The organism is Halomonas sp. DP3Y7-2 (assembly GCF_019800795.1).
Lineage (GTDB): Bacteria > Pseudomonadota > Gammaproteobacteria > Pseudomonadales > Halomonadaceae > Halomonas > Halomonas litopenaei_A.
The window spans coordinates 288,358-345,751 of the sequence record NZ_JAHVKJ010000011.1; the positions used below are offsets into that span (position 1 = coordinate 288,358).

Sequence of the window (57,394 nt, forward strand, 5' to 3'; positions counted from 1 at the left end):
ACGCGGTGGCGGCAGCCGGATCTGCGAGATCAGCTCCGTCATGACAGACAGATCGAGTTTGAAGGATAGCCCCAGGCACGGCATGTCCGTGCTGGCCTCCAGCACTTGCGATCGAGCGGGGAGATCCAGCGAGTTGATCAAGAAGCGCTTGGTGTCGTAGGCATAGGCCTGCTCGCCGACCAGCATTTGCTTGGCCCCCCGGACGACGATAACAATGCTGGGCTGCACCATACAGGCGCAGGGCTCGGTCAGGGCCTCACGCCTGAACAACGCCAGGCTTTCAAGCTCGGTCGCGCAGTCCTCCAACCCTAGCGTACGCCCCCCAACCAAGCCCGCCAGGTCTGCGTGGATAGCGTCAAGCGATCCCATGTCGCGTCGCTCGATGTGAAGTTGAACTGGCATAGAAGGTCTCCCTGCGCCTCTTTCCACGACGATATCTCGCCCACCCTTCCTAGTCGAACCGTGTTCCATGAACTCGGAGTATCAGGCAAGAACCTTGGCCAATCCATCTACCGTCTCGACGGTACTGCTACGCAATATGGCAATCCAGGCGTTGTGGGCACCGGGGCCTTTACCTGTCACTGGCCTTGCCACACACCGACGTTGATATCGCATAGAGAGACCGATGACTGCTCAACACCTGTCTAATGACTCCGTGACAAAGACCAGTACCTGGGGCGCCGTGTTCTCCATGTCGCTATGTGTCGCCATGCTGATCGCCGCCGAATTCATGCCAGTAAGCCTGTTGACGCCTATCGCAGATGGACTGGGTGTCAGCGCGGGCAAGATCGGCCAAGCGATCTCTGTCAGCGGCTTTTTCGCTGTGGCCGCAAGCCTCGTCATTACCACGGCAGCGGGCCGTCTCAATCGCAAGTGGGTGTTGGTGATCATGACCGCGCTGATGCTGGTCTCGCTGATCATGGTGGCCACCGCCTCCAGTCTGGCAGTGCTGATGCTGGCAAGGGCGTTACTTGGCATCTGTATCGGCGGCTTTTGGGCGCTGGCAACCGCGGTCATCATGCGCCTGGTGCCTCCTGAACGCACCGCCGCTGCGCTGGCCGTGATGTACACCGGGCAGGCGTTCGCCGCGGCCTTCGCAGCGCCGGTCGGTAGTTATCTCGGCGGTGTGATTGGCTGGCGTGGCGCCTTCTGGGTGCTGGTACCAATAGTGGCGTTCAACCTGGTCTGGCAGCTCATCGCCCTGCCGTCCTTGCCTGCAGCACAGGGACAGTCCATCCGCGCGCTGATCTCGCTCCTCAGGCGCCCTTACTTTGCCCGCGGTATCGCGGCCGTGATCTTCACCTTCGCGGGTGCGTTCACGATGTTCACCTATCTCCGGCCGTTCCTGGAAACCGTCACCGGCGTCACTGTGACCGAGCTGTCACAACTGTTCCTGGTGCTGGGCTGTGCCGGATTTCTCGGCACCTGGGCGGGCGGCAAGTTCGCCGACGGCCAGGTCATACGTCTACTGCAAGTGCTGCCGGTGGTGATGGGGCTGGCGACGATCGGCCTGCTCGGGTTTGGCCAGCTTGTTGTCGTGGCGGCACTGTTGCTGGCGATCTGGGGCGTCATGAACACCGCGATGTCAATCGGCTGGATGGCCTGGCTCACACAGAACCTAGAGGACGCTCCCGAAGCCGCCGGAAGCCTGATCGTCGCAGCCATCCAGACCGCCATCCTGGGGGGCGCCGCCCTCGGCGGCACGCTTCTGGATCATTTCGGTATCGGCGCGACCTTTATTGGCAGCGCCATCTTGTCGGCGATCGCCTTCCTGCTGGTCGGATCTGGCCAACGGCTGCTCAAGACGACATGACAATTGGGTAGTGACATCTGACATCAATCGGTCAAAAGGAGTTCTCATGATGATCAAAGCCTATGGCGCGCCTGCGGGCGACAAACCTCTGGAACCCATGGACATTACCCGGCGGGCGACGGGTGCTCAGGATGTGCAGATCGACATCGCGTACTGCGGCATCTGTCATTCCGATTTGCATCAAGCACGTGCCGAATGGGCGGGCACTCACTTTCCCTGCGTACCGGGTCACGAAATCGTTGGCCGTGTGGCCAGCGTCGGCACTCAGGTGACGAATGTCCAGGTCGGAGACCTTGTGGGCGTCGGTTGCATCGTCGATAGCTGTCAGCACTGTGAGGAATGTGATGTCGGCCAGGAGAACTACTGCGACGCCATGATCGGCACCTACAACTTTCCCACGCCTGATGCTCCAGGCTGGACGCTAGGCGGCTATGCCCAACAGATCGTGGTGAACGAGCGCTATGTCTTGCGCATCCGCCATCCAGAGTCGCAACTTGCTGCCGTGGCGCCACTGCTATGCGCAGGCATCACCACCTATTCGCCGCTGCGCCATTGGAACATCGGACCGGCCAGAAGGTCGGCGTTGTGGGTATCGGCGGCCTGGGCCACGTGGGTATCAAGCTTGCCCATGCGATGGGTGCCCATGTCGTCGCATTCACCACATCCGACTCCAAGCGCGAAGCGGCAAAGGCCCTGGGCGCTGACGACGTTGTCGTTTCACGCAACGCCAGCGAGATGGCCGAGCACACGGCAAGTCTCGACTTCATCCTGAATACCGTTGCCGCCCCACATGACCTCGATGCCTTCATGGCGCTGCTGAAGCGTGATGGGACCATGACACTGGTAGGCGTACCGGCTGAAGCTCACCCGTCACCACAGGTATTCCACCTCGTGTCGAAGCGCCGAACTCTAGCTGGCTCGATGATCGGCGGCATTCCCGAACCCCAGGAAATGCTCGATTTTTGTGCCAAGCACGACATCGTGGCGGACATCGAACTGATCAGCGCAGACCAAATCAATGCCTCCTATGAGCGCATGCTCAGGGGCGACGTCAAATATCGATTCGTCATCGACAACGGGACCCTCTCGACTGCGTCGTGAGCCGGGCTTGCACAATGGAGAACACCATGCACGAATCCAACCCGAAGACCAAAGACGCCGAGTACGTTGTCACCCGTAGAAGCGTCATCCAAGGCGCCGTACTGGCTGCTGGATCAGCGGCGCTGCTCGGCTACCCGGCAGCTCCGGCAGCGGCGTCTTCCCGTCCCAACGCAACGTCCGGCACAGATGAAGCCACCGGCCTGTCACTCACGCAGGAATGGGACAAGACGTTTCCCAGGAGTGAAAACGTCGATCACCGCAAGGTCACTTTCAAGAACCGGTACGGGATCACCTTGGCAGCAGACCTGTACCAGCCGAAAAACAAAAGTGGCAGACTCGCAGCGATTTCTGTCAGCGGCCCCTTTGGCGCCGTAAAAGAGCAGTCATCTGGCCTTTACGCGCAAACCATGGCCGAACGCGGTTTTGTCGCGCTGGCATTCGATCCCTCTTTCACAGGAGAAAGCGGTGGTGAACCGCGCAATGTAGCTTCACCAGACATCAACACTGAGGATGTCAGCGCTTCTGTCGATTTTCTTGGCTTGTTACCGAGCGTTGACCGCAACCGCATTGGAGCCATCGGCATTTGTGGCTACAGCGGTATGGCACTGACTGCCGCGACCAGTGACTCACGCATCAAGGCGGTTGCCACCGTTTCCATGTATGACATGTCCCGCAGCATGAGTCGCAGCTATAAAGATAGCTATACGCGGGAGCAGCGCCATCAGGTCATTGATTATCTTAGCCAACAGCGGTGGGTAGATGCGGAAAACGGTAGCTATGGGTTGGGCTATCACGAAGTCCCGTTTGACGAAAACGGGAACATCATCAAAGGCCAGCGTGTGTTGCCTGAATCCCTGCCCGAAAATCCAGACCCGGTGCTGGCCGCATTCTTCGATTACTACCGTACTCCGCGAGGCTTCCACCCCAGGGGGATCAACTCGACAACGGCATGGACAGCGACGACCCCGATGTCATTTTTCAGTTTTCCCTTATATGCAAACATCGACATGATGTCCGCACGCCCCATTCTTCTGGTGGCCGGCGAAAACGCTCACTCGCGCTATTACTCTGAAGACGTCAACAGGGTAGCTTATGAACCGAAGGAATTGGTCATCGTGCCTAAGGCAGACCATGTGGACCTTTACGATCAACTCGACAGGATACCTTTCGATACACTGACGTCATTCTTTGACACACATTTATCATCAACATAAAGCGAGAGTTGGAGCGTACCTGAGGTCCCCGCCCTGCGAACGGTACCGGCTGTGGTGCGGCCATCGGGCGGGTCCAACATCAAGGAGCTATCGTCCACCTTTGTCCATGGCGGGGCATGACTGCACCGTCAACCTGCCGGCGCCGCCGGGTACAGAAAGGGGGTGGATACAGGCCACACGACGATAGCTCCTACCCTGACAGCGCCCACCCCGACACCTGGCTAGGCTCAGCGCAACCACCACGACAGCACCAGCAGCACCAACAGTACGCCGGCAATGCCTTGCCATAGGTTGGCAGGCTCCTGCCAGGCGCGGATGGACCTCGGCGCCTGTTCCTTGGGCTGCTGCCGGCTCGGCCTCACGCTATACAGGAACTCGGACAGCCGACGGAAGCGCAATGATCGCTGCGGATCCAGCGCGCGCTTCAATGCCTCATCCAGCTCCTGACTGACATCCGGACGACGACTGCGCACGCTGCGGTAGCTCAGCTGCTCCAGGTCGGTATGGCTGCGTAACTGGTGGGTCGGGATGTCGTAAGGCAGCTGCCCACTCAGCAGCCAGTACACCGTCGAGGCCAGCGCGTACTGATCGCTGCGCCGCCCCACCTCGTCATCGAGCGCATATTCCGGCGCACTGTGTTCGTTGAGCCCGACCTGTTGCACCAGGCGGCGTGAGCGCCGATGACCATCGACGTCCCGCAGATGGCAGGCGCTGAAGTCGGCCAACACCACCTGGCCATGCTCATCGATCAGCACATTATCCGGATGGATCTGCTGATGAATCAGGTCCCGATTGTGCAGCGCCTGGATCGCCTTGCCGAGCTGCAGCGCGATGTCCAGCCGCTGCCCAAGGCTGGCACGAGGAAAGCGCGCCACCCACTGGGACAGGGTCATGCCCTCCACGTGCCGCATCAGGTAATAGAGATGACGACGCTGGCGGGACGGTTCCACCACGCTGACCACGAAAGGCGAATGCACGCGCTCCACCACCCACTGCTGCAGCAAAAAGTGCTCCAGGTAGGCGTTTCGATTCGACAACTCAGGGCTCGGTGCCTTGAGCACACAGATGCGATCGGTCTGCAGGTCACGCACCCGGTACACGCGAGAGTGGGCTGTCCGTGACAGCACCTCCTCGATCAGCAGACCGTCGATCTGATTGCCTGGAGCAAGCTCCGGGGGAATCGGCAGGTCGCCGTACAGACGGCTGGGGGCATCCGGTGACACGTCGGGCAGCTCATCGACCCTGACCAGCTGAAAACAGAACGGATCGCTGCCGTAGCCGCGCTCCCCCGCTCTGGCCCCGGCCGCGGCAGCCAGCCGCTCACAGGCGGCGTCCAGGTCACTGGCGTCTTCGCGTATCAGGCGCACGTAGTCCGACGGCAGCAAGGTGCCCCGCACCCCCTGGGTGGTGAACAGAAAGATATCGCCCTGCTTGAGTGGCCACTCGGTGTAGTCGATATCGATACCGACATCCATGCCCAGCGCCCTGGCCGGATAGCGGTAGCCGCCAAGGTCAGTGACGTGGTCCCGCGACAGCTGCTCGAATTCGGCCCCTCGAAGACGAAAGACCAGGGTGTCACCAACATGGAAAAGGTGGGCACTACGCTCCTTGAACACCACGGCAGACAGTGACGACACGTAGCTGCCGCTGTCCATCTGCCGCGTCATGCCGTGACACCAGGCATTCAGGGATCGAATGACGCGCTGGGCCGACGCCTTGACGGTCCAGTGGCTGGGTGTGGCGTAGTAGTCATTGAGAAACCCGCGAACACTGAGGTCCCCGGCCTGTTTGGCCAGCGCGTGCCCGGACGCTGAGTCGCTGATCAACGCGCATGCACCCTTGGGCTCCCCCTCTTCCGGCAGGCGCACCGACATCGAGCTACGCTGGCGATGCCGCTCCGGGGCAACAAAGGCCTGTCCATAACTCAGTGCAAGACGTGCAGTGGCCAAGATCACCTCCTGTGGCTCCAGCATGGGCGGTACGACTCCGGCGAACGAGGGACCACCACCATTCTGGGCGGTATGATACACATCATGTGGCGCTTATGTGTGACAACAGGCTTGTCGCCGACGGCCAGACCACTTGCGCCCATTATTGCACCGCGTCAAGATACCGCCCAACGATTGGTAATCCCGTTCAGGGGTTCGTATAATTCGACCGATTTTTTTCCGCCAGTCAGGCGGACATCTGCCCAACGAAGGACACGAGCATGAACTTCGACAACATCCCCGCCGGCAAGGATCTCCCCAACGATCTCTACGTGGCGATCGAGATTCCCGCCAACCACGCGCCGGTGAAGTACGAAATTGATAAGGACATGGGCGCCCTGCTCGTCGATCGCTTCATGGCGACCCCGATGTTCTACCCGGCCAACTACGGCTTCATCCCTCACACCCTGGCCGATGATGGCGACCCCCTCGACGCTCTGGTCGTGACACCGTATCCGGTAGCACCGGGCAGCATCGTGCGTGCGCGTCCCGTCGGCATCCTCAACATGACCGACGAAGCGGGCGAAGACGCCAAGCTGGTCTGCGTGCCGCATCCCAAGCTGTCCAGCCTCTACGACGACGTGCAGGAAGTCACCGACCTGCCTGAGCTGCTGCGTCAGCAGATCGCTCACTTCTTCGAGAACTACAAGGACCTCGAGAAAGGCAAGTGGGTGAAGGTCGAGTCCTGGGAAGGCGTCGAGGCAGCGCGCAAGGCCATCGAAAAGTCCGCTGCCGCCTACGCCAAGGCCTGATTGTTACGTAGTCTGGTTTCTACGTAGTCTGGTTTTTACGTAGAGAGCCAAGCGCCTTGATGCAAGAAGCCGCCCCTGAGGCGGCTTCTTGCGTTATGGCAATAAGACGACGGTCACGACGCGCCGTCGTCAGGCAGCTCGCCATCATCCTCCGGCGAGGCTGGAGCGGCATCGTCCGCTGAGGCTTCGTCTACCTCGTCAGCTACCTCGTCATCTGCCGCCTCGTCATTCACTGCAGCAGCTTTACCGCTTGCCGCATCCGCCTCCTGAGTGGAAGCCGAGGCTGCTGCTGAACCTCCGCCCTCACTGGCCAGTCCCTCTGTCAGGCTTAGCAGCACGCTGTCCAGACGACTGAGATGGTGGGCCATGCTCAGAGGATAGTTGGCAAAGATGCCGAGGCCGCTACCGCGCAACACCATCGGGCTCCAGAACTGGCGTTGCATGCGCTCCAGCTCGGCCAAGGCCCGCGCATAATCATCGCTCAGCCCCGCGGCGGCGATGCTGTCGGCCTGGTCTCGCTCCAGCGCCACCAATAACTGATACAGCGCCCAAGTCTGGCCACGCGTTTCATGGAAGACATCGTCCACTCGATACCAGGGCACCTCGGCCTCCCGTGGCACCTCAATGCCAAGTTCAGTGAGCCGCTCCGTATCCGCCACGGCCGACGACAGGCGCTCCCGCAATGCCGCCAAGGCCTCCCTTACTGACTCAAGATAGCTAGCGGCACCTACCCCCTGTTCGCCGAACGACGCACCAGCGCCATCATCGAAGCGCGCCAGGTACTCCCGAGCCGCCTGACCCGCCAATGCCAGATGATCCTCCATGGACGGTGCCAGCCAATCATCCGCGTCCTGATAGAGGGCAGCGACCAGCTCGTCTACCGCAGCGCCCGACTGGGTATCGAATTGTGACAGGCTCGACGCCATGATCCGCGCCTGGGTCAGCACACCGGTCTCCCAGGCCGCCATATTGTCCATCCACAGCCCAGGGGGCAGCAGGTCATTACGAACGTAGCCCCCAGGCTTGTCCTGCAGGGTATCGATCAAGGTCGCCAGAGTGGCCACACTGACGGTACCGCGAGCGGCCGGCGCGGCGGAAATACGCTGCTGCTGGGTGGCGGTCTCCACGTCGAACCGGGAAGGCGCAACGCTCCACCATATACTGAGACCCACGGCGACCATGACCAATATGGCCAGGAGGATCACCAACGGTTTCCAGATCCAGCCATAGCGTGGTGTTTCCAGCTCCTGTCGGCGCTGCTCTGCACGCTGTCGTCGACTGCTCATTTTGCTCTCCTTGTCGCCCCTCGAACACCGCTCGCGACTTCCCCGCTGGAGGAAAGTCATCGCCCCAGTGGTAGAATAGCCCCGACCCCAGACATGCATCAGACCATAGCGCGACAGTATCGGGAACCCTGCTGTGCTTCCACGGTCTGAAGCGGAGCGCGTGGCCACGATAAGCCGCGAGGACCACGTATGTGCACCAGCACACATCGCAGGCCAGTTCGCGAGCACCGTCAATGGGCCTGGTAGCAAGACATTATTGCTGGGCCGGGTGAATGAGCAGACCGCGGAGGCTACCGCTCTCCCGCCGTTGAACATTCGTCACGTGCGCCCGACACCCTCACCGTCAACAAGGATTCGACGTGTTCCTCGCCACACGCCTACTCATCGTGATCTGCTTGTCACTGGTTCCCTGGACCGCACAAGCACAGTTCTTCTCTTCTTCTTCCGACGAGTTCCTGCCCGTCCACGAGGCATTCAGCGCCACTGCATGGCATGACGGCGAGCGGGTTTATGTCGGCATGGAAAACGCCGACGGCTACTATCTCTACCGCCATCGCTTTGCCCTTGCCCTGCAAGACGGCTCGGGCGAACTGGGCGAGCTGACACTCCCCCCCGGGGAAGCCAAGACCGATGAGTTTCTGGGTGACGTCAATGTCTTCTATGACAGCGTCGTCTTCAGCGCGCCGCTGAACGCTCCCCAACAGGGCCCGCTGCCGCTGTCCCTGACCTTCCAGGGCTGCGCCGATGCGGGGCTGTGCTACCCGCCCGAAACCCTCACCTTGAGCGCCCCGGAGTCCGAACCACCGCCGGCCTTTGCCGACGCCGTAAAGGCCACAGGCACTCCGTCAGCGGACACTCCGTCGGCCAGCGCCTCGGATGCCGACGTCAGCGCCGCAGACGACAATGCCTTTGCCAGTGCCCCGATCAGCGAGGACGGCCACTTCCGTGCGTTGATGCAGAACGCCAGCCTGCCCCTGATGCTTGGCCTGTTCTTCCTCGCTGGGCTGGGCCTGACCTTCACCCCCTGCGTGTTGCCGATGATCCCGATTCTGTCGTCCATCATCGTTGGCCAGAATCCGGGGCGCGGCAGGGCCTTCGTGCTGTCGGCCAGCTATGTCGCAGGCATGGCCTTTACCTATGCCCTGGTCGGCGTCCTGATGGGATTGTTCGGGGCCGGGCTCAACCTCCAGGCGAGACTGCAGTCCGCTCCGGTACTGATCGTCTTTGCCCTTCTGTTCACCCTGTTTGCGCTGGCCATGTTCGGCGTATTTGAGCTGCGTGTCGGCTCTCGCCTGGGCTCGCGCATCGACGCCTGGCAGAGCCGAGCCCAGCAAAGCGGGCCGCTCGGCCTGGCCGCCGCCGGCGCTCTCTCGGTACTGGTCGTGTCTCCCTGCGTTTCAGCCCCCCTGGCTGGCGCCCTGGTCTTCATTTCCTCCACCGGCGATGCCCTGGTGGGCGGGGCAGCCCTGCTGGCCCTCGGCCTTGGCATGGGTGTTCCTCTGCTGCTGGTCGGCGGCTTTGGCACGTCCCTGCTGCCACGCTCTGGCCACTGGATGAACGGGGTCAAGACCGCCTTCGGCATTCTCTTGCTGGGGGTGGCCATCTGGCTGGTGGAACGCCTGTTGCCGGCGACCGCGTCGTTGCTGTTGTGGGCTTGCCTGGCGACCGGTACAGCACTGACGCTGGGGGCCCTGGACATGCGCTCACCCACGGGCTGGCCGCGGGTGCGACAGGGACTCGGAATCATTCTGCTGGTCTGGGGGATCACCCTGGTAGTCGGTGCTGCCGGCGGCGCAAGCGACCCGCTCAGGCCGCTGCAGGGTCTGACCTCCCCATCCAACGCAGGTAGTGCCGGAGGTACACAAGCGGTGGCCCACGCCGACCAGGTCGTGACCGGGCTCGATCAGCTTGAGGCGGGCCTTGCCCAGGACCAGGGGCCCGTATTCGTCAACGTGACGGCAGAGTGGTGCATTTCCTGCAAGATCATGGAGCGTGACGTCTTTCCCGATCCGCAGGTACAGGCAGCGCTCGACGGCTATCGCTGGATCGATGTGGACGTGACCGAGTCAAATGCCGACAGCCGAGCCCTACTGGACCAGCTGGGCCTGTTCGGCCCTCCCAGCCTGCTGTTCTTCCACAACGGAACAGAAATTCGGCAGGCCAGAATACAGGGCGAGCTTGACGCCGCCTCCCTCGCGCAGCACCTCGACGCGGTCACCGAACTGCTGACTGCGACACCCGCAGCGTCGGCATCAGCGACGCCGAAAGACCATGAACGAACACCGTTCGGCCTCGCTGGACAACCCGCGCAATTTTCGGCAAACTCCGCACTACTCTGAATTCTGACACGATAGAGGCGCCATTAAACGGTAACGTGCGGCGATCTCTAACAACTTGCGTCAGGTTTACAGCGCCTGACAGACACTTCACACGATCGAGACAACGTCATGGATATTCGTAAAGTCAAGAAGCTGATTGAACTGCTGGAAGAGTCCAACATCAGCGAAATCGAGATCCAGGAAGGCGAAGAGTCGGTCCGCATCAGCCGTCATCCCCAGGGTGGCAGCTGGCAGCCGGCCCCGGCGGCTCAGCCTTGGCCTGCCGCCGCTCCGGCACCGGCAGCTGCCCCTGCGCCAGCGCCTGCCGAGGCCCCGGCCGCCAGCGCCGACAGCGGCCCCAGCTATCAGGGCCAGGCGGTCGTCTCGCCGATGGTCGGTACCTTCTACCGCTCCCCCGCTCCTGGCGCCAAACCGTTCATGGAAGTCGGCTCCAGCGTGCGCAAGGGCGACACCATCTGCATCGTCGAAGCGATGAAAATGATGAACCAGATCGAAGCCGACCGTGACGGCGTCGTCGAGGCCATCCTGGTCGAAGACGGTGAGCCGGTTGAATTCGACCAGCCCCTGGTTGTCATCTCCTGAGAAGGCCCTGGCCTTCCCTGACCATTCACTTTCGGCGGACACCACCATGTTGGACAAGGTTCTAATCGCCAACCGCGGCGAGATCGCTCTTCGCATCCTGCGCGCCTGCAAGGAGCTCGGGATCAAGACCGTCGCGGTGCATTCCAAGGCGGACCGCGAGCTGATGCACGTGCGTCTCGCCGATGAGGCGGTGTGCATTGGCCCGGCCTCCTCGGCCCAGTCTTACCTCAACATTCCTTCACTGATCAGCGCGGCCGAAGTCACCGACGCCAGCGCGATCCATCCCGGCTACGGCTTTCTGTCCGAGAACGCCGACTTCGCCGAACAGGTCGAACGCTCCGGCTTCACCTTCATCGGCCCGAAAGCCGAGACCATCCGCCTGATGGGCGACAAGGTCAGCGCCATCAACGCGATGAAGAAAGCCGGCGTGCCCACAGTACCGGGCTCTGATGGCCCGCTGAGCGACGACGAAGGCGAGCTTATCGCGACCGCTCGCCGCATCGGCTACCCGGTGATCATCAAGGCCGCAGCTGGCGGCGGTGGCCGCGGCATGCGCGTCGTCCACACCGAAGCTCACCTGGTCTCCGCCGTGACCGTGACTCGCACCGAAGCGCACGCCGCCTTCGGTGATGGCACGGTCTACATGGAGAAGTTCCTGGAGAAGCCGCGTCACGTGGAAGTCCAGGTACTGGCAGACGGTCAGGGTAACGCCATCCACCTGTACGATCGCGACTGCTCGCTGCAGCGGCGCCATCAGAAGGTCCTGGAAGAAGCCCCCGCCCCGGGCCTCGACCCCGATGCACGGGCCAAGGTACTCGACGCCTGCCGCGAGGCCTGCATCGAGATCGGCTACCGCGGCGCTGGTACCTTCGAATTCCTGTACGAGGACGGCGAGTTCTTCTTTATCGAGATGAACACCCGCGTCCAGGTGGAGCACCCGGTCACCGAGATGGTCACCGGCGTGGACATCGTCCGCGAGCAGCTGCGCATTGCCTCCGGCCTGCCGCTGTCGATCCGTCAGGAAGACGTCGAGCTGAACGGCCACGCCTTCGAGTGCCGGATCAATGCCGAGGATGCACGCACCTTCATGCCATCTCCTGGCAAGGTCACCCTGTACCATCCCCCGGGTGGTCTCGGGGTGCGCATGGATTCGCACCTGTACACGGGCTACACCGTACCGCCGCACTATGATTCCCTGATCGGCAAGCTGATCACCTGGGGTGCCGACCGCGAGACATCGCTGACACGCATGCGCAACGCGCTTGACGAGCTGCTGGTGGAAGGTATCAAGACCAATACCGATCTGCACAAGGATCTGGTGCGCGACGGGTATTTCCAGCAGGGTGGGGTCAACATCCACTACCTGGAAAAGAAACTGGGCCTCTAAGCGAGCGCAGGCTTCGGCCGGCGCACTCCAGGCCTTCCATCGCTTGACGGGCAGCTAGCGCCGCACGTCAAGCGACAGCGGGGCGGCTTCGGCCGCCCCGCTGACGTTTACCTGACATCGAGGAACACCCCCATGCCCTGGCTCCAACTCAAGGCCGAGGTGCCTCCCCAGCACGCCGAGCTGCTCGAGGAGCTGCTGCTCGCAGAAGGTGCGACGGCCATCACCTTGCAGGACGGCGAAGACGACCCGGTGTTCGAGCCCGACAGGGGCACGACCCCGCTGTGGGATCACACCGTCCTGACCGGACTCTACGACGACCTGGATGGCCTCGCCGACATGCTGGAGCGGCTGGCCGGCGCCTGGGCGGAAACGATGCCCGATGAGCCTTGCCCGACGATCACTCACGAACTGATCGATGATCGTGACTGGGAAAGAGAATGGATGGACAGCTTCGAGCCTCTGCGCATGGGGCAGCGCCTGTGGATCGTCCCCAGCTGGCACCAGCCACCCGAGGATGACGCGGTGAACCTGCACCTCGACCCCGGACTGGCCTTCGGCACCGGCACCCACCCCACCACAGCGCTGTGCCTCGAATGGCTCGACGGGCTGGCCGTTGATGGCGCCCTGGACGACGTTGAACTGCTGGATGTGGGCTGCGGTTCAGGCATCCTCGCCATTGCCGCCCTGAAACTCGGTGCCGCCAGTGCCGTGGCCACCGACATCGACCCACAGGCGCTGACCGCCAGCCGCGACAACGCCGAGCGTAACGCTATCGAGGCCTCACGCCTGACACTGCGCTACCCGGAACAGATGGGGGGTGAGACCTTTCCGCTGGTACTGGCCAACATCCTGGCTGGCCCTCTGGTCGAACTGGCTCCCACCATCGCAGGCCATGTCGCTCCCGGAGGCCGACTGGCGCTCTCCGGCATCCTTGAGGCCCAGGCCGATGAGGTCATCGACGCTTACCGCGATCAAGGGCTCTACATGGACGATCCTGAGCTGCGCGACGGCTGGGTACGCCTGACCGGTTATCGCCCAGAGACTCGCTGAACATTGATGACACTGGTCACACCCAGCGTTTGATCAGGAAAACGCCTCGTTGATGCCTTCACCAAGGCGCCTTCGAGGCGTATGATATGCAGCCCCGGAACGACGGCAACGCCCATGTCAGACCAACGTCCCAGTCACCAGCCACAGGTCAGCCAGCCTTCAGCTCGCCGGACCACGCCCCGTCAGGACACCTGGATAGGCCCGCACAAGCTGGCCAGCCCGGTGATTCTTGCGCCTATGGCGGGCGTGACCGACAGGCCCTTTCGTGCCTTGTGTCGACAGCTGGGAGCAGGCCTGGTCGTGGGCGAGATGGTCACCTCTGACCCCAACCTGTGGCATACCAGAAAGTCACGGCTGCGCATGGATCACCGCGGCGAACCCGGACCACGGGCGGTGCAGATCGCTGGAGGCGACGCCGAGATGCTCGCTACCGCCGCTCGGCTGAATGCCGAGCAGGGTGCCGAAATCATCGACATCAACATGGGATGCCCGGCCAAGAAGGTCTGCAACAAGGCTGCCGGCTCAGCCCTGCTTCGTGACGAAGCGCTGGTGGCCGAGATTCTCGACGCGGTGGTCGCTGCCGTGGACATACCGGTGACCCTGAAGATCCGCACCGGCTGGTGCGAGGACAGCAACAATGCGGTACGCATTGCGACGCTGGCCGAGAACGCGGGGATCCAGGCCTTGGCGGTGCATGGCCGCCATCGTCAGCAGCGCTACCAGGGCGACGCGGAATACGACACCATTGCCGAGGTCGCATCGAGGATTCGCATCCCGGTGTTCGCCAATGGCGATATCACCGACCCGCTAAAGGCACGCCGCGTGCTCGACTATACTGGTGCAGATGCCGTGATGGTTGGCCGCGGGGCCCAGGGCAACCCCTGGATTTTCCGCGAAATCGCTCACTATCTGGCGCATGACGAGCTACTGCCACCGGCGACCGATGATGAGCGCCGGGAGGTGTTGGGAGCGCATCTTAACGCCCTGCACGCCTTCTACGGCGAGCACATGGGCGTGAAAATCGCGCGCAAGCACCTGGGATGGTACCTGTCCAGCGATCAGCGCCTGGAGGACGATAGTCGCCGCGCGCTGAAGGCCACCTTCAATGGCCTGACGTCGGTCCAGGGCCAGCAAGACTTTATCGACGAACTTTTTCGTCACGACCCAGCTACCGCCGCGGAGCGTGTGGCCAGGGCCGTGGCACACCATGGAACCCGTGCCGCATGACCAGCCAGCCACCCATCGACCAGTCGGCATCTGCCTCGCCACTCGACACCTCAGAGCGTTCCATCGACGGCCTCCCGCCGACAGCGGCTCAGGCCGCCGATGAGCGCCCTCTGCGCGAAGCCGTATTTGCCGCCATGGAACGCTATTTTGATCACCTGGATGGGGGAACCGTGACCGACCTGCATGCCATGGTGATGGCGGAGGTCGAGGCTCCCTTGTTGTCTTCGGTACTCAGCTATACCCGCGGCAATCAGACCCGGGCGGCTGAGATGCTGGGGCTCAACCGCGGCACGCTGCGCAAGAAGCTCAAGCAATACGACCTGATCTAGACCGATTCGAGGGAGCCTGACGGCTCCCTTTTCTCGCCCTATCGTTTTTCCTCGCAATAGAGACCTTCCCATGGCCCAGCCCTCTCCCCTCCCCGTTCGCCGCGCCCTGATCAGCGTGTCGGACAAGACCGGCATCGTCGATTTCGCCCGCGCCCTGTCCGATATGGGGGTCGAACTGCTCTCCACCGGCGGCACCTACCGCCTGCTGGCCGACAACGCCATTGCCGTGACGGAAGTCTCGGAGCACACCGGTTTCCCGGAGATCATGGACGGCCGGGTCAAGACGCTGCACCCCAAGATTCACGGTGGCATCCTGGGTCGGCGCGGACAGGACGATGCCGTCATGCAACAGCATGACATCGCCCCTATCGACATGGTGGTCGTCAACCTCTACCCCTTCGCTGCCACGATCGCCCGCCCGGACTGTCGTCTCGAGGATGCCATCGAGAACATCGATATCGGTGGCCCCACCATGGTGCGTTCCTGCGCCAAGAACCATGCCCATACCAGCATCGTGGTCAACGCGGCGGACTATGACCGAGTGATTGCTGAAATGCGCGACAACGCAGGGGCCGTCACCCAGCCCACGCGTTTCGACCTGGCCGTCAAGGCATTCGAGCACACCGCAGGCTACGACGGTGCCATTGCCGACTACCTGGGACGCCTGGTCGAAGGTAGCGATGACGGCTTCCCGCGCACCTACAACCTGCAGCTCACCAAGAAGCAGTCGATGCGCTACGGCGAGAACCCTCACCAGCAGGCGGCCTTCTACGTGGAAGACAACGCCAGCGAGCCGAGCGTCTCCACCGCGGTGACTCTGCAGGGCAAGCCGCTGTCGTTCAACAACGTGGCTGACACGGACGCCGCACTCGAGTGCGTGAAGAGCTTTGCTGACACTGCATGTGTCATCGTCAAGCACGCCAACCCCTGTGGCGTGGCCGTAGGCGCCAGCGCGCGCGAAGCCTATGACAAGGCCTTCGCCACCGACCCGACCAGCGCCTTTGGCGGCATCATCGCCTTCAACGTGCCGCTGGATGCAGACACCGCCCGCGCGATCATCGATCGTCAGTTCGTTGAAGTCATCATCGCCCCTGGGGTGAGTGACGACGCCATCGCCATCGTCGCCGAGAAGAAGAACGTGCGACTGCTGGATATCAGCGCTCACTGGCCCGGCGAGCAGCTCGCTGCCCACGACCTCAAGCGCGTCACCGGTGGCCTGCTGGTCCAGGATCGTGACCTTGGCATGGTCGAGCGCGACGATTTGACCGTGGTGTCCGAGCGGGTGCCCAGCGAGCAGGAAATGCGTGACCTGGCCTTCGCCTGGAAGGTGGCCAAGTACGTCAAGTCCAACGCCATCGTCTACGCCAAGGATGGTCAGACCATCGGCGTGGGCGCAGGCCAGATGAGCCGCGTCTACTCCGCTCGTATCGCCGGCATCAAGGCGGCCGACGAAGGACTCTCAGTGCCCGGCTCGGTCATGGCCTCAGACGCCTTCTTCCCGTTCCGGGATGGCATCGATGCCGCCGCCAGTGCCGGCATTACCGCCGTCATTCAGCCTGGCGGCTCGATGCGCGACCAGGAAGTGATTGACGCCGCCAATGAGGCCGGCATCGCCATGGTATTTACCGGCATGCGTCACTTCCGCCACTGAAGGCAGCTACCCGCTACCTCAACGGGTGGCGGGCGCTACGCGGGCACCGGCAACGGTGCTTGCCTGCACTCAACAAAAGGGCCTCGACGCATGCGTCGAGGCCCTTTTGTTGAGCATTGAGCGTCAGGGAAGCGGCCGCTATCGCTCACGGCCGCTCAGTTTGACGTCACTCACCGATGTCCATGCACAGATACTTGGTTTCGAGGAACTCGGCCAGGCCCTGGTGACCGCCTTCGCGCCCCAGACCTGACGCCTTGACGCCGCCAAACGGGGCCGCAGCATTGGAAATCAAGCCGGTGTTGATGCCGACCATACCGTACTCAAGTGCATCGGCAACCCGCCATACGCGGCCCAGGTCCTTCGAGTAGAAGTAGGCGGCAAGCCCAAATTCGGTATCGTTGGCCAGGGCAACCGCGTCTTCCTCGTCATCGAAGGGAAACACCGCCGCCAATGGGCCGAAGGTTTCTTCTCGCGCCACCTTCATTTCGCTGCTGGCGCCACTGACCAGGGTCGGTGTGAAGTAGTTGCCGCCCAAGGGATGAGGATGACCGCCAATCCACAGCTCGGCGCCCTTGTCGACCGCATCCTGAACATGCTCATTGACCTTGCTGACGGCATTTTCGTCGATCAGCGGACCAATATTGACGCCGTCCTCGGTCCCGTCGCCAACCTGAAGCTCGCTGTTCATTGCCACCGCGAGCTTCTCGCTGAACGCGTTCACCACGCTCGACTGGACCAGGAAGCGGTTGGTGCAGACGCAGGTCTGACCGGCATTTCGGAATTTGGCCGCCATGGCACCGCTGACAGCGGCGTCCAGATCCGCATCCTCGAACACGATGAACGGCGCGTTGCCGCCCAGTTCCAGCGACACCTTCTGGATATTCTGGGCCGCCTGGGCCATCAGCGTGCGACCGACTTCGGTCGACCCGGTGAAGGTGATCTTGCGCACGACCGGCGACTCGGTCAGCGCAGCGGCGATCTCGCTGGCCGAACCCGGCACCACATTGAACACGCCACGCGGCACTCCCGCACGCTCGGCCAGCAGCGCCAGCGCAGTGGCCGACAAGGGGGTCTGACTGGCCGGCTTGACCACGATGGTACAGCCCGCCGCCAAGGCAGCCCCGGCCTTGCGCGTAATCATGGCGGCCGGGAAGTTCCATGGGGTGATCGCGCCACAGACGCCTACCGGCTGCTTGGTGACCACGATGCGCTGGCTGGACTTCACCGCTGGAATCGTCTCGCCATAGACGCGGCGCCCTTCCTCGGCAAACCAGCGCAGGAAGCTGGCGGCATAGACGATCTCACCAGCGGCTTCCTTGAGCGGCTTGCCCTGCTCAAGGGTCATGATGGTCGCAAGCTCGTCCTGATGCTCGAGCATCAGCTCGTACCATTTCATCAGGATGTCCGCACGTTCTTGTGCCGTCAGCGACCGCCAGGCCGGCAAGGCGGCCTCGGCCGCTCCGATAGCGGTCTCCGTCTCGGCTCGGCCAAGACGTGGCACTTGCGCGATGACCTCGCCATTGGCCGGATTGACGACCTCGATCTGATCCCCGCTGTCGGCTGCCACCCAACTGCCATCAATGTAGGCGAAGGGGCGATACAGCGGCATTTCCTGTAGGGCTTTCATTTAGCCTCCTGGCGATATGGCGAAAGGAACATCACTTTCATGCTAAGCGCTTCACCGGCGGATCGCCAACCCGTATCACACTGGCATCACGCCGACGTCTCATCCGCGGCGCGGGATGCTGACAGGGTGATCGAAACAGAGTCCGCAAACCGCAGCGCATGGGGCTTGTCGATCTCGACCTGAGTGGTCAATACCTGCTCGTGACTCATGATCAGGTCGAGCACCTCACGGGTCATGCGCTCAAGCAATTGAAAGCGATTGCCTTCCACCAGGGCGATGACTTCCTTGGTGATCGTGCGGTAGTTCAAGGCCTGTTCAATGTGGTTGAACGCAACGGCCTTGTCCGCACGGTAGCGAATGACGGCGTTGATCACCACATCCTGGCGATTGAGGATCTCCTCCTCCTTGATACCGATGTAGGTGCGCAACCGCAGATTCTTGATGCGAATGGTGGCGAGATCGTGATCTAGATGCTGATCCCCCAGAACGTGCAGAGACATAGCCCCTCCCGTGTTCGAGGCAGGTTGACGACGGCGGCTGGTATCAGCGGCCACTGACCAGCGTCAGAAACTCCTGGCGGGTGCTGGCCTTTTCGCGGAAGGCACCCAGCATCACCGAGGATGTCATGCTGGAATTCTGCTTTTCCACACCACGCATCATCATGCACAGATGGCGGGCCTCCACCACCACTGCCACCCCCCTGGCACCGGTCACCTGCTGGACCGCATCCGCAATCTGACGTGTCAGGTTCTCCTGGATCTGCATGCGTCGAGCATACATGTCGACGATCCGGGCAAACTTGGAAAGCCCCAGCACCTTGCCTTGAGGCAGGTAGGCGATGTGGCACTTGCCGATGAAGGGCAGCAAGTGGTGCTCGCACATCGAGTAGAGCTCGATATCCTTGACCAGCACCATCTCATCTGTCTCCGAGGAGAACACGGCCCCATTGACGATCTCTTCCAGCGACTGAGTGTAGCCACGATTGAGAAACTGCATCGCCTTGGCGGCTCGCTTGGGCGTGTCGACAAGCCCCTCCCGCTCCGGGTCCTCGCCCAGCTCCTCAATGATGTGTCGATAGTGATTGGCGAGTGCTTCAGTCATGATCCAGCCCTTCAGGGGAGACGCCCAGGCATGCCGGGAATGTCGCTCCCAGCTATACAAGACCTGTACGTTGAGTGTTTAAAATACAACTATTGCTGATTCGTGCCCATAAGTCTACCGCAGCCGGCGCTTCGTCGCAGTTCGCGATGGCCGCTCGCCAAACCTACCGTTCGATATCCACGATGCATGACGTCGGGGAGACGCCAAACGACAGCCCAGGCCTGCGCGACCCGCTAGCGTCGAGGTGCCCGGATGCTCGTCATTGCCGGCGCCGATAACGTGACACAGTGTCGCGTAACGGTCGTGGTGGCTGCCCCGCTGTCAGCGCTGTGCTATCGTCGAACCGCCATGTGGGGTGGCTGGGACAGGCCAACGTCCAGAGACCACTTCGCTCAGACTCATTCTTCGGAAAGATGCTTTCGTCAGCACGGTTCTTGATCCCATCGCGGCTCGTTAGCGAGCAAGGTTAGGTAGCGAGCGCGGTTCTGGATCAATCACGGTGCGCTTATGAGTACAGCGCCTGCCCTGTACGATCTTCTGCGAGAAACGCCTATGTCCTGCCGCCGCCTGATGTCCCGGCCTTCATCATTGTCTATTGCCCTTCTGTCACCTCTCGCCTGCGTCGGCATGGCGCTTGCCGCCACCGCCCAGGCCGACAGTCTGGCCCTGCCCGCCCAATCTCGCATCGACGTCACCACGATCGACGGCATCGCACTGGACGGCGCCCAGGACCAGCTTCACGACGTCATGCTGACCCCCGCAAGCGACGCCAGCGGCCGCACCGATCTGCCGCACTATTGTGTTCTGGTGGGGGATGCCAAGCGTGACGGGGATCGCCTGAGAATCACTACACAGGCACTGACCTGCGTGGAGACCGAGGGGGGAGACAGCCACATCTATTCGGGAGAATTGGTGGCGGGCGCCTATGACACGGACGGCCAGTTCGGGCTCGATGCCTGTGATGACAACGGCTGTGAGCTTGAGGCGAACCACGTCTTCCAGCTGGAGCTTACCCACGCCCTCGACATCGAGCAGATGCCCAACCCTTCAGCCGAGCTGAATGCCGAGCGGCGCCGCACAGGCCCCCGTACTGAGGCCGACGGCAACAACGAGACCGGCGACTAGACCTCACCACCGCCACCGTCGTAAAGCGCGGGAAGCTGGCATCACTGCTCCCGCGCCTGCCAACCGATCAACGCCGTCAGCCTCCGGCCAACCAGCGTTCCTTGTCGGACAGCGCCAGGCGCTGCTGCTCCAGCTGGCGGATATGCTCATCCCAGTAGCCGTGATCCGCCACCCAGGGAAACGCTCGGGGAAAGGCCGGGTCTTCCCAACGCCCCACCAGCCAGGCGCTGTGACGCATCACGCGCAGCGTCCTCAGCGGTTCTATCAACGCCAGTTCGCCACGCTCAAACGGCAATACCTGTTCGTACCCTTCGATCACCTCGGACAGCTGCTGCGTCCTCTCCTCGGGAGCCTGGGCAGTAAACAACATCCACAGATCCTGTACCGCCGGCGCCATCAGCGCATCATCGAAGTCGACCAGGGCAAAGTGATCGTCTCGTCCCAGCATGTTGCCGACATGGCAGTCGCCATGGACGCGCAACGCAGCCCCTGCCGCATCATCGAAGCGCGCCAGGGTGGCTACCAGCGTCTTTGCTACCGAGGCATAGCTGTCGCGCTGACGCTGGCTCAACCAGTCGCTGCCAAGAATCGTCTCGCGTGCTTGCTCCGCCATGATCGATGGCACCAGCTGTGTGCGCTGCGTAAAGCGTCCGCGGCGCCCCACCTCGTGGACCCTGCCAATCAGTTCTCCGAGCGCGAACAGATGATCAGGATTCTCCAGCTCGGGTGCCTGACCCGGCAGGTGGGGGAACAGTGCCAGCCGCTGCCCGTCGACCTCGTGCAGACTACTACCCGCATCATCGCACCAGGGCGCGGCGACGTTCACCTGAGCCGCCTCGAGCTCTGCCAGAAAGGCGTGCTCTTCCTGTATTGCCTGCGATGAGAGACGACCGGGGCGGTAGAATTTGGCCACCCAGCGTCCGCCCTCTTCATCTCTGACCAGGTAGACGCGATTCTCGTAGCTGTTCAGCGCGAAGGGCTCACCCGATAGCCAGAATCCCAAGGACTCGATCGCGTCTACGACGCGCTGGGGCGACAGTTCATGGAAGGGGGTCGAGGTACTCATGGAGACTCCAGCGCGCAGGTGGGAAACGACCGCGGCAGCTTAACAGAGCCAGGGTGGCGGCGTCCTGGCCATTACCCAGGCATCGACTCGCTCGGCACCGGCGTCTCGGCACGCACTGGCCAGGCGCGAGAGAGTGGCGCCCGTCGTCATCACGTCGTCGACCAACACCACATGGCGAGGCATGGGACCCGCCACGTCGAACATGCCCTTCACCTGACGTCGTCTGGCACTCGCCGTCAGGGTGTGTTGAGGCGGGTCATTGCGCCGCCGCTGACCACGGGTCACCGGCAAGCCCAAGCGCCTACCAAGCTCGGAAGCCAACCACTCGCTCTGGTCGAAGCCCTGCTCACGCGCCCGTTGCCGATGTCTCGGCACGCCCATCAAGACATCCGGAACCGTCGTTTCGCGTGCCTCCAGGGCCCACAGAAACAGGGCGATCAACTGATGTGCGCTGGGCCGATGGGCCCCAGCCTTGAAGCGCTGGACCAGCCGGCGAATCTCGTCACGATAGATCAGTGGCGCTACTACCGTGTCCAGCGCGAGGGGGGCGGTCAAGCAGCGCCCACACAGGCGGGTCCCGGCTGGCCTTGCCTCCAGGGCTGGCGCCAAGGGTTCTGCACAACGCTCGCAGGGCGCCACGTTCCACGCCAGGCAGGCCTGACAGCGTCGGCACAACGGCATCCGGGGTCCGGCTCCTAGCTCAACGGCCAGATTCGGCGACAAGCACCAGGGGCAGCGCTGTGGCAACCACCTGGCCAGCACGTGGTCAACTTCAGCGAGCCTGCAGGTTGACAGGCGGGTCAAACGCCCTATCCTGTCCGTCAACTTACCTATTTTAAAAAAGTTGACCAAAGCGAGACACTCCATGTCGGCCACCGTGACCTCTTCTTCCACCCTAGCCCTGGACAGTACCCCGCGCCACGACTGGTCCTTTGATGAAATCGAGGCCCTCTTCGCACTGCCCTTCAACGACTTGATGTTCAAGGCACAGAGGATCCATCGCCAGCACTTCGATGCCAATGCGGTACAGGTGTCCACCCTGCTGTCGATCAAGACCGGCGCTTGCCCGGAAGACTGCAAGTATTGCCCCCAGTCCGGCCACTACAACACCGGTCTGGACAAGGAGAAGCTGCTCGAGATCGAGAAAGTTGTCGCCCAGGCCCGTTCCGCCAAGGACGCTGGCGCCAGCCGCTTCTGCATGGGAGCCGCCTGGCGCAGCCCGCGCCAGCGTGACCTGGACGTCGTGCTCGAAATGGTCAAGCAAGTGAAGGCGCTGGGTCTTGAAACCTGCATGACACTCGGCATGGTCGATGGGGATCAGGCGCGCCAGCTGGCGGATGCTGGTCTCGACTACTACAACCACAACCTGGATACCTCTCCCGAGTACTACGGCGAGATCATCACCACGCGCAGCTACGCCGACCGCCTCGACACCCTCGGCAATGTGCGCGATGCCGGCATGAAGATCTGTTCCGGCGGGATCCTTGGCATGGGCGAGTCCGCTCGGGACCGCGCAGGCCTGCTGAGGCAGCTGGCAAACTTGTCGCCGCACCCCGAATCGGTGCCCATCAATATGCTGGTCAAGGTGCCCGGCACTCCGCTCGAGAATGTCGAGGACCTCGACCCCATCGAATACCTGCGGGCCATCGCTGTCGCCCGCATCATGATGCCGGCCAGCCATGTCCGCCTGTCCGCCGGGCGCGAGCAGATGGATGAGTCGACCCAGGCCCTGGCATTCATGGCAGGCGCCAACTCGATCTTCTACGGCGACACCCTGCTGACCACCGGCAACCCCCAGGTGGAACGCGACAAGGCGCTGTTTGCCAAGCTCGGCCTGCACCCGGAACAGCGCGAGAGCTGCGCCACCGACGAGCAGCAGGCGGAGGCCCTCAGCCGTGAGGTGAAACGTCAGGCCAGCGTCGCCCAAAGCGAGCAGTACTACGACGCCGCCGTCTAACGACGCTGCCCCAGATGCCTTTCGCCTGCCTGCCCCTGCGGCTGATTGCCGATGCCAAGCGGGGGCAATGCAAGGCACAGAGAACACCATGAGCCAGACCTGGAACGATTACCTGAGGCTACGCGCCGACCAACGCCGGCAGGCCCAGCGCTGGCGTCAACGCCAGACACAGCGGCGGGATCTCGCGCTGCTCGATATGGCGGGCAACGACTATCTGGGCCTGCGCACCGACCCACGCCTGGCCGAAGCGGCCAGCGACGGCGCTCGTCGCTACGGCAGCGGCGCGGGAGCCTCTCATCTGGTGACCGGCCATGGTGAGCTGCATGAGGCCCTCGAGGAGGCCCTGGCACGACTCACCGGGCGACCGCGAGCACTGCTCTTCTCCACCGGCTACATGGCCAACCTTGGGGTCATTCAAGCCCTGTGCGATCCCCATGTTCAGGTGTATCAGGACCGTCTCAACCATGCTTCGCTGATCGACGGGGCACGACTGGCGGGCGCCCGCTCACGCCGTTACCACCACCTCGACCTGGCCGACCTCGACCGGCTGATGACCCGTGCGCCGGAGAAGTCCCTGGCTCTGGCCATCAGCGACGGGGTGTTCAGCATGGACGGCGACTGCGCCGACGTCGGGGCGCTGGCCCGACTGTGCCAGCGCCATGGGGCCTGGCTGATGATCGATGATGCCCATGGCGTTGGCGTGCTGGGCGAGCGTGGTGACGGCTGTGTGGGTCAGCGCTACGACAGCCAGCAGGTGCCGATCCTTGTCGGCACTCTGGGCAAGGCGCTCGGCACTGGCGGCGCCTTTGTCGCCGGAGACGATGCCTTGATCGAGCACCTGATTCAGTTCGCCCGGCCCTATGTGTACACCACCGCCATGCCGCCCCCGGTGGCCGCAGCCTCGCTCAAGGCCCTGGAGCTGCTTGACGCGGAACCCGAGCGCAGGCAGCACCTGCATTCGCTGGTGCAGCTGTTCCGGGATGAGGCGTCGCGCCTGGGGCTGCCGCTGATGCCATCGCGCACACCGATCCAACCGATATTGCTGGGAGATGAGTCACGCACCCTGGAGTGGGCGCGGCTGCTGGAAGCCAGTGGCATCAAGGTCGGAGCGATTCGCCCGCCCACCGTGCCCAATGGCCAGTCCAGACTGCGCATCACGTTAACCGCCGGCCACAGCCACGACGACATCCAGCGCCTGCTTGACGCCCTGGCCAGCTGTCAGCGGCTGGTCCCGGCCGACAGCATGGAAGAGGTTGGCGCATGACCCGCCTGGTACTGCTCTCGGGCTGGGCCATCGATGCCCGTGTCTTTGCCCCCCTCGCCCCGCATTGGTCCCAGGGCTGGGACGTGCATGCCATTGACTGGCCGGGCATGGGCACCAAGTCGTCGTCCCCATTGGCTGACCCGGGCTCCATCAGTCAGCTTGCCGAGGCCATGTCTCCTGAGCTGCTGCCCGACCAGGATACCTCGGTGGTGTGGGTGGGCTGGTCGCTGGGAGCTCTCCAGGCTGCCGCCTTGGCACGTGTCATGGGGCCTCCTGATGCGCTCGTGCTGATCGGCATGGGCCCGACCTTCTGCCACCCCGCAGGGGTCAGCCAACAGGCACTCGCCGACTTCAACAGCGCCTTTCACCGTGACCCAGACCGGGCAGTCGAGCACTTCCTACGCTGGCAGCTATCGGCAGAGCCTGAGCCTCGCCCGTCACTGGCGTCGCTCAAGGCACTGCTGAGACCGCAGGCACAGGCCGATCACGCCACTCTCGCACAAGGACTCTCGACGCTGGCCCAGGAGGATATTCACGACGTTTTCCTCAAGCCGCCCTGCCCGACGGCCACCCTGTGCGGACACGACGACCCGCTGATGGCGCCTGGGGTGCGCCATGCCGCGGATGAGCGCATCGCCGCCAGCGGACACTGCCCCATGCTTAGCCAACCGCAGCGGCTGGTCGAGGCGGTGGAGCGACAGGCACAGCGCTTGCTGGCGCACCGCCAGTCAACAGGACACGGCTACTCCCGTCAGACCTCCAGGCCCGAGCGCGACCGACCAAACCCGAGTGAGGCAGCATGGCAACGCTGACACAGGACGCACCACTCGGTGATGAGACCTCCGCCAGCCACTGGCGGCAACGGGTGGATCGGGCCTTTTCGCGGGCAGCCCCACGCTATCGGCAGCTTGCCCGCGCGCAGCTCGCCATGGCCCAGTCGTTGCTCGACGATTTGCCGCCACGGCACGCCCAGGCTCGCCAGAATACGGTGAATGATCACGAGCCCGTCCAAAACGTCCTGGATCTGGGCTGCGGCCCAGGGGATCTCACCTGGCAGATGTGCGATCGCTATCCCAACGCCCAGGTAATAGGACTTGACCTGTCACTGGCAATGCTCGCTGAAGCTCGCCGTCATGCTGCCCGTCCGGACGATTCACGCCCCTGCAGCGCCAGGGCATCGTCTCCTGTGTGGTTGAAGGCAGATGCCCAGTCCCTGCCTCTGGCGACGGCCAGCATCGATCTGCTGGTATCCAACCTGGCCATCCAGTGGTGTCCTGACCTGGCGCAGGTACTGGCAAACGTGCATCGCGTCCTGCGCCCGGGCGGCCGGGCGGTGATCAACACCTTGCTGCCCGGCACCCTGCATGAGGTGGCCAGCGCATGGCAGCGTCCCGGCCATTCCAGCGGCGTGCTGGTGTTTCCGAGCCTGGCTCAGCATCAGCAGCGGGTCGATCAGAGCCCTTGGCAGGATGCCGTCCTGCGGCCCCGCGAGGTCACCTTTCACTACCCGGACATTCACGCCGTGATGGCTTCCATCAAGGGCGTCGGCGCCCAGGTGGCGCGGCCTGGCGCTGGCCTGACCCGCCGGGAACTGGCCCAGGCAAAGCAGCGTTACGAGCGCTTGCGCACGCCACAGGGACTTCCCGTGACCTACCACCAGCTGACGTTGGTACTCACCCGCTGAGCGCTCTCCGGCTCCCCCATGACCCTCAGATTTCTGCAAGATGGACCCGTGCCATGACCTGCTATTTCGTGACCGGCACCGACACCGATGCCGGCAAGACTCTCGCCAGCTCCGCGCTTTTGGCGCTCGCCAGACGCCAGGGCCTCAGCACCCTGGGCCTGAAACCGGTGGCGTCTGGCTGCCAAGCGACGGCTGCAGGGTTGAGAAACATCGACGCCTTGACGCTCCAGGCCCAGAGTCGGCCTGAGGTCGACTACGCCACGATCAATCCCTATGCCTTCGAGCCCCCCATTGCCCCTCACCTGGCAGCACGCTACGCCGACGCCGAGCTGACCTTGGCCAGACTGGAACGGACCATCGCGCCGTCCCTGGCGCTGGGCCGCGACCTGACGCTGATCGAGGGCGCTGGCGGCTACCGCGTCCCGCTGAATGAGCAGGAAGACCTGGCAGGCCTGGCCCATCGCCTTAGGCTGCCGGTCATTGTTGTCATTGGCCTCAAGCTGGGCTGTCTCAATCACGCCTTGCTGACCGCAGAAGCGCTGGCCCGTGACGGCGTGGCCTGCGCTGGCTGGATTGGCAACCTCATCGACGCTGACTTTGCGGCAGATGAAACCCTTTACCAGGACAACCTTGCCCATCTGACCGCGCGGCTACCGGGGCCTTGCCTGGGCATCATTCCCCGCCTGGAAGGCAGCGACCACCAGGAGCTGGCGCAGCAGGCCGCCGAGTACCTGACGCTTCCCCCCGGTTAGGCCTTGGCTTTATCGCGTCGCTTGATTCGTTGCCTTTTTGTCTCGCTGCCTTTGTTCTTATTGAATTAGCTCTTATTGCATTAGCGCTCATTGCCTCCGGCATGCTCCCTTCGCCTCAGGCATGAGCGGCCTGTCACCAAGGGCCCATAGCCATCCGCCTGGGCCCTGATGGCTGCGGCGTCGCCCAACAGCTGAAAAAGTTGACTTGCCGGTCAAGCAACGTACAATGTGCACCGCTCACCTGCATGCGGATGTGGTGGAATTGGTAGACACGCTAGATTTAGGTTCTAGTGCCTTAGCGCGTGGGAGTTCGAGTCTCCCCATCCGCACCATCTTGATATCCCTCAGCTTTTCCCGATCCCGACCACGTTGTCTCGACGCACTAGATTATCGAACGTGACCGAATCGTGACGTCACTCTTTCAGAACATGTTCAGAAGGTGCTAGGAACGTGCCTCGCCAGGCGCTCAGTGATAACGCCCACTTGCCCTCTTTGATCGCTTTATCGCAGCGATAGCCATCGCGCTCACAGGCCTGAGGACACCGCTCGCCTCACCCCTCTCGTCGCATATCACGCTCTGGCATAGCGGCGCTGTGCTGTGGCCACCGGCGCGTTGACAACTGCCACGAAGCCGCGACGAATCGGACCACCGCTCGTGCTATCTTTAGCGGCGAACGGTACGGGATGTGCGTTCTTCCAAAAGCATTCAAGAAAAAAGGCCCCTGCATGCTGAACTACTTTGCCCTTGGCATTCTCTTTTTTGTCGCCTTGACGCTGTTCTACGGGGTTATCGTCATTCACGACATTCCCTATGGCATCGCCAAGAAGCGCAATCATCCTCATCAGGATGCTATCCACGTAGCGGGCTGGGTCAGCCTCTTCACCCTCCATGTGCTGTGGCCCTTCCTGTGGATCTGGGCCACCCTGTATCGCGATGATCGCGGCTGGGGCTTTCAGCAGATCGAGCAGGAACAGGCCAGGGAACGCAACGAGATCGATCAACTGAGGGCGGAGCTGGAGCAGCTCAGGCAGCGGCTTGATCGGCAGGAATCAGGGCAGGCTACCCCGACGGCCGAAACCGTCAGCTCAACCCAGCAGGGAGGCCAGTCCTGATGGATCTGCTTATCGTCCTGACCTACGCCGCCATCTGCATCGTCATCTTCAAGGTGTTTCGCATCCCGCTGAACAAGTGGACAGTGCCCACCGCCTTTCTGGGCGGCGTGATTGTCGTCTCGACGCTGGTGCTGTTGATGAACTACAACCACCCCTTCACTCGCCAGGTGCGTCAGGCCTACGCCGTCACGCCGCTGGTGTCGGAAGTACGAGCCCGCGTCACGTCGGTCAACGTATCCCCCAACACCCTGGTCAAGGCCGGCACCCCGCTGTTCACCCTCGATGCACGGCAGTTCGAAGCCAAGGTGGAGCGTCTGACCGCCGAGCTGGAAGACACCTTGCGCAACTCTGACAGCCGCACCGCAGGCGTGGCTGAGGCGGAAGCCAACTTGCTGGCCGCCCAGGCGGATCGCAACCAGGCCCAGCGCACCCTGGCACGCTACCAGGCGGCCTCATCGGCCTTCAGTCGACAGCAGATCGATGAAGCGGCCCAGGTCGCCGAGACCACCGCCGCCCGGGTATCCCAGGCCCAGGCCGCGCTGGAAAGAGCTCAAGCGGAACAGCGTCCCGATGCCAATGATCAGGACCCACTGGTGATCGCCAAGCGGGCCGAACTGGCCCAGGCCCAGTACGACCTGGAGAACACCATTATCCGCGCCCCGACAGACGGGTATCTTACCCAGCTGGCGGTACGCCCCGGCATGATGGCGGTGCCGCTGCCGCTCAAGCCGATGGGAGTCTTCGTGCACGATGAGCCAGGTCGTTTTACTGGCGCCTTCCGTCAGCAGGCGCTGAACCGCATCCAGCAGGGTGACGAAGCAGAGCTGACCTTCACGGCCTTGCCTGGCCAGGTGTTCAGCGCAGAGGTCATCGAGGTGCTTCCCGCCATCGCCGAGTCTCAGGTCGCGGCAGGAGATCGCCTGCTGGGCGCAGACGCCTTCAAGACAGTGGATGCCCCGGCGCTGGTGACATTGCGGCTGCTGCCGGACCAGGACGTGCCCGACCTGCCGTTGGGCATCAGCGCCCAGGCGGCGGTCTACACCGAGCACTTCCATCACGTGGCCATCATGCGCAAGGTGCTCCTTCGCATGCTCGGTTGGCAGCACTACCTCTATCTGGATCACTGACGCCAAACGACGCAGCCAAGCCCCGGGCGTCCCTACCGACGCCCGGGGCTTTTTGCTGGGCGCTGCGCCGCTGCAGGCCAGACGGCTGAAGCACCAACAATAGCCCTGGGCGCCCGTAAACGCTGACCATCATGATCCAAATCAAGAACTTGGCGGACGCTCTGATCCTACAATTCCTACATGATCAGTCACCACATGGACCGCGGCGATGTTCACCAAGATTCTGGTACCGGTAGACGGCTCTTGCTACTCCCGTGAAGCGCTGAAGGTGGCCTGCACGCTGCTCAATGCCCATCGCAGCGACGATACTTCGCCCGCAGGAAACGCAAGCGCCGGCCAGCTAGTCTTGCTGCACGTGCCAGAAGAGCTCGGTTCGGAACCCGCCTTCGTCTGGGGCGTCTCCGCCATCGCCGCTGGTGCTGCCCTGGATGAGCGAGAGGCCATCGGCAGAGAGATTCTCGACAACGCCGGGCGTGACGCGCTTAGCCTGGGGGTTCCCAAACCGATGATCCTGCTGCGCCACGGCAGCCCAGGCCAGGTCATCCTCGACGCGGCCCGTGAGCACGGCGTCGACGCCATCGTCATGGGGCATCGCGGTATGGGCAAGTTCAAGGCCCTGATCGAAGGCAGCGTGTCACGCAAGGTCAGTCATCACGCCCGCTGCCGAGTGGTCACCGTGCACTGACGCCCGTATGAAACGAACAGACGAGCAAACGAACAGACGAGCAAACGAGCAGAAGAGCAGAAGAGCAAACGAATAGACGAGCAGAGTGCACGCCATAGCGAAGCGCGTCCCGGCCTCGGCGGCGCCAGTCATGCTAGGCTTTCTCCTACGTGGAACCATGACCCCGCGTGCCATGGTCCGAGGTTGACGAGGGAGCCATTGATGAGACATCTCCGCCTTTATGGCGCTCGGCGCAGTGCGGCCGGTACCACTCCATCTGCGGGCATGCTGCTGGGGGTGCTCGTACTCGCCATTTGCCTGGTCATCGGCTGCTCCAGCACGTCCCCCGCGGACGGCCTGACGGAGCGCCGAGGCGACAGACAGTATGACGCTCTCGACAGCCTGCAGTTACCGGAAGACGCGCTCCCCCCGCCAGGTGCCTGCCGCATCTGGTACCTGGATCTGACGCCGGACCGCCAGCCTCCTTCCGGTGACTGCAACGACCTGTATGACCAAGTGCCTCCAGGCGCCCGCCTGATTCGCGGCTAGGCTGACGCCTGCTGCTGCCTGTACCGGACCGTTCTATCGCCTGCCCAGACGGGCCTCGGCCTGCTCCAACGATGCCCAGGCTAGGCGCTTGAGCGAGTCCTGCCCCTGATCCATGGCCTCCAGTAGCGCTCGCTTTTCCTTGAGGTAGATCCGCGCGAAGCCAGGGTCGTGCTCGACAATAGAGCCGGTGTTGTGAATCAGATCTGCATACTTGACGGTCTGTGCATCCCCACCAGCGCGTGCCAACCGTTCCAGCGAGATCCGCTTGCGCGCGGCGCGATTGCCGACCTCTAGCCCCTCAAGGTCACTCAAGGCCACCACAAGTTCCACCACGTCAGCAGGAAACAACTCACGCAGGGTCATCTCGCTGACCTCAGTATCCTCCAGCACGTCGTGCAGCCACGCCGCGGCCTCTAGCTCGGGCCGACTCGGACAATGTTCGCGCACCAAGGCGGCAACCGCGGCAGGATGCTCGATGTAGGGAGTCTCCAGATACTTGCGGCGTTGGCCAATGGCACAGTGGGCGGCCGTCGCGAAAACACGTGCGTGTTCGACCATGACCTGGCCATCGGTGGGTTCTATGGACATCTTGGACGCCTCCATAAATTAGAACGTTTCAATATATTGAGGACAGCGAACGGTCGGCCCACTATTCTGAGTCCACCCCAACCACAACAAGGAGCCCCCATGAAGCCGGACACGATCGCACTGCATCACGGCTACACGCCCGACAACCAGAATGCCGTGGCGGTACCCATTCATCAGACCACGTCCTTTTCATTTGATAGTGCACAACACGCCGCGGATCTGTTCGACCTCAAGGTCGAAGGCAATATCTACTCGCGCATCATGAATCCCACCTGCAGCGTGCTGGAGGGGCGGGTAGCGGCACTGGAAGGCGGTATTGCCGGACTCGCGGTGGCCTCAGGGATGGCGGCAATCACCTACGCCATCCAAACCATCGCCGAAACCGGCGACAACATCGTCTCGATCAGCGAGCTGTACGGGGGCACCTACAACCTGTTTGCCCACACGCTGCCTCGTCAGGGCATCGAGGTCCGCTTTGCCGACAAGGACGACCTGGACACCATCGCCGGCCACATCGATGCCCGAACCAAAGCCATTTTCTGCGAAAGCATCGGCAACCCCTCGGGCAGCGTCGTCGACCTTGGCGCGCTGGCGACTCTGGCCCATGACCATGGCCTACCGCTGATTGTCGATAACACCGTGGCCACCCCCTTCCTGTGTCGCCCGATCGACCACGGCGCCGATATCGTGGTGCATTCGGCGACGAAATACATTGGCGGCCATGGCACCACCGTCGGTGGCGTCATCGTCGACTCCGGACGCTTCCCCTGGGCCTCCCATGCCAAGCGCTTTGCCCTGCTCAACGAAGCGGACCCGTCCTATCACGGTATCAGCTACACCCGTGACGTTGGTGAGGCCGCCTTCATCGCCAGGGCCCGCGTCGTGCCACTGCGCAACATGGGCGCGGCACTCAGCGCCCAGGCTGCCTGGAACCTGCTGCAGGGCCTGGAAACGCTATCGCTTCGAATCGAGCGTATCTGTGATAACACCCAGAAGGTCGCGGAATATCTGGAGCAGCATCCCGCCGTCTCATGGGTGAAGTACGCAGGACTCGAACACCACAAGGATCACGGGCTCGCGATCCGCTACCTGCAAGGCAAAGCGTCAGGCATTCTTAGCTTCGGTATCAACGGCGGGCGCGATGCGGGGGCACGCTTCTATGACGCTCTCGGCCTGATCCTTCGACTGGTCAACATAGGCGATGCCAAGACCTGCTCTGCCATCCCGGCCGCCACTACCCACCGCCAGTTGAACGACGAGGAATTGGCCGCCGCCGGTGTCAGCGCCGATATGGTCCGACTGTCCATCGGCATCGAGCACATCGATGACCTGCTGAGCGATCTCGACCAGGCGCTGTCTGCCTCACAAGCATGAGCGATGCTCCCACGCCCGACGTGGGAGCATGGTTCTAGTTGGAAGCAGGCACGGGCAAACCGACCGGCGTCGGCGAAGGGGGCAGCCATTCCCCCTTCGTCAGCGCCTCGGTAGGTCGATAGAAGCGCAGGGTGTAGTTCCATCCAGGCTCAATCGCCAGATAGTTCGGCACGTCGGGATCCCCGCCAAAATGCAGCGTTACCGACCCATCCTCGTTGGCGTCCGCCGTGCTGCTGGTCACCGACTGGGCGCCGTCGGCGCCGTCGATCAAGCGGCCCTGGTCGTCATACACCGTCACCGACCAGAACCCGGTGACCGGCACATCGACCGGCAGCATCAGCACCTGAGGGGTGTCGCCGTCGTTGTGCAACGGATTGATCGTGACGTAGTACGCCTCTTCAATGGGCTGGCCCAGCCAACCGGCAGCGGTCCCCCACAGATGGCGCACAGGGTCGACGTCACCCTCGGCGCCAAACATGCGGTGACTGCCCGACAGGAAGGGTGACAAGCCCAATACCGCTTCACGCACGTCAGCCAGACCCTGCACATCCCAGTCGGGCAGTGTCATCTCACCCTGTTCGGCCTGGGACCACTCGATCGCGTCCTGCTGGGCGTTGGCCTTGGCGATATCCTCAGGCGAGTCTGCATCGACCTGGGTGCGGACCATCACCAGGGCATAGCGTGACCCCACCGTGTCCTGGTCCAGGGTGATCTCACGCCCCCCATAGACCATCAGTGGAGTGAAATGGTCCTGACTCACGACCTGCAGTGACTGCAGTCGGGTGGGATCCGCCTGGGTCGAGATCGTTACCGGAGAACTCAGGTCGAATAGACCCACACTGTGCAACACATCTCGATTGGGGCGCAGCACGTTCGCGTCTGCAGGCAGTGGCGCGCGATCATGGCGTAGCGTGCCGAAGTAACCGTCATCAGCGTAGCGCTGAAAATGGTGGTCGGTCTGAGCCCTGATATAGGTATCGAGAGTAACGGCATCGCCAGCGCCGGTACCGTCCCCCTCGTCTGCCTGAACGGAAGCTAGCGTCAACATCACCGCCCCCAGGCAGCCACCCCATTGTCTCCACACCATGACGCTCCCCATGCCTGACTCGATCATTACTGTCAGCATAGCGCCGCAATCCACATCCTACGTCAACCCTGGGCCAGGGTATCGGCTGTGATGGGCACAGCTCTCGGGCCTCAACTGCCAGCGATCGTCATCTCGTCGATCAACCAGCTGCCGCTGTGAATACTGCCGCGGGTATCGACATCGTCCCCCAGCGCCACCAGCCCCTGGAACATGCGTGACAGGTTTCCGGCGATGGTAAACTCTTCGACCGGATACTGGATCCGTCCATTTTCGACCCAGAAACCGGCAGCGCCACGGGAGTAGTCGCCGGTGACGCCGTTGACCCCCTGCCCCATCAGCTCGGTCACCAGCACCCCACGGTCCATCTGCGCCAGCATGTCACCATGGGGCGTGGTGGCACCGACCAGGCGCAGATTGCGCGCACCACCGGCATTGGCCGTTGTCTGCATGCCGAGGCGCCGCGCGCTGTAGGCGGACAGCATGTAGCTGGCGATGCGGCCATCTTCGATAAAGCGATTGTCACGGGTCTGCACGCCATCACCGTCGAACGGGCTGCTCGCCATGCCGCCCACCAGCATCGGATGCTCACCAAGACCGAACCAGGACGGGAACAGCGCCTCACCCAGGCGCCCGCACAGGAACGATGCATCCCGGTAGATCGCGCCTCCAGCGAGGGCCGACATCAAGTGCCCTACCAGGCCACTGGCCAGACTCGGGTCGAACATGACCGGAAAGCGGCCGGTCTGCGGCGTCTGGCCACCAAGACGACGCAGGGTGCGCTCGGCAGCACTGTCGCCGACCTCGGCAGGATCGCGCAGGGCCTTGGGGTCCCTGGCACTGGTGTAATCGTAGTCGCGCTGCATGCCGGAGGCGTCTTCCGCGATCAGCATGCACGACAATGAGTGACGACTGCCGCGCTGACTGCCCATGAAGCCATGGCTGTTGGCGTAGACACGCACCCCCTCACCGCTGGACAGGCTGGCACCGTCAGAGCTGCGAATGCCCTCACGAGCAAGTCCGGCGGCTTCGCAGGCCAGGGCTCGCTGAATGGCCTCGTCCGTTTCCAGTGCCCAGGGATGGTGGACATCGAGATCCGGCAGTTCGGTCGCCATAAGCTGTGCATCGGCCAGGCCCGCAGCGGGATCTTCCCCGGTGTAGCGGGCGATAGCGATAGCCTTCTCGACCACGCTCTTGATCGACGCATCGCTGGCGTCGGTGGAGGAGGCACTGCCCTTGCGTTGACCGAGATAGACGGTCACCGCAATGCCCTGATCACGGGACAGCTCAACCGACTCGACATCGCCTTCACGCACGCTGACACCGATCCCCTGATCGACACTGGCACCTACCTCGCAGGCATCAGCTCCTAGCCGCCGGGCCAGTGCTACAGCGCTCTCGGCGCGCCCTTCCAGCAATCTCTGCTGGGCCGTGGCATCAAACGCCTGTGTCATCTTCTACTCCTTCTGCGGCCCGATCGACCGCTTGAGACTGTCATCCCTTGCCGCTCATGTCGGCTCGGGCTGGTATACTCCTGAGCTTTGGCGGGCGCCGCCTGTTGGCGTTCGCCTCTTCGCTGCCCCAGCTGCCTTCATCAGGGACCCGGTATGACCCAGCAAGACCTCTCCCCCGACGACCGCCCCAGCAAGTCACAACTCAAGCGCGAAATGCACGAGTTGCAGGCTTTGGGCGAACGCTTCATCGCCATGAAGCCGGACGAACGTGCACGCTTCCCGCTCTCGGACGACCTGCTGCGCGCCATCGAGGAAACCGATCGCATCCGTGCCCGCGAGGCGAGAAGGCGCCACATGCAGTACGTCGGCAAACTGATGCGCAAGGAAGACCTCGACGCCATTCAGGCCGTCTTCGATGAAATCGAACAGGCCCAGGTGCAGCGTGACCATGCCTTTCTGCGCCTGGAAAAGTGGCGCGACCGGATGATCGAGGAAGGCGACGACGCAGTCGAACCCTTCCTGGCGGACTACCCCCACGCCGACCGTCAGGCACTGCGCCAGCTCATCCGCAATGCCCGCAAGGAGCGCGAGCAGAACAAGCCGCCGACCAACGCCAAACGGCTCTATAAACTGCTGCGCGACACGGCGGGACTCTAGCCCCGCCGGGTGCCATCTTGCCTTGCGGCGGCCATTCGGGTCGGCTTACACAGCGCGACCTGAAAACACAGTCCTGAAAACTCAGAACTGAAAAAACCGCGACCTGAGACATCCATACCTGCACCACCCAAGGCGCTGAACCTCGCGCCCATGGGTAGGTGTCAGGCGGCGCTCACGACTGGGTGCCGCCAACCGTCAGCTCATCCAGCTTCAAGGTGGGCTGACCCACGCCGACAGGAACGCCTTGCCCCTCCTTGCCGCAGACGCCAATACCGGTGTCCAGCGCCATGTCGTGTCCAATCATCGACACTCGGCCCATGGCTTCGGGCCCGTTACCGATCAGGGTAGCCCCCTTCACCGGCGCGGTAATGCGCCCGTCCTCGATCAGATACGCCTCGCTGGCAGAGAACACAAACTTGCCGGACGTGATATCGACCTGACCGCCACCAAAACTCACGGCGTAAAGACCGCGAGAGACGCTCTTGATGATGTCTTCCGGGTCGTCCTGACCGGCCCGCATGTAGGTATTGGTCATGCGAGGCATCGGCATGTGCGCGAACGACTCGCGGCGAGCATTGCCAGTCGGTGCCATGCCCATCAGGCGGGCATTCAACTTGTCCTGCATGTAGCCCTTGAGGATGCCGTCCTCGATCAGAGTGGTGCACTGACTCGGCGTTCCTTCATCGTCCACCGACAGCGAACCACGCCGATCGGTCAGCGTCCCGTCATCGACCACGGTGACCCCTGGCGCCGCCACCCGTTCACCGATACGGCCGGCGAACGCGGAACTGCCCTTGCGATTGAAGTCACCTTCAAGCCCGTGTCCCACCGCTTCATGAAGCAGAATTCCAGGCCACCCGGCCCCCAGCACGACGGGCATCTGCCCGGCCGGCGCATCCGCGGCTTCCAGGTTGACCAGCGCCTGGCGCACGGCCTCCTTGGCATAGGTTTCGGCGACACCCTCGTCACGCAGGCGCGCCATCGGGTAACGACCACCGCCTCCCGCGCTGCCCCGCTCCCGACGCCCATTGCGAGACGCAATCACGCTCACGTTGAAGCGCACCAGCGGACGCACATCGGTCGCCAGAGTGCCGTCACTGGCGGTGACCAGGACCACTTCATAGACGCCGGACAGCGAGGCACTGACCTGAGTAACGCTGGGGTCGGCTGCTCTGGCCACCCGGTCAGCCAGCTTCAGCATCGCGACCTTGTCCTCGGCCGACAGCCCCGACAAGGGGTCGATGCCCGCATAGCGGGGCTCTGCACTGACCACGATGCGGGGCGCCTGGTTGAGGCTGGCGCCGCTTCGCACGATGCCCGAGGCAGTTCGTCCGGTCTCCGCCAGCGCATCCGCGGTAATCTGGTTGGAATAGGCAAAGCCGGTCTTTTCACCGGCCATCGCGCGCACCCCGACACCACCGTCGATGTTGTAGCTGGCTTCCTTGACCTCGCCATCCTCCAGCACCCAGCCTTCGTGCCAGGCGCGCTGGAAATACAGGTCGGCATAGTCGATGCCCGGCCCGAGGGCATGCCGCAGACCGGCATCAAGTCCGCCAAGGTCAAGCCCGCCGGGGGTCAACAGAGTGGCAACCGCCTCTTCGAGGCTCGCAGGATGTGATGTCATTGGGCACTTTCCAGAGTGATCTGGGGCGACGTCCATGGACCTTGCACCAGATAGTGAATTCGCGTCACCCGATCGATGACGTCACCGAACAGCTTGTCGGCCACGAACAGCGCCCCACCGACGATGGGAGCGCCCGCGACCACAGCGGCCAGTGGCAGGTTGTTGCTGACGGGCACCGTGACGCCGAGCATCAGGTCCAGCTGACGCCTGGCAAGGTCGGCGGAGCCGTCCAGCGTGAAGTCGGTCGCCGGTCCGTCGATGCGGATCGGCCCATCGGTTTCCAGCACTCCACCATACAGGGTTGCGTTACCGCTGACACGGTCAAAGGCGGTTCCTGAACCGGTGACGTCGGTGAAGTCCAGGCGCAGTCGACGCAGCAGGTTATCGACATTAAGAAGCCCCACCACCTTGGCCGATGGCGAACTGATGTTGGCGAAGGCACCGTCCAGCATGCTCACCTCCAGGCTACCCCTCGAACGGGCCAGGGCAAACTGCCAGGGCGCGCCAGGCCAGGCCAGTTGACTGTCCACATCCAGACGCTCGGCACGCACCGCGACCTCCTGGCCCAGCGCAGCCAGGGCGCTACCAGGATCCCCCCCGGTCAACGCCAGCCGGGACCTGGTGAGGCTGTGGTGGCTGCCAGAGGCTTCCCAGATCAGTGATCCATTGGCACTGACTTCGCCGAGGGTCAAGGCGACAGGGTCTACCGACAGACGATCATCCTGGGTCCGCCACTCGCCGCTGAAAGGGCCCATCCGATTGCCCTTGTACTGGATGGTACGGATGTCGAGCCGCCCGTCAGGCAGATCTCGCACGCGGGCAGGAAACTCGGCGGGTTCCTCGGCCACCTCAAGCTCACCAAACAGTGAACCGGCTTCGGCCCCGGCGACCGCTTGCCCTGAAGACGCCGGAATCAGGTCATCCAAGGTCAGTCGGTCGAGATCCAGCACCAGTGGCTGAAGGGTGCCGGGCCGATAGCGCATCTGTCCACTGAGCAGGCTACCGTCCAGCGAGGCGTTCCAGCGCTGGCCGCCGCCCTGCTCGGGACTGGCATTGATGACCAGGGAACCCAGGCAGCGGTCGCCGTCGCTGAGGCAGTCGCTGCGGGCCTCGACCCTGGCCAGACCCACGCTGCCACTGCCACTGCCGGAACCACCACCCGGCATGCTGCCGGCCAGGGGCTTGAGGGCATCCGCCCAGGCCGTGAGATCCAGCCTTGGAAGATGCGCCAACACCGCCACGCCCCGCTCCCTGGGCCAGGCGGCAGGCGCCGACCGACCGATCCACAGCTGGCCTTGGCCACCACCGGCATCGCGCCACCTGGCGCCGACACTGTTGCCGTACTCGGCACTCAGGCTCATGGCATCACCCAGGCGTAGATCCAGCGCAAGCGGTACACGCTCCGCGGCACGCTTGCCCAGGGGGGCCGGCAGCTCGATCGTCAGGCCCTCCAGTGTACTGTCGAGCTGCAAGCGCTGAGCCTCCAGGTTCAAGCGCCCGCGCCATGGAAAGGCACCGGACAGCAACGCCCCCGAAGGCAGTCCCGCCCAGTCCAGCAGCGCAGGCGCCTCGGCACGCCCCGACAGGGCAACGCTGTCGTTGCTGCCTTCCAGCTCTGCGGTCACGTCACCGCCCAGCACGCGACCATCAAGTCGCCCCGACAGGCCGCCATCGTCGCCGTGCTGCTGCCACGTCAGCGGCCCGCGAACATTCTCGAAGGAAAGCCCGGTGCTCTGGTGGGTGACCGATGAGGCTTCGGCATTGGCCTCGACGCTAAGAGACAGTCCGTCAGGGTCGTCCATCGGCATACGCAAGGCCAGCTCACCCTGGACTTGCCCCTCGCCTTGCCAGTCACTGGCGGCATCGACGCCATCCACCGGCATCTCGCCCAGGAACCGCAGTAGATCAGTCAACGACGCAGTCAGCGGTCCATCTACGCTCAGCACCTGGTCCTGCAAGCTGACGCGAGCATCATTTGTGACCACTCCCAGGCTTTCAGCATGATCGACGCGGGCTTCCAGGCTATCGTCTTCGACGGACAGATGTCCGCGCACCTGCTGAAGCGCTGGCCAGCCATCGGCGTAGGGAACACGCCCATCGACAATGTCGAGCTCAAGCCCAAGTGTGGTGTCCAACCTGTCACCACCCTCGCCATCGCTGTCGAGGCTGTCCTGCTCACGCAGGGGCACGTGCAACCTCAGCTGCCCCTGGGGCACCCGCCCCGCCAGGCCGCTGGCGAGCCATTCGGCCAGCTCAGGGTCGACATCGTTTCGCAGCAGCGGCATCGGCAGCCACTCACTGAGCGCGGTATCGCGGGCGTTGACGTCACGCATATCGAGGGACAGGCCGAAGCCCCCGCGCCGGTCTCCGGCAATCGCCAGGCCAAATTCCCCGTCGACCTTGGCACCGCGCCAGCCTACCCTGAGATCTCGCCCACTGACGTAGCTGCGCGGACCATCGTAGGACCACTGCACCTGGCCGGTGGCGTAGTCCAGTGCCATCGGTGCCGAGAACAGGTTAGGGAAGTGCATGGACGCTGCACCGGTATCGACAAAGTCGACTTTTCCTCGAGTGCCGTCGGCCTCGACCCATACATCGAGGGGGCCCCCACCTGGCGCATCCTCCCAGGGATCCACCTCGACGCCCTCGGCGCTGACGCGGGCCCGCCACTCGCCTTCGCGCTTGCCAAAACCTAGCCCGGTGACGCGCCCTCTTGGCTGCAACGCCGATACCGCACGCGACAGCCCTTCGGGCAGGCGCACCCGTTCCCGCCACTGGGCCAGCGCCCCAAGCTCGAAGTCACTGGCGTTGGCCCACCAGCCATCCTCTCGACTGGCCACGTGCCAAAAACGCGGCAGCGCGCTGCCCTCAGGGGCCTGTTCACCGTCGTTGCCCGTCCACAGCACGTCTTCAGTGTCGCCTTCGAACCAGGCTTCCCAGTCATCGACCCCACGCCGCAGCCACTGCCCTCTCAGCTCGGCCCCCGTCATCACGATGCCGCCATGCTCTGCCGCGGGTGCCTCAGGGGCTACCGACGATGGGCTATGATCATCCTGGTTCAGCGCGATACGCGGCGCCCGCACATCCAGACGCACATCCGCCAGCCGTCCGTTATCCCAACGGGCCCATACCGTGGCATCACCGCTGGCCTCATCCAGCCTGAGCACGTCTTCGATGCCGATCAGGCGCGACAGTCCGGTCAGGCTGTCGAGCTGCATGGTGCCCTGCAGCGCCGCACTGAAGTTGCCGGCGTCCCGGGTGCCGGGGGTCAGCGCCATCACCACTTCCATGGCTTCCATGGAGCGGTCTTCAATGAAAATCTCGCCTTCGATGTGGGTGCGTGTTTCGTTCCCGGTCATCAACAGCCGGGGCGCATGCAGGGTGGTCACTTCCCGCCGCCCGTGGAGCACCACGCGTAGATCATCGACCCAGGCCCGCTGACGCAGCATCACGCCGACCCAGAAGTCCAGACGCTGCAGGTTGAATTCGCCATCAGGCATGAGTTCGGGGGGAATCCGGGCCGGCTTGGGCCACAACCAGCGACGCTCACGGTCCTGGTAAAGATGCAGGGTCACGCCCTGAAAATGCGCCTTGTCGGCGACGGGAATACCCTGCTGAAGACTGGCCAGGGTGTCCAGGCGCACCTCCCCCTGCTCGACTTCCAACAGCGGATAGCTGCCCAGGGCGTCGCGCGCTTCCAGGCGCAGGCCATCCAGCGACAGCTCGGGGTCAAGCCCCCGCAGCGCCCCGTTCATTTCGACCAGGTGGGCCTCGGCCTCGAAGCGAGACTCGACCATGTCGATCAGCGTGCTTTCCAGCCGATCCACCTGGCCCAGGGAGAAACGCAGGACCACCGACAGCAGTGCGGCGAGGGCCAGCACCACCGCCACCAGCGTCAGTAACCAGCGAGTCAGCAGGCGAATCGGCCTCATCACATCACATCAGCACGATGTCGTACTGCTCCTGGGAATAGTGAGTCTCGACCTGGAAGCGGATCGTCTTGCCGATGAACTCTTCCAGATCAGCCACTGCCGCCGACTCTTCATCGAGCAGACGATCGACCACGGCTTGGGAGGCCAGCACTGCGTAGGTCTCCGCGTTGTAGGCTCGCTCCTCGCGCAGGATCTCCCGGAAGATTTCGTAGCATACGGATTCCGGCGTCTTCAGCGTGCCGCGTCCCTGGCAGGATGGGCAGGGCTCGCACAGCGTCTGCTCGAGACTCTCACGGGTCCGCTTGCGGGTCAGTTGCACCAGCCCAAGCTCGGTGACGCCGGTACACTTGGTCTTGGCGTGATCACGCTCGAGAGACTTCTCGAGCATTCTCAGCACCTGCCGCTGATGTTCGGGGTCCACCATGTCGATGAAATCGATAATGATGATGCCACCCAGATTACGCAGACGCAGCTGCCGGGCGATGGCGGTAGCGGCCTCGAGATTGGTCTTGAAGATCGTCTCTTCCAGATTGCGATGACCCACGTAGCCGCCGGTATTGACGTCGATGGTGGTCATCGCCTCGGTGGGGTCGATCACCAGATAGCCACCGGATTTCAGCTGCACCTTGCGTGCCAGCGCTTTCTGGATTTCATCTTCCACGCTGTACAGATCGAAGATGGGGCGCTCGCCGGCATAGTGCTCGATCCGCCCGACCGCGGTCGGCATGAACTCTTCCGCGAATTCGACCAGCTTGACGAAGTTCTCGCGGGAATCGATGCGCACCTTCTCGATGTCATCACGCATGACATCGCGCAGGGTTCGCATGAACAGGGGCAGGTCGTCATAGATGACGCTGGGGGCCGGGGCCGTGATCTTGCGCTCGCTGACCTTGCGCCATAGCCGCAGCAGAAAGTGCATGTCCGCCGCCATTTCCTCGAGGGTCACACCCTCTGCAGCGGTGCGCACGATAAAGCCGCCGGTGATGTCGATCTGCTGCTCGGCTTGGGCCGCCTCGACCAGCTCTCGCAGACGTTCTCGCTCGGTCTCGTCCTCGATACGCTGGGACACCCCGTTATGGGGCGAATCTGGCATGTACACCAAGTAGCGGGAGGGTACCGACAGGTGGGTGGTCAGGCGAGCCCCCTTGGAACCGATGGGGTCCTTGGTCACCTGGACGACCAGTGACTGGCCTTCGTGCAGGAGATGCGAAATGGACGGCTGCTCTTCGCCACTGGCGGCGTGATCACCGACGTCGTGGGCGTGAATGAAGGCCGCCCGTGACAGACCAATATCGACGAAGGCGGCCTGCATGCCGGGCAACACTCGAACGACCTTGCCCTGATAGATATTGCCGACAATACCGCGCCGCCTGGCCCGCTCGATGAAGGCTTCCTGGAGCACGCCATTTTCCACCACGGCTACGCGGGTTTCCATCGGCGTCAGGTTGATGAGTACTTCACCACTCATGCGGCTGTCCTTGTCCTTTGATGTCTGGCGCCATTATGACATAGCCACCCACCGTTGCGACGATGCCTGTCTCGGCCATCCTGGCCATACGGATTGATGCAGCATACGCGCTTTCGACCCGCTTGCCATCGCGCAGCGACAGATGACGCCAGATGGGCCGGCCTCAACGCTGCGCCATCCATGTCGAAGACGCCTGTCACCCTCCCGTGCAGAGCGATTCACCGCAACGCAGTGCTCTAGGGAAGGGCCCCACACCACAGCGCCATGCCCTGCTGTCGAAGCAAGGCGGCGGTCTCGAACAAGGGCAGTCCCACCACCGCCGAATGGCTGCCGGCAATGCGCTCGACGAACACCGCGGCAAGCCCCTGGATGGCATATCCCCCGGCCTTGTCCTGGGGTTCACCGCTGCGCCAATACGCATGAATCTCGGCGTCTTCGATCATCCGCATGGTGACGTCAGTGACGACCGTGACCTCCAGCAGACCCGCTGGCCCGGTGACCGCCACAGCCGTCATCACCTGATGATCACGCCCGGAGAGCGAACGCAGCATGGCATACCCCTCTGCGGCATCCGCTGGCTTGCCTAGAATCTGCCCATCGCGGACAACCGCGGTATCAGATCCCAGCGTGACCCGGTCCTCACTCGCCGCCCCCGGCTGGGCCAGTCCTGCGCGCTGACCGACGGTCGCCTTGGTCCGGGCAAGGCGCGCGACATAGTCCACGGCCTGCTCACCCGGATGCGGCGTTTCATCGATGTCCACGGGGCAGACCTCGACCTCGACACCGATACTCGCCAGCAAGTCACGTCGACGCGGCGAGGCCGACGCCAGACGCAGCGTGTTCGACAAGGGAAGGTCGCTAGCGGAAGGCATGCACAGACTCCTGGCCAGGTTACTCGCGGACCGCGCGCCGGCCCAGGGCCTTGAACAGAGTGACCAGCCACGGCCACAGGGCGGCCCCGATCAGCGAGGGCATGAGAAACGACAGATGCATCGAAAAAGGCCCGAACAGCGTGCGCAGCCATTGTTCTACCAGCTGCACCAGTCCCAGCAGCACGAAGATCAGTACCGCCTGCTGAACCAGGGAGTACGTGCGAAATCTGGGATAGACCAGCGCGCCAAGAAAGGCCAGCAGCGACAAGGTCAAGGCACTCTGCCCCAGCGGCGCCCCTTCGATCAGGTCGAGCAACAGCCCCAGCGCAAAGCCGTGGAACACGCCCACGCGATCAGGCTGCGTCATGCACCAGTACAGCAGCATCAGTCCCAGCCAGTCAGGTCGCCAAACCTGCCAACCATCGGCCATGGGCATGACCTGGAGACACAGCGACAAGGCCAGTGTCAGCCACACCAGCAACAGACTGGCCCGTGGAGTGGCAGCCATCAGTTGTCCTCCTCGGTGTCGTCCTCGGGTGGCAGCAGTAGCTCGCCAAGACGGCGAGCCGACTCGATGGCAACCGGATCCAGGTCAGGGTGCCAGCGGCCGCGAGACACCTCTAGCGCCGGCTCCGGTGGGAACAGCAGCAGGAAATGCCGCGAGCGCTGAAGCTGTGCCACCGGCGCCGCGCTGACCGTCGCGAACGGCTCGCCGGGATCATGACCCACGTCGCTGACCCTGGCCACCGGGTAGCCTGCGGGAAAACGTCCCGCCAGGCCGGAGCTGACCAGCAGGTCGCCGACCCGAATATCTGCGGTATCCGGTACATGCAGGACCTTCAGGGCATCGTAGTTGCCCGTTCCCTGAATGATGAAGCGCAGACCGTTGCGATTGACCTGGATGGGCAGCGCGTGACTGGCGTCGGTCAGCATCAGGACGCGACTGGAATAGGCGGACAATTCACTGACCTGCCCGGCGATACCCGACGAGTCCATCACCGGCTGGCCCACATAGACGCCATCGCGACGGCCACGGTCAATCACCATCTGATGGGTGAAGGGGTCTGGATCGAGGGACAGCAGCTCGGCAGTCAGGTAGGGAACTTCATGGTCTCGGGCGGCATCGAGCAGCTCGCGCAGGCGGACGTTTTCCGCGGTCAGGCTGGCCATCCGCTGGACCCGATGGGAGAGCGTCAGCAGCTGTTCACGTAGACGCGCGTTCTCCTCGACCAGAGAACGCTGCTCGGACAATGCCAGAGCCCCCCAATTCAGCACATCACTGGGCAGGCTCACGACCCACTGGATAGGGGCAACCAGCGTCGACAGCTGGGCACGCACCGACTCCATGCGGGTGAAATGCGTATCGACAAACATCAGCCCACCCGCGAGCACCGCACACAACAACATGCGATACCCGGGGACGGAGCCATGCGAGAACAGCGGTTTGATAGGCCGACTCCCTGGAGATCCTGGGCCACACCTTGTCAGTCGCTGGAGAGCAGCTCGAAGGTATGCTGATCAATCATTTCCAGGGCCTTGCCGCCGCCACGGGCGACGCAAGTCAGCGGATCGTCCGCGACCACCACAGGCAGGCCGGTCTCTTCGGCGATCAACTTGTCGAGATCGCGCAGCAGTGCACCACCACCGGTCAACACCAGGCCACGCTCGGCGATGTCAGAGGCCAGTTCGGGGGGAGACTGCTCAAGGGCGCTCTTGACCGCTGAGACGATCGAGCCGAGCGGCTCCTGCAGCGCATCCAGAATCTCGTGAGAATTCAGCGTGAAGCTGCGCGGAATGCCTTCCGCCAGGTTACGGCCACGCACGTCGATTTCGCGCAGCTCGCCACCCGGATAGGCACAGCCAATCTCTTCCTTGATGCGCTCGGCGGTCGCCTCACCGATCAGGCTGCCATAGTGGCGACGCACGTAGGAGCTGATCGCCTCGTCGAAGCGATCGCCGCCGATACGAATCGACTCGGAGTAGACCACGCCGTTGAGCGAGATGATGGCGATCTCTGTGGTACCACCACCGATATCGACGACCATCGAACCCTGGGCTTCCTCCACCGGCAGCCCGGCGCCGATAGCAGCCGCCATCGGCTCCTCGATCAGGAAGACTTCACGGGCACCAGCCCCCTCGGCGGATTCCTTGATGGCACGGCGCTCGACCTGGGTAGACATGCAGGGAACGCACACCAGGACCCGGGGGCTAGGCGTCAGGAAGGTGCTCTGATGCACCTTGCGGATGAAATACTGGAGCATCTGCTCGGTCACGGTGAAGTCGGCGATGACGCCGTCCTTCATCGGACGAATGGCAGTGATGTTTCCCGGGGTGCGGCCCAGCATGCGCTTGGCATCGGCACCCACCGCCGCCACGCTGCGCATGTTGCCAGACTGTCGGATCGCAACCACGGAGGGTTCATCCAGGACGATCCCGCGATGACGCACGTAGATGAGCGTATTGGCCGTCCCCAGATCGATCGACAGATCGCTGGAAAACACACCTCGTAAACGTTTGAACATGGAAAAGATACCTAGTGCAGACCGGAAACCCTGTGCGGACGCAAACGGTATCACTGACCCCCCCTAGCGGCAAGCGTGTTGCGCGTCTCACTTGACCGGGCAGACCTGCCCGAGCGCCCCGGAATGTGGTACCTTCTGCGGTCATTTCATGGACCCTTCCGTCGAGGAATTGATCATGGCGCTTGAACACGCCGAGGTACTCCGTGCCGCTCACCTGGCCCGGATCGACCTTTCAGAGAATGACGCTGCCCACTACCACGATGATCTCGGCCGGATCCTGGAGATGGTTGACCAGCTCCAGGCAGTCGATACCGAGGGCGTCGCCCCCTTGGCCCATCCCCTCGATGCCACCCAGCGCCTGCGCGCCGACGAGGTCACCGAAACTGACCAACGCGACAACTTTCAACGCTGCGCACCTCAGGTCGAAAACGGCCTCTATCTGGTGCCGCGCGTCGTCGAATGACGCCTCGCCCCTTTTTTCTCGACACTGGATTCACGCACACAGGGAGCCAGGCCCATGCATGACAAGACGCTGACAGAGATCAGCCAGGCACTTGCTGCCGGCACCATCTCCAGCCGCGAGCTGACCCAGGATCTGCTCGGACGTATTGATCGCCACGACAAGACGATCAACAGCTTTATCACCGTGACCGCCGACCAGGCGCTGAGCGCCGCCGACGCCGCAGATCAGGCGCGGGCCAACGGCCAGGCAGGACCGCTGACCGGCGTACCGCTGGCGCTGAAGGATATTTTCTGTACCAAGGACGTGCGCACCAGCTGCGGCTCCAGAATGCTCGACAACTTCGTCGCGCCCTATGACGCCAGCGTGGTCGAGAAGCTCAAGGCCGCGGGCAGCGTGAGCCTTGGCAAGACCAATATGGACGAGTTCGCCATGGGCTCCTCCAACGAGTCGAGCTTCTACGGGGCGGTCAAGAACCCCTGGGATCTGAACGCTGTCCCCGGCGGCTCATCCGGCGGCAGCGCCGCTGCCATCGCCGCCGGCTTTGTGCCTGCAGCGCTGGGCACCGACACCGGCGGATCGATTCGCCAGCCGGCGGCCTTTTGCGGCATCACCGGCCTGAAGCCCACCTACGGCCGTGTATCGCGCTACGGCATGATCGCCTACGCCTCCAGCCTGGATCAGGGCGGCCCCATGGCCCGTAGTGCCGAGGACTGCGCCCATCTGTTGAATGCCATCGCCGGCCATGACGTGCGCGACTCCACCAGCGTGGCTCGCGGCGTCCCCGACTACACCGAGGAACTGACAGCACCGCTGTCCGGCCTCAAGATCGGCCTGCCCCGCGAGTACTTTGGAGACGGCCTGGACAGTGGTGTTCGTCAGGCCATCGACGAGGCCATCAAGGTCTATGAGTCGCTGGGAGCCAGCGTGCGCGAGGTCAGCCTTCCGCACACTCAGTACGCCATTCCGGCCTACTACGTGATCGCGCCGGCAGAGGCCTCGTCCAACCTGTCACGCTACGACGGCGTGCGCTTTGGCCACCGTTGCGACAATCCGCTCGACCTGATCGATCTGTACAAGCGCTCTCGTGCAGAAGGCTTTGGCGAAGAGGTCAAGCGTCGCATCCTTATCGGCACCCACACCCTGTCGGAGGGCTTCTTCGACGCCTATTACAAGAAGGCGCAGCAAGTGCGCCGACTGATCCGTCAGGACTTCCTCGACGCCTTCGAAGAGGTCGACGTGCTGATGGGGCCGGCCGCGCCGACACCCGCCTTTGACCTGGGTGCCCAGAAAGACCCGGTTTCCATGTACCTGCAGGATATCTACACCATCGCGGTGAACCTGGCCGGCATTCCCGGCATCAGCGTTCCGGCAGGCTTCTCCGGCCAGCGTCCGGTTGGCCTGCAGATTCTCGGCACACACTTTGCCGAGACCCGCCTGCTCAATGTGGCACACCAGTTCCAGCAGGCCACCGACTGGCATACCAAGCGTCCCGCGATGACCGAGGAGAACCGCTGATGGAATGGGAAACCGTGATCGGTCTCGAGGTGCACGTACAGCTCGCGACCCGCTCCAAGATCTTCTCCGGCTCGTCCACCGCCTTCGGTGCCGAGCCCAACACCCAGGCCAACGCTGTCGACCTGGGGCTGCCCGGCGTGCTTCCCGTATTGAACGAGCAAGCCGTGGCCATGGCGCTCAAGTTCGGCCTGGGCATTCATGCCGACATTCCCGAAGTGTCGGTGTTTGACCGCAAGAACTACTTCTACGCCGACCTGCCCAAGGGCTACCAGACCAGCCAGATGTACCACCCCATCGTCGGCGCTGGTGAAGTGGAGATCCTGCTGGACGACGGCACCAGCAAGATCATTCGGGTTCACCATGCTCATCTGGAAGAGGATGCCGGCAAGTCGCTGCACGAAGACTTTCACGGCATGACCGGGATCGACCTGAACCGCGCGGGCACGCCCCTTCTGGAAATCGTCTCCGAGCCGGACATGCGCTCGGCCAAGGAGGCCGCGGCCTATCTCAAGGCCATCCATTCCATCGTGACGTATCTGGGAATCTCTGACGGCAACATGGCCGAAGGCTCCATGCGCTGCGACGTCAACGTCTCTGTACGTCCGAAGGGTCAGGAAGCGTTCGGCACCCGTGCCGAGATCAAGAACGTCAACTCGTTCCGCTTCGTCGAGCGCGCCATTGCCTATGAAGTCGAGCGCCAGGTCGAGCTGATCGAGGACGGCGGCAAGGTGGTGCAGGAAACCCGCCTGTACGACCCGGAGGCCGACGAGACACGCAGCATGCGGACCAAGGAAGAAGCCAACGACTACCGCTACTTCCCCTGCCCCGACCTGCTGCCCGTGGTGCTCGACTGCGCCTACGTCGACCACCTGCGCGAGAGCCTGCCCGAGCTGCCTGCGGAGAAGCGCGCGCGCTTCCAGGACGAACTGGGCCTGTCCGCCTACGATGCCGGAGTGCTGTCGGCCAGCCGTGAAATGGCGGAATACTTCGAGCAGGTCAAGGACCTCTGCGGCGACGCCAAGCAGGCGGCCAACTGGGTGCAAGGAGAACTGTCCGGGGCGCTCAACCGCGACGGGCTCGACATTTCCGACAGCCCCGTCAGCGCCGAACAGCTTGGCGGTCTGATCAAGCGCGTCATCGACTCGACCATCAACGGCAAGGCGGCCAAGCAAGTCTTCCAGGCCCTGTGGAATGGGGAAGGTGACAGCGCCGACCAGATCATCGAGACCAAGGGACTCAAGCAGGTCACCGACACCGGGGCGATTGAGGCCATGGTGGATCAGGTCATCAGCGAAAGCCCCGCCCAGGTCGCCCAGTACCGGGATGCAGAGCCTGATAAGCGCGGCAAGATGATCGGCTACTTTGTCGGCCAGGTGATGAAAGCGTCTCGCGGCACCGCCAACCCTCAGCAGGTTAACGGCTTGCTCAAGGAAAAACTCGACGCTCTGTGCTGAAACTGACGCACGCCTCCCCGGGACAGCGGCTGTCCCGGGGCCTCTCGTCCACTAGCGGCCTAGGAAGTCACCATGTCTGACGATGTCGGAGCCCGACTACGGGCCTTGAGAACCCTGCGCGGAATCTCTCAACGGGAATTGGCCAAGCGCTGCGGCGTCACCCATTCCAGCCTGTCGTTGATCGAACAAGGCAAGGTCAGCCCCTCCGTCAGCTCCTTGAAGAAGATCCTGGACGCCATTCCGATGAGCGTCGGCGACTTCTTCACCATGGACCTGGAGAGCAAGAATCAGGTCTTCTACAGTGCCGATGAGCTGACGGACGTGGGTAGTGGCGACGTCATCTTCAAGCTGGTTGGCGCCAATCGTGATAGCCGGGCCCTGTCGTTCATGATCGAGACCTACCCCCCAGGCAGCGATACAGGGCGCGAGATGATTACCCATCAGGGAGAGGAAGCAGGCGTCATCCTCGAGGGCGCCATCGAAATCACCATTGGCGCTGAAACCCGCATGCTCGCTGCCGGCGAAGCCTACTACTTCGACACCAATGTGCCTCATCGCTTCCGCAATCCCGGCAAAGAGGCCTGCCGACTGGTCAGCTGCGCCACCCCTGCCCGCACGTTCTAGCAGCCATCGTCTCCTCTCGCCCACCCCTCCCTTGATACAACAAGAGGCCACGCCAGGCGTGACCTCTTCCCCGGCCCCTTATCCAGGGCAAGGCGCTTTCACTGGGCGTTACACGCTCATCACAGGCTGGAGACGCGTCATGACTCCACCTGCTCGCAGGACGCAATACTGACACCCTGCGCTTCGAGCCGCCGCAAGGTCTCGTCCAGCGCACGCTCGGCGAGACGCACCAGCTCATCGATCTCGTCACGGCTGATCACCAAGGGGGGTGAGATGACCATGGTGTCACCCACCGAGCGCATCACCAGCCCCGTTTCAAAGCAGATGTCACGACACAGATTGCCCACGGCCAGGGCCTTGTCAAAGCGCTGCCCGCTGGCCTTGTCAGCGACAATTTCCAGGGCACCGATCAACCCCAGCGAGCGTGCCTCGCCGATCAATGGATGGGCCTCCAGGGCCTTCCAGCGTGACGCCAGGTACGGCCCCAGCTCGTTGCGGACCTTGTCGACGATCGCCTCGGCCTGCATCAGCTCCAGGTTTTTCAGCGCCACAGCGGCGCAGGCGGGATGCCCTGAGTAGGTGAAGCCGTGATAGAACTCGCCCCCCTCCTCGATCAGGGTCTCGGCGACACGGTCACCGACCAGCACGCCTCCAATAGGCAGATAACCTGACGACAGACCCTTGGCGATCGGCATCAGGTCGGGTATCAGATCGTAGTGAACACTGCCGAACCACTCTCCCAGGCGACCAAACCCACAGATCACCTCATCCACCACCAGCAGGATATCGTACCGATCCAGCACCTCCTTGATGGCCGGCCAGTAGCTGTCTGGCGGGATGATGGCGCCACCGGCACCCTGTACCGGCTCGGCGATAAATGCCGCCACCTGATCGGCGCCCAGCTCCTGAATGCGCGCCTCAAGCGCCTCGGCGCAGCGACGACCGAAGCTGTCGGGGTCCTCACAGCTGGCATCAGGCAGGCCCTCGCCATACCAGTAGGGCTGACGAACATGGGTAATCCCCGGTACGCAGGGCCCACCCTGCTCATGCATGGGTGCCATGCCCCCAAGGCTCATCCCCGCCACCGTGGAACCGTGATAGCCGTTCTCGCGACCGATGATCCAGTGCTTTTGCGGACGCCCCTTCAATGCCCAGTAGCGCCGCACCATACGCACGACGGTGTCATTGGCTTCGGAGCCTGAACCGGTGAAGAACACCCGGTTCATGTGCGGCGGGGCGAGACGGCAGAGGGTCGCGGCCAGCTCCACCGCCGGTGGGTGCGAGGTCTTGAAGAAGTTGTTGTAGTACGGCAGCTGAGTCAGCTGCTGGGTGGCGGCGTCGACCAGCTCCTTGCGACCGTACCCCAGGTTGACGCACCACAGCCCCGCCATGGCATCCAGTATTCGGTTGCCGTCGGCATCACGTATGTACACGCCTTGGGCATCGACGATGATGCGACTGCCCTCCTCCCCAAGCGCCTTGAAATCGGTAAAGGGATGCAGGTGGTGAGCACTGTCCAGCTGCTTGAGGGTGGTGCTGTCCTTCAGGGTCATGGCCGATTCTCCCAAAACGGCAGAGGATAAACGTTATGTTTTATTCAACATAACCACCATACGCTTTCTTGCCAAGAGATCGATCATCCTTTCGCCCAACACGAAGCTAACCCTTTGTTATATGGTTAATGACCGTAAGAAAATGTCGACATTAGATGTAAATCTTAATTTTTTTGTTTGACGACCCAATCAACATAGACCAATTTTCATTGACACAAACCTCCCCAGACCAACAACCATTCCAATCACTTGCCGGGAGTCTCTATGCATCACCTTACCCCGTTGTTGCGCCAGTGCTTTGGGCGCGCCTGCTGCTGGGCCATGTGCCTGGCCTTTGCCGCCATCCTGGCGTCACCTGCACACGCACAGCCCGACCTTTCCACTGCCGAACTCATCCTTGCAGAGGTCCCGACTCACATCGAGGTCAGTGGTCTGGAACCAGGCGCCTCCTATCGTATCGAGACACGCCACACTCACCCTTCCGGCAGCGAGAGAGTGCTCCCGGAGCGTCAGCTGATTGCCGACGACGCCGGCCAGGCCAGCCTGGAGTTGGTGCTCGGCCAGGAGACATACACCGTCTCGCTCGTGGACGCCGCCAACGCCAGCCTGGCCACTGCTGTGCTTGACCCGATTCCTGCATGGCTGTCCCTGCTGCCAGCACTCAGCGCCATTACGCTGGCGCTGGCCTTTCGCCAGGTCATCGTGGCGCTGTTCACTGGCCTGCTGCTGGGCGGCTGGGTGTTGCATGGCATGCATCCAACCGCGCTGCTCAACGCCTTCGGTGACTCGGTGAATGTGCACGTGTTGAACGCCGCCAGCGACAGCGATCACATGTCCATCGTACTGTTCTGCCTGTTGATTGGCGGCATGGTGGGGATCATCTCCCGCAACGGCGGGACCCGCGGCATTGCCGAGCGCATTTCCCGGGTGGTGCGCGGACGTCGCCAAGCCCAAAGCTCCTCCGCACTGCTGGGGCTCGCCATCTTTTTCGACGACTACGCCAATGCTCTGATCGTCGGCAACACCATGCGACATATCACCGATCGGCTATGCGTCTCTCGCGCCAAGCTGGCCTACCTTGTCGACAGCACTGCGGCGCCGGTGTCCGCCATCATGCTGGTCACGACCTGGATCGGGTTTCAGGTGGGCCTGATCAGCGAGGCGATGGCGGGGATCGATGACTGGGATGCCTCGGCCTACTCGGTATTCGTCAACGCCATTCCTTACAACGCCTACCCCATTCTCGCGCTGGTCTTCGTTTTTCTGGTGGCCTGGACCGGCCGCGACTTTGGCCCGATGCTGAAAGCCGAGCGACGCGCCCTGGCATCCCCAGGGGAGCGGCAGGCCTCAGCAGCCGAGAGGCAATCGTCGAGGAAGCAGACATCGCCACCAAGGAAGGTATCCCCCATCGCGCACTGAACGCCGTTGTGCCCATGCTGGTCCTGGTCGGGGTCACCCTCGGCGGGATTTACACCACCGGACTGGCGTCGCTCGGCGAGGGACCACATCTGCTGCGCGACGTCTTCGGGGAAGGCGACTCGTTCAGCGCCATGATGTGGGGTTCCCTTGCGGCCTGCCTATGCGCCGTCGTGCTGACCCTGGCCCAGGGGCTGATGCGCATGACGGAGACGCTTTATTACTGGTTCGAGGGCGTGAAGTCGATGCTGCTGCCGATCACCATCCTGATGATGGCATGGGCCTTGGCAGGGGTGAATGACGCGCTGCATACCAGTGACTACCTGGTGTCCGTCCTGGGCGAGAGCCTGTCGCCACAGTGGCTGCCGGCGGTGATCTTCTGTCTTGCCGGTTTCACCGCCTTTGCTACCGGCTCGTCATGGGGTGTCATGGGCATCATGATGCCTCTGGTGGTGCCGCTGGCCTGGGCGGTTCTTGACCACCACGGCATGGCCGGAAGTGCGGAAGGCATGCCACTGCTCTACGCGTCCGTGGCGGGCGTGCTGGCGGGAGCAGTGTGGGGCGACCACTGCTCTCCACTGGCCGAAACCACCCTGCTGGCGGCGATGGCCAGCGGCTGTGAGTTGATCGAACACGTCACCACACAGCTGCCCTACGCGCTGCTGGTAGGGCTGGTGGCACTGATCTTCGGTGCCGGCATGACCGGGCTGGGACTCCCCTGGTGGCTGGGACTCGGGGCAGGCGCGCTTACGCTGACCGCCTGCCTCTACCTGCTGGGCCAACGCGCGACAGCTCCCGCAAGCACACCGACGCTCTCCCACGGCTGACCGTGCATGCCAGGCGGCTGCCTGGCTGCAATCGACTCGCTACGAACGCTATCCACCAACGACAGCGGCACCGTCCTGAGACGGTGCCGCTGATGGTCTACCTGCGAAAAGACATGGCGATAAAAGACCGGCGAAACCGCCGAGCCGATATGGCTTAGCCTTCTTCGTTCATCATCGCCTGACGTTTTTCGTTGGCTGCCTCGCTACCCTCGAGCATGTCACTGTTGTAGCCGTCCATGGCGCCTTCAGTGCTACCAGGATCGGCGTGCTCGAGCATCTCCTGCCGCTTTTCGGTGGCAGCAGCGCTGCCTTCCAGCATGGTGGCATTATCTTGCTCCATCATGCCTTCGCCCGGCTGAGATTCCGCGTGGCTTTCCTCCAACGCCTGGCGCAACTCCTCTTCTGCCGTAGACTGCTCCCCGGACATTGACGACGATTCAGCCACGGCCACACCTGCCCCGAACAGCAGCATTGAGCCCGCCAGCATACCCATCGCAGACACACGCTTAAGCACCATCGCTCTCTCCTTGCGAATTCTCAAAAGAATTCTCCCGGGCAGCCCTGGAACTGCAATGGGGAAGGGCCACTTCCCCGGGAGCATGACCACGATGTCAGCTTAATGTAGTTTCTATGCCTGTCGAGGCATCAACATCGACGCCGCCGACCCCAGCACTCACCGTTGTCCTGGCGAAAACCCGCGTCAGCTCAGCGTCACCGCCTCTGATGTAATCCATGTCTTACATCAAAACGAGTCAATAACACCCATCTAACGACGATATTACCGACGACTTGCGCAAGCCTTGGCAAACCCTCGGAAGATGGCGTCGTAAAGCGGATGGGAAGCAGACTCCCACTCAGGGTGCCACTGGACAGCCAGGGTAAAGCCCGGTGCCTGCGCTACAGAAACCGCCTCCACCAGGCCATCAGGGGCCAGGGCTTCCACACGCAAGCCTTCACCCAGGCGGTCGACGCCCTGTTGATGCAGTGAATTGACCTTGGCTACCGGTTCGTCGAACAGCGCCGCCAACTGGCCTCCCGGCTCGATCGTCACGTCGTGCACGGGAGCATACTGCTGCTGCTTGTGTCCCTCGGGCTCCCGGTGATCCAGCATCCCCGGGACACGCTGTACGGCCTGATGCAAGCTGCCACCGAAGGCCACATTGATTTCCTGAAAGCCCCGGCAGATCCCCAGCAGCGGCAGTGAGCGCTCCAGCGCCAGGGGAATCCAGCTCATGGCAGCAGCATCCCGTGCCACGTCATCGCGAGTGTTTTCCGGGGCCCGTTGCGCCCCGTAGCGCTCGGGCAACACATTGGTGTAGCTGCCGGTGAGCACAAGACCATCAAGGCGTGCCAGCAAGGCACTCACGTCCTCGTCGCGTTGCTCTTCCCAGACGGGAAGCACGACCGGCTCGAGACCGTAGTCACGCAGCGTTCTCACGTACTTATCCGTGACCATGTGCGCCGGATGACCTTCGACGTCACGGCGACACGCGATGACTCCTACCAGGGGACGGATATTCATGCTCTCCCTCTTGAACGTTCACTTGTTATGGTTTGCTCAACATACATTGGTCGCATTTTCTTGCCAACCCTGGCTGAATCAAACCACAGACGACAATCCATAAATACCTGTTTATGATACAAAACAACGCAAACAGTCGGACTTCCCTCTGTGCGATGCAGTGATGGCCTCGCGTAAATAATTTGACACCACCGCTTGCCCAGCGAAACACTATGCCGATCACAACGAACCAACAAAGGTGACCGCATGAGCACCCCCGGCGTCGATGAAGCCCGCGACTTTCTCCAGCGCCATCCCGAGATCGACAGCGTGGACCTGCTGATCAGTGACCTCAATGGCGTCCTGCGCGGCAAGCGAATTCCGACGGACAACCTGGAAAAGGCCTTTGTCAGTGGCATTGCGCTACCGGGCTCTGTGTTCGCCCTCGATATCACCGGAAACACCGTGGAAGAGACAGGGCTAGGGCTCGACATCGGGGATCGTGACCAGATCTGTCGTCCCGTTCCTGGCAGCCTGATGGTGGCCCCCTGGCAGCGAGACGGCCGTCATGCCCAGCTGCTCATGAGCATGCGCGACGACGACGATGGTCCTTTCTTTGCCGACCCACGCAACGTCCTGGCGGCCCAAGTTCAGCGCCTGGCGGATCGCGGTTTCAAGGCGGTCGTGGCACTGGAGCTGGAATTCTATCTGGTCGATCGTGCCCGCGATGAACTCGGCATGGCGCAGCCCTGCAAGTCCCCCGCCAGCGGCGAACGAGCCAAGGAGAGCCAGCTCTACTCCATCAGTGAACTCGATGAATACGCCGACTTTCTCGAGGAAGTTCACGCCGCGGCCAAGACACAGCAGCTGCCTCTCGATACGGCACTGAAAGAGTGCGCCCCGGGGCAGTTCGAGATCAACCTGATTCACGGCGATGATGTGCTCAAGGCATGTGACAGCGCCGTGCTGCTCAAGCGCCTGATCAAAGGGGTCGCGCTGCGCCACGGTTTTGAAGCCACCTTCATGGCCAAGCCTTACGGCGGGGAAGCGGGCAATGGCATGCACGTGCACATGAGCCTGGTCGACCAGAATGGCGACAATGTGTTCGCAGACCCCGACGAAAATCCCCATGGCAGCCGCCTGCTGGGCAACGCCATCGCTGGCCTGATGGAGCTGATGCCCGCGTCGATGGCGCTGTTCGCGCCGAACCTCAACTCGTTCCGCCGCTTTCAACCAGGGCTCTACGTGCCCATGACCCCCTGCTGGGGATACGATAACCGCTCGGTGGCCCTGCGCATCCCTTCCGGTGCCAACGCTGCGCGCCGAGTCGAGCATCGTGTCGCGGGGGCCGACGCCAACCCTTACCTGCTGCTGGCCACGCTGCTGGCGTCTGTGCTGCATGGGCTGGCGTCAGACCTCACGCCCCCTGAGGCCACCACCGGCAACGCCTACCGCCAGCTCACGCCCACGCTGACCAATAGCTGGAGCCAGGCGCTGGATCTGCTGGAAGACTCAGCGGTCCTTGCCGAGGCCCTGGGCCGCGACTTTCTCAAGGTCTTCGTGGCCAACCGTCGAGCGGAGCGCGAGCTCGCCATGCAAAGCGTCAGTCGCCTTGAGTATGACTGGTATCTGCGCCACGTCTAAGGACGCCTGACCCTCTCAGCATCACAGATATTCCTGCTACGCAGCGGCCCCATGGGGCCGTCGCGTTGCCCTGT

At 63.0% G+C, this 57,394-nt stretch carries 51 protein-coding genes, 1 tRNA gene and 1 pseudogene (1 of these 53 cut by a window edge); 32 read left to right on the plus strand and 21 right to left on the minus strand.

Features of this window, described 5'->3' with window-relative positions; all coding sequences use genetic code 11:
• Positions 1-402, minus strand: partial view of an AraC family transcriptional regulator gene (locus tag KUV45_RS16875; protein WP_224852067.1) — the 5' end (the start) only. The gene continues 564 nt to the left of window position 1, outside the view; only the first 402 of its 966 coding nucleotides appear in the window; it begins with the start codon at positions 400-402; the stop codon falls past the left edge of the window.
• Positions 403-625: 223 nt separating this feature from the next.
• On the opposite strand from KUV45_RS16875, the gene KUV45_RS16880 reads away from it, so the two are divergent.
• The 4 genes and pseudogenes from KUV45_RS16880 to KUV45_RS16890 all read left to right on the plus strand — a co-directional run bounded on the left by KUV45_RS16880 (position 626) and on the right by KUV45_RS16890 (position 4,128).
• Complete coding sequence (locus tag KUV45_RS16880) at positions 626-1,813, plus strand: MFS transporter (RefSeq protein WP_222163479.1); 1,188 nt, start codon at positions 626-628, stop codon at positions 1,811-1,813.
• Between the two features lie 97 nt (positions 1,814-1,910).
• Positions 1,911-2,228: pseudogene (locus KUV45_RS20500) on the plus strand (alcohol dehydrogenase catalytic domain-containing protein); the annotation flags it as partial.
• A gap of 101 nt (positions 2,229-2,329) precedes the next feature.
• Positions 2,330-2,914, plus strand: coding sequence for a zinc-binding dehydrogenase (locus KUV45_RS20505; RefSeq protein WP_374107042.1), 585 nt, complete (start codon positions 2,330-2,332; stop codon positions 2,912-2,914).
• Between the two features lie 26 nt (positions 2,915-2,940).
• Complete coding sequence (locus KUV45_RS16890; protein ID WP_222163481.1) at positions 2,941-4,128, plus strand: alpha/beta hydrolase; 1,188 nt, start codon at positions 2,941-2,943, stop codon at positions 4,126-4,128.
• Positions 4,129-4,355: 227 nt separating this feature from the next.
• Here KUV45_RS16890 and KUV45_RS16895 read toward each other — a convergent pair whose 3' ends face one another.
• Positions 4,356-6,077, minus strand: coding sequence for a bifunctional protein-serine/threonine kinase/phosphatase (locus KUV45_RS16895; protein WP_206943304.1), 1,722 nt, complete (start codon positions 6,075-6,077; stop codon positions 4,356-4,358).
• Between the two features lie 260 nt (positions 6,078-6,337).
• On the opposite strand from KUV45_RS16895, the gene ppa reads away from it, so the two are divergent.
• Positions 6,338-6,868: an inorganic diphosphatase gene (gene ppa / locus KUV45_RS16900; protein WP_206943306.1), complete on the plus strand. Its 531-nt coding sequence runs from the start codon at positions 6,338-6,340 to the stop codon at positions 6,866-6,868.
• Between the two features lie 113 nt (positions 6,869-6,981).
• Here the strand turns inward: ppa and KUV45_RS16905 are convergent, their stop codons facing one another.
• Positions 6,982-8,154, minus strand: coding sequence for a DUF2333 family protein (locus tag KUV45_RS16905; RefSeq protein ID WP_222163482.1), 1,173 nt, complete (start codon positions 8,152-8,154; stop codon positions 6,982-6,984).
• A gap of 359 nt (positions 8,155-8,513) precedes the next feature.
• On the opposite strand from KUV45_RS16905, the gene dsbD reads away from it, so the two are divergent.
• From dsbD to purH, 7 genes are all read left to right on the plus strand, one after another.
• Positions 8,514-10,493, plus strand: coding sequence for a protein-disulfide reductase DsbD (gene dsbD, locus KUV45_RS16910; RefSeq protein ID WP_222163484.1), 1,980 nt, complete (start codon positions 8,514-8,516; stop codon positions 10,491-10,493).
• A gap of 108 nt (positions 10,494-10,601) precedes the next feature.
• Positions 10,602-11,075, plus strand: a complete 474-nt coding sequence (accB, locus tag KUV45_RS16915; RefSeq protein ID WP_206943310.1) for an acetyl-CoA carboxylase biotin carboxyl carrier protein — start codon at positions 10,602-10,604, stop codon at positions 11,073-11,075.
• Positions 11,076-11,121: 46 nt separating this feature from the next.
• Entirely contained in the window at positions 11,122-12,462 is a 1,341-nt protein-coding gene (accC, locus tag KUV45_RS16920) for an acetyl-CoA carboxylase biotin carboxylase subunit (RefSeq protein WP_206943311.1), read from the plus strand.
• Positions 12,463-12,594: 132 nt separating this feature from the next.
• Positions 12,595-13,512 (plus strand): 50S ribosomal protein L11 methyltransferase, encoded by a 918-nt coding sequence (gene prmA, locus KUV45_RS16925; protein WP_206943312.1) that lies wholly within the window; start codon positions 12,595-12,597, stop codon positions 13,510-13,512.
• Between the two features lie 114 nt (positions 13,513-13,626).
• Positions 13,627-14,739, plus strand: a complete 1,113-nt coding sequence (gene dusB, locus KUV45_RS16930) for a tRNA dihydrouridine synthase DusB (protein WP_206943313.1) — start codon at positions 13,627-13,629, stop codon at positions 14,737-14,739.
• Positions 14,736-15,068, plus strand: coding sequence for a DNA-binding transcriptional regulator Fis (gene fis / locus KUV45_RS16935; RefSeq protein WP_206943314.1), 333 nt, complete (start codon positions 14,736-14,738; stop codon positions 15,066-15,068). Before dusB ends, fis begins: the two co-directional genes overlap by 4 nt.
• Before the next feature lie 70 nt (positions 15,069-15,138).
• The gene (gene purH / locus KUV45_RS16940) at positions 15,139-16,719 is read left to right on the plus strand and encodes a bifunctional phosphoribosylaminoimidazolecarboxamide formyltransferase/IMP cyclohydrolase (protein ID WP_206943316.1); all 1,581 of its coding nucleotides are present in this window, start codon (positions 15,139-15,141) and stop codon (positions 16,717-16,719) included.
• A gap of 166 nt (positions 16,720-16,885) precedes the next feature.
• On the opposite strand, the gene KUV45_RS16945 is transcribed toward purH, so the two are convergent.
• The 3 genes from KUV45_RS16945 to folE all read right to left on the minus strand — a co-directional run bounded on the left by KUV45_RS16945 (position 16,886) and on the right by folE (position 19,447).
• The gene (locus KUV45_RS16945) at positions 16,886-18,346 is read right to left on the minus strand and encodes an NAD-dependent succinate-semialdehyde dehydrogenase (protein WP_206943317.1); all 1,461 of its coding nucleotides are present in this window, start codon (positions 18,344-18,346) and stop codon (positions 16,886-16,888) included.
• Between the two features lie 86 nt (positions 18,347-18,432).
• A complete protein-coding gene (folX, locus tag KUV45_RS16950; RefSeq protein ID WP_206943320.1) occupies positions 18,433-18,846 on the minus strand; it encodes a dihydroneopterin triphosphate 2'-epimerase in 414 nt (137 codons plus the stop codon).
• A gap of 43 nt (positions 18,847-18,889) precedes the next feature.
• The gene (gene folE, locus KUV45_RS16955) at positions 18,890-19,447 is read right to left on the minus strand and encodes a GTP cyclohydrolase I FolE (protein ID WP_206943322.1); all 558 of its coding nucleotides are present in this window, start codon (positions 19,445-19,447) and stop codon (positions 18,890-18,892) included.
• A 588-nt stretch (positions 19,448-20,035) separates the two neighbouring features.
• Between folE and KUV45_RS16960 the strand changes: the two genes are divergently transcribed.
• The gene (locus KUV45_RS16960) at positions 20,036-20,572 is read left to right on the plus strand and encodes a hypothetical protein (protein WP_222163485.1); all 537 of its coding nucleotides are present in this window, start codon (positions 20,036-20,038) and stop codon (positions 20,570-20,572) included.
• A 76-nt stretch (positions 20,573-20,648) separates the two neighbouring features.
• On the opposite strand, the gene KUV45_RS16965 is transcribed toward KUV45_RS16960, so the two are convergent.
• Together KUV45_RS16965 and KUV45_RS16970 are read right to left on the minus strand one after the other, a co-directional pair.
• Complete coding sequence (locus tag KUV45_RS16965; protein ID WP_222163487.1) at positions 20,649-21,638, minus strand: serine/threonine protein kinase; 990 nt, start codon at positions 21,636-21,638, stop codon at positions 20,649-20,651.
• 39 nt (positions 21,639-21,677) lie between these two features.
• Positions 21,678-22,319 (minus strand): ComF family protein, encoded by a 642-nt coding sequence (locus tag KUV45_RS16970; RefSeq protein ID WP_222163488.1) that lies wholly within the window; start codon positions 22,317-22,319, stop codon positions 21,678-21,680.
• Between the two features lie 184 nt (positions 22,320-22,503).
• Between KUV45_RS16970 and bioB the strand changes: the two genes are divergently transcribed.
• From bioB to KUV45_RS17020, 10 genes are all read left to right on the plus strand, one after another.
• Positions 22,504-23,595, plus strand: a complete 1,092-nt coding sequence (gene bioB / locus KUV45_RS16975) for a biotin synthase BioB (protein ID WP_222163490.1) — start codon at positions 22,504-22,506, stop codon at positions 23,593-23,595.
• 88 nt (positions 23,596-23,683) lie between these two features.
• Complete coding sequence (gene bioF, locus KUV45_RS16980; RefSeq protein WP_222163491.1) at positions 23,684-24,859, plus strand: 8-amino-7-oxononanoate synthase; 1,176 nt, start codon at positions 23,684-23,686, stop codon at positions 24,857-24,859.
• Positions 24,856-25,671: an alpha/beta fold hydrolase gene (locus tag KUV45_RS16985; protein WP_222163492.1), complete on the plus strand. Its 816-nt coding sequence runs from the start codon at positions 24,856-24,858 to the stop codon at positions 25,669-25,671. Before bioF ends, KUV45_RS16985 begins: the two co-directional genes overlap by 4 nt.
• Entirely contained in the window at positions 25,659-26,543 is an 885-nt protein-coding gene (locus tag KUV45_RS16990; RefSeq protein ID WP_222163493.1) for a methyltransferase domain-containing protein, read from the plus strand. The genes KUV45_RS16985 and KUV45_RS16990 overlap by 13 nt, the downstream gene beginning before the upstream one ends.
• A gap of 53 nt (positions 26,544-26,596) precedes the next feature.
• Positions 26,597-27,295: a dethiobiotin synthase gene (gene bioD / locus KUV45_RS16995; RefSeq protein ID WP_222163498.1), complete on the plus strand. Its 699-nt coding sequence runs from the start codon at positions 26,597-26,599 to the stop codon at positions 27,293-27,295.
• A gap of 247 nt (positions 27,296-27,542) precedes the next feature.
• A tRNA-Leu gene (locus tag KUV45_RS17000) sits at positions 27,543-27,627 on the plus strand.
• 394 nt (positions 27,628-28,021) lie between these two features.
• Positions 28,022-28,408 carry a DUF3302 domain-containing protein gene (locus KUV45_RS20510; RefSeq protein ID WP_206943339.1) on the plus strand — a complete coding sequence of 129 codons (387 nt, stop codon included), beginning with the start codon at positions 28,022-28,024 and terminating at the stop codon, positions 28,406-28,408.
• The gene (locus KUV45_RS17010) at positions 28,408-29,535 is read left to right on the plus strand and encodes an HlyD family secretion protein (RefSeq protein ID WP_206943340.1); all 1,128 of its coding nucleotides are present in this window, start codon (positions 28,408-28,410) and stop codon (positions 29,533-29,535) included. The genes KUV45_RS20510 and KUV45_RS17010 overlap by 1 nt, the downstream gene beginning before the upstream one ends.
• 208 nt (positions 29,536-29,743) lie before the next feature.
• Entirely contained in the window at positions 29,744-30,220 is a 477-nt protein-coding gene (locus KUV45_RS17015; protein ID WP_206943341.1) for a universal stress protein, read from the plus strand.
• 201 nt (positions 30,221-30,421) lie between these two features.
• Positions 30,422-30,748, plus strand: coding sequence for a hypothetical protein (locus KUV45_RS17020; protein WP_222163500.1), 327 nt, complete (start codon positions 30,422-30,424; stop codon positions 30,746-30,748).
• 33 nt (positions 30,749-30,781) lie between these two features.
• Here the strand turns inward: KUV45_RS17020 and KUV45_RS17025 are convergent, their stop codons facing one another.
• On the minus strand, positions 30,782-31,336 hold the full coding sequence (locus tag KUV45_RS17025; protein WP_224852066.1) for an HD domain-containing protein: 555 nt from the start codon (positions 31,334-31,336) through the stop codon (positions 30,782-30,784).
• Between the two features lie 99 nt (positions 31,337-31,435).
• Here KUV45_RS17025 and KUV45_RS17030 point away from each other — a divergent pair, with 99 nt between their 5' ends.
• On the plus strand, positions 31,436-32,710 hold the full coding sequence (locus KUV45_RS17030; protein WP_222163502.1) for an O-acetylhomoserine aminocarboxypropyltransferase/cysteine synthase family protein: 1,275 nt from the start codon (positions 31,436-31,438) through the stop codon (positions 32,708-32,710).
• Between the two features lie 34 nt (positions 32,711-32,744).
• On the opposite strand, the gene KUV45_RS17035 is transcribed toward KUV45_RS17030, so the two are convergent.
• Positions 32,745-33,836 (minus strand): DUF1214 domain-containing protein, encoded by a 1,092-nt coding sequence (locus tag KUV45_RS17035; protein ID WP_222163508.1) that lies wholly within the window; start codon positions 33,834-33,836, stop codon positions 32,745-32,747.
• Positions 33,837-33,907: 71 nt separating this feature from the next.
• Complete coding sequence (gene pmbA / locus KUV45_RS17040; protein WP_222163509.1) at positions 33,908-35,248, minus strand: metalloprotease PmbA; 1,341 nt, start codon at positions 35,246-35,248, stop codon at positions 33,908-33,910.
• A gap of 153 nt (positions 35,249-35,401) precedes the next feature.
• On the opposite strand from pmbA, the gene yjgA reads away from it, so the two are divergent.
• A complete protein-coding gene (gene yjgA, locus KUV45_RS17045; protein WP_206943348.1) occupies positions 35,402-35,905 on the plus strand; it encodes a ribosome biogenesis factor YjgA in 504 nt (167 codons plus the stop codon).
• Positions 35,906-36,077: 172 nt separating this feature from the next.
• On the opposite strand, the gene tldD is transcribed toward yjgA, so the two are convergent.
• From tldD to KUV45_RS17080, 7 genes are all read right to left on the minus strand, one after another.
• Complete coding sequence (gene tldD / locus KUV45_RS17050) at positions 36,078-37,529, minus strand: metalloprotease TldD (RefSeq protein ID WP_222163511.1); 1,452 nt, start codon at positions 37,527-37,529, stop codon at positions 36,078-36,080.
• Positions 37,526-41,461, minus strand: a complete 3,936-nt coding sequence (locus KUV45_RS17055; RefSeq protein ID WP_222163513.1) for a YhdP family protein — start codon at positions 41,459-41,461, stop codon at positions 37,526-37,528. Before KUV45_RS17055 ends, tldD begins: the two co-directional genes overlap by 4 nt.
• A gap of 4 nt (positions 41,462-41,465) precedes the next feature.
• Positions 41,466-42,929: a ribonuclease G gene (gene rng / locus KUV45_RS17060; RefSeq protein WP_206943351.1), complete on the minus strand. Its 1,464-nt coding sequence runs from the start codon at positions 42,927-42,929 to the stop codon at positions 41,466-41,468.
• A 236-nt stretch (positions 42,930-43,165) separates the two neighbouring features.
• Entirely contained in the window at positions 43,166-43,801 is a 636-nt protein-coding gene (locus tag KUV45_RS17065) for a nucleoside triphosphate pyrophosphatase (protein WP_222163514.1), read from the minus strand.
• 19 nt (positions 43,802-43,820) lie between these two features.
• Positions 43,821-44,309, minus strand: coding sequence for a rod shape-determining protein MreD (gene mreD, locus KUV45_RS17070; protein ID WP_206943353.1), 489 nt, complete (start codon positions 44,307-44,309; stop codon positions 43,821-43,823).
• Entirely contained in the window at positions 44,309-45,208 is a 900-nt protein-coding gene (gene mreC, locus KUV45_RS17075; protein WP_206943355.1) for a rod shape-determining protein MreC, read from the minus strand. Before mreC ends, mreD begins: the two co-directional genes overlap by 1 nt.
• 77 nt (positions 45,209-45,285) lie before the next feature.
• A complete protein-coding gene (locus tag KUV45_RS17080; RefSeq protein ID WP_206943356.1) occupies positions 45,286-46,323 on the minus strand; it encodes a rod shape-determining protein in 1,038 nt (345 codons plus the stop codon).
• Between the two features lie 175 nt (positions 46,324-46,498).
• Between KUV45_RS17080 and gatC the strand changes: the two genes are divergently transcribed.
• The 4 genes from gatC (at position 46,499) to KUV45_RS17100 (ending at position 50,379) form a co-directional block, all read left to right on the plus strand.
• A complete protein-coding gene (gene gatC / locus KUV45_RS17085; protein ID WP_222163516.1) occupies positions 46,499-46,786 on the plus strand; it encodes an Asp-tRNA(Asn)/Glu-tRNA(Gln) amidotransferase subunit GatC in 288 nt (95 codons plus the stop codon).
• Between the two features lie 54 nt (positions 46,787-46,840).
• On the plus strand, positions 46,841-48,301 hold the full coding sequence (gene gatA, locus KUV45_RS17090; protein ID WP_206943360.1) for an Asp-tRNA(Asn)/Glu-tRNA(Gln) amidotransferase subunit GatA: 1,461 nt from the start codon (positions 46,841-46,843) through the stop codon (positions 48,299-48,301).
• Complete coding sequence (gene gatB / locus KUV45_RS17095) at positions 48,301-49,755, plus strand: Asp-tRNA(Asn)/Glu-tRNA(Gln) amidotransferase subunit GatB (protein ID WP_206943362.1); 1,455 nt, start codon at positions 48,301-48,303, stop codon at positions 49,753-49,755. Before gatA ends, gatB begins: the two co-directional genes overlap by 1 nt.
• Positions 49,756-49,827: 72 nt before the next feature.
• Positions 49,828-50,379 (plus strand): cupin domain-containing protein, encoded by a 552-nt coding sequence (locus KUV45_RS17100; RefSeq protein ID WP_206943364.1) that lies wholly within the window; start codon positions 49,828-49,830, stop codon positions 50,377-50,379.
• 137 nt (positions 50,380-50,516) lie between these two features.
• On the opposite strand, the gene KUV45_RS17105 is transcribed toward KUV45_RS17100, so the two are convergent.
• Positions 50,517-51,932: an aspartate aminotransferase family protein gene (locus tag KUV45_RS17105; RefSeq protein WP_222163518.1), complete on the minus strand. Its 1,416-nt coding sequence runs from the start codon at positions 51,930-51,932 to the stop codon at positions 50,517-50,519.
• 264 nt (positions 51,933-52,196) lie between these two features.
• On the opposite strand from KUV45_RS17105, the gene KUV45_RS17110 reads away from it, so the two are divergent.
• Together KUV45_RS17110 and KUV45_RS17115 are read left to right on the plus strand one after the other, a co-directional pair.
• On the plus strand, positions 52,197-53,351 hold the full coding sequence (locus tag KUV45_RS17110; protein WP_222163519.1) for a Na+/H+ antiporter NhaC family protein: 1,155 nt from the start codon (positions 52,197-52,199) through the stop codon (positions 53,349-53,351).
• An 8-nt stretch (positions 53,352-53,359) separates the two neighbouring features.
• Positions 53,360-54,175 (plus strand): Na+/H+ antiporter NhaC family protein, encoded by an 816-nt coding sequence (locus KUV45_RS17115; RefSeq protein ID WP_222163521.1) that lies wholly within the window; start codon positions 53,360-53,362, stop codon positions 54,173-54,175.
• 154 nt (positions 54,176-54,329) lie between these two features.
• On the opposite strand, the gene KUV45_RS17120 is transcribed toward KUV45_RS17115, so the two are convergent.
• Together KUV45_RS17120 and KUV45_RS17125 are read right to left on the minus strand one after the other, a co-directional pair.
• Positions 54,330-54,692, minus strand: coding sequence for a hypothetical protein (locus KUV45_RS17120; RefSeq protein ID WP_222163522.1), 363 nt, complete (start codon positions 54,690-54,692; stop codon positions 54,330-54,332).
• A gap of 261 nt (positions 54,693-54,953) precedes the next feature.
• Positions 54,954-55,697: a gamma-glutamyl-gamma-aminobutyrate hydrolase family protein gene (locus tag KUV45_RS17125; RefSeq protein ID WP_222163524.1), complete on the minus strand. Its 744-nt coding sequence runs from the start codon at positions 55,695-55,697 to the stop codon at positions 54,954-54,956.
• A gap of 246 nt (positions 55,698-55,943) precedes the next feature.
• On the opposite strand from KUV45_RS17125, the gene KUV45_RS17130 reads away from it, so the two are divergent.
• Positions 55,944-57,320, plus strand: a complete 1,377-nt coding sequence (locus KUV45_RS17130; protein WP_222163530.1) for a glutamine synthetase family protein — start codon at positions 55,944-55,946, stop codon at positions 57,318-57,320.
• Positions 57,321-57,394 lie beyond the last annotated feature (74 nt).

What these genes read in the sequence shown, in the direction of transcription:
- KUV45_RS16965 (WP_222163487.1), bottom strand. Translation starts at nt 21,638, where the DNA reads ATGAGTACCTCGACCCCCTTCCATGAACTGTCGCCCCAGCGCGTCGTA.
- bioB (WP_222163490.1), top strand. Translation starts at nt 22,504, where the DNA reads ATGTCGGCCACCGTGACCTCTTCTTCCACCCTAGCCCTGGACAGTACC.
- KUV45_RS17080 (WP_206943356.1), bottom strand. Translation starts at nt 46,323, where the DNA reads ATGTTCAAACGTTTACGAGGTGTGTTTTCCAGCGATCTGTCGATCGAT.
- KUV45_RS16945 (WP_206943317.1), bottom strand. Translation starts at nt 18,346, where the DNA reads ATGAAAGCCCTACAGGAAATGCCGCTGTATCGCCCCTTCGCCTACATT.
- KUV45_RS17010 (WP_206943340.1), top strand. Translation starts at nt 28,408, where the DNA reads ATGGATCTGCTTATCGTCCTGACCTACGCCGCCATCTGCATCGTCATC.
- dusB (WP_206943313.1), top strand. Translation starts at nt 13,627, where the DNA reads ATGTCAGACCAACGTCCCAGTCACCAGCCACAGGTCAGCCAGCCTTCA.
- KUV45_RS16880 (WP_222163479.1), top strand. Translation starts at nt 626, where the DNA reads ATGACTGCTCAACACCTGTCTAATGACTCCGTGACAAAGACCAGTACC.
- purH (WP_206943316.1), top strand. Translation starts at nt 15,139, where the DNA reads ATGGCCCAGCCCTCTCCCCTCCCCGTTCGCCGCGCCCTGATCAGCGTG.
- gatA (WP_206943360.1), top strand. Translation starts at nt 46,841, where the DNA reads ATGCATGACAAGACGCTGACAGAGATCAGCCAGGCACTTGCTGCCGGC.
- KUV45_RS16890 (WP_222163481.1), top strand. Translation starts at nt 2,941, where the DNA reads ATGCACGAATCCAACCCGAAGACCAAAGACGCCGAGTACGTTGTCACC.
- KUV45_RS17125 (WP_222163524.1), bottom strand. Translation starts at nt 55,697, where the DNA reads ATGAATATCCGTCCCCTGGTAGGAGTCATCGCGTGTCGCCGTGACGTC.
- accB (WP_206943310.1), top strand. Translation starts at nt 10,602, where the DNA reads ATGGATATTCGTAAAGTCAAGAAGCTGATTGAACTGCTGGAAGAGTCC.
- mreD (WP_206943353.1), bottom strand. Translation starts at nt 44,309, where the DNA reads ATGGCTGCCACTCCACGGGCCAGTCTGTTGCTGGTGTGGCTGACACTG.
- KUV45_RS20505 (WP_374107042.1), top strand. Translation starts at nt 2,330, where the DNA reads ATGCGCAGGCATCACCACCTATTCGCCGCTGCGCCATTGGAACATCGG.
- bioF (WP_222163491.1), top strand. Translation starts at nt 23,684, where the DNA reads ATGAGCCAGACCTGGAACGATTACCTGAGGCTACGCGCCGACCAACGC.
- KUV45_RS20510 (WP_206943339.1), top strand. Translation starts at nt 28,022, where the DNA reads ATGCTGAACTACTTTGCCCTTGGCATTCTCTTTTTTGTCGCCTTGACG.
- fis (WP_206943314.1), top strand. Translation starts at nt 14,736, where the DNA reads ATGACCAGCCAGCCACCCATCGACCAGTCGGCATCTGCCTCGCCACTC.
- ppa (WP_206943306.1), top strand. Translation starts at nt 6,338, where the DNA reads ATGAACTTCGACAACATCCCCGCCGGCAAGGATCTCCCCAACGATCTC.
- KUV45_RS17105 (WP_222163518.1), bottom strand. Translation starts at nt 51,932, where the DNA reads ATGACCCTGAAGGACAGCACCACCCTCAAGCAGCTGGACAGTGCTCAC.
- KUV45_RS17100 (WP_206943364.1), top strand. Translation starts at nt 49,828, where the DNA reads ATGTCTGACGATGTCGGAGCCCGACTACGGGCCTTGAGAACCCTGCGC.
- KUV45_RS16990 (WP_222163493.1), top strand. Translation starts at nt 25,659, where the DNA reads ATGGCAACGCTGACACAGGACGCACCACTCGGTGATGAGACCTCCGCC.
- pmbA (WP_222163509.1), bottom strand. Translation starts at nt 35,248, where the DNA reads ATGACACAGGCGTTTGATGCCACGGCCCAGCAGAGATTGCTGGAAGGG.
- KUV45_RS17035 (WP_222163508.1), bottom strand. Translation starts at nt 33,836, where the DNA reads ATGCTGACAGTAATGATCGAGTCAGGCATGGGGAGCGTCATGGTGTGG.
- KUV45_RS17055 (WP_222163513.1), bottom strand. Translation starts at nt 41,461, where the DNA reads ATGAGGCCGATTCGCCTGCTGACTCGCTGGTTACTGACGCTGGTGGCG.
- KUV45_RS17110 (WP_222163519.1), top strand. Translation starts at nt 52,197, where the DNA reads ATGCATCACCTTACCCCGTTGTTGCGCCAGTGCTTTGGGCGCGCCTGC.
- KUV45_RS16970 (WP_222163488.1), bottom strand. Translation starts at nt 22,319, where the DNA reads ATGCCGTTGTGCCGACGCTGTCAGGCCTGCCTGGCGTGGAACGTGGCG.
- bioD (WP_222163498.1), top strand. Translation starts at nt 26,597, where the DNA reads ATGACCTGCTATTTCGTGACCGGCACCGACACCGATGCCGGCAAGACT.
- KUV45_RS16905 (WP_222163482.1), bottom strand. Translation starts at nt 8,154, where the DNA reads ATGAGCAGTCGACGACAGCGTGCAGAGCAGCGCCGACAGGAGCTGGAA.
- KUV45_RS17030 (WP_222163502.1), top strand. Translation starts at nt 31,436, where the DNA reads ATGAAGCCGGACACGATCGCACTGCATCACGGCTACACGCCCGACAAC.
- tldD (WP_222163511.1), bottom strand. Translation starts at nt 37,529, where the DNA reads ATGACATCACATCCTGCGAGCCTCGAAGAGGCGGTTGCCACTCTGTTG.
- KUV45_RS17025 (WP_224852066.1), bottom strand. Translation starts at nt 31,336, where the DNA reads ATGTCCATAGAACCCACCGATGGCCAGGTCATGGTCGAACACGCACGT.
- folX (WP_206943320.1), bottom strand. Translation starts at nt 18,846, where the DNA reads ATGTCTCTGCACGTTCTGGGGGATCAGCATCTAGATCACGATCTCGCC.
- gatB (WP_206943362.1), top strand. Translation starts at nt 48,301, where the DNA reads ATGGAATGGGAAACCGTGATCGGTCTCGAGGTGCACGTACAGCTCGCG.
- KUV45_RS16985 (WP_222163492.1), top strand. Translation starts at nt 24,856, where the DNA reads ATGACCCGCCTGGTACTGCTCTCGGGCTGGGCCATCGATGCCCGTGTC.
- yjgA (WP_206943348.1), top strand. Translation starts at nt 35,402, where the DNA reads ATGACCCAGCAAGACCTCTCCCCCGACGACCGCCCCAGCAAGTCACAA.
- accC (WP_206943311.1), top strand. Translation starts at nt 11,122, where the DNA reads ATGTTGGACAAGGTTCTAATCGCCAACCGCGGCGAGATCGCTCTTCGC.
- rng (WP_206943351.1), bottom strand. Translation starts at nt 42,929, where the DNA reads ATGAGTGGTGAAGTACTCATCAACCTGACGCCGATGGAAACCCGCGTA.
- prmA (WP_206943312.1), top strand. Translation starts at nt 12,595, where the DNA reads ATGCCCTGGCTCCAACTCAAGGCCGAGGTGCCTCCCCAGCACGCCGAG.
- KUV45_RS17065 (WP_222163514.1), bottom strand. Translation starts at nt 43,801, where the DNA reads ATGCCTTCCGCTAGCGACCTTCCCTTGTCGAACACGCTGCGTCTGGCG.
- KUV45_RS17120 (WP_222163522.1), bottom strand. Translation starts at nt 54,692, where the DNA reads ATGGTGCTTAAGCGTGTGTCTGCGATGGGTATGCTGGCGGGCTCAATG.
- gatC (WP_222163516.1), top strand. Translation starts at nt 46,499, where the DNA reads ATGGCGCTTGAACACGCCGAGGTACTCCGTGCCGCTCACCTGGCCCGG.
- mreC (WP_206943355.1), bottom strand. Translation starts at nt 45,208, where the DNA reads ATGTTGTTGTGTGCGGTGCTCGCGGGTGGGCTGATGTTTGTCGATACG.
- KUV45_RS17015 (WP_206943341.1), top strand. Translation starts at nt 29,744, where the DNA reads ATGTTCACCAAGATTCTGGTACCGGTAGACGGCTCTTGCTACTCCCGT.
- folE (WP_206943322.1), bottom strand. Translation starts at nt 19,447, where the DNA reads ATGACTGAAGCACTCGCCAATCACTATCGACACATCATTGAGGAGCTG.
- KUV45_RS17020 (WP_222163500.1), top strand. Translation starts at nt 30,422, where the DNA reads ATGAGACATCTCCGCCTTTATGGCGCTCGGCGCAGTGCGGCCGGTACC.
- KUV45_RS17130 (WP_222163530.1), top strand. Translation starts at nt 55,944, where the DNA reads ATGAGCACCCCCGGCGTCGATGAAGCCCGCGACTTTCTCCAGCGCCAT.